Origin of the sequence: Arthrobacter sp. A2-55 (assembly GCF_025548615.1) — a bacterium.
Classification (GTDB): Bacteria; Actinomycetota; Actinomycetes; order Actinomycetales; family Micrococcaceae; genus Specibacter; species Specibacter silviterrae.
This window is the reverse complement of record NZ_JAJLOZ010000030.1, coordinates 1-47,786: the sequence shown is the minus strand read 5'-3', so window position 1 is coordinate 47,786 and position 47,786 is coordinate 1. Positions and strand designations below refer to the sequence as shown.

Genomic DNA, 47,786 nt, shown 5'->3' with positions numbered 1-47,786 from the left:
CGGAACTGTCGGCCCAGGCCCGGGATTATGTGGCAGTGCTGGGACTGGAGCTGGTGCTCGACGACACCGAGGGCTACGCGTTCCTGCGCTCCAGCCCAGACGCCGACCCCGAGCTGCCCCGGCTGATCCCCCGCCGCCAGCTGACCTTCAACGTGAGCCTGCTGTTGGCCCTGCTGCGGGCCCGGCTGGCAGAATTTGATACGCAAAACAGCGAAACCCGGCTCATCATGACTGCGGAGCAGATCGGGGACATGGTGTCCGTGTTCCTGCCCGAATCCAGCAATGAGGCCCGCATTCAGGACCAGCTGGCCACCAACATCAAGAAAGTCACCGAACTGGGGTTCCTGCGCAAGCTCCGCGGGCAGGAGGGGACCTTCGAGGTGGCCCGCATCCTCAACGCCTACGTGGATGCGCAGTGGCTGGAGGAATTCGATGCCCGGCTCGCCGACTACCGCGCCGCGCTGGGCGGGACGGACGCCCAAGGCCGGCCAACCGGCGTCGAGCCTTCCCCTGGCAAGGCGCCACGCACCCCGAAGGAGGCCACGGCATGAGCACGCAGGCAGGGCTTTTCAGCCTGGATGACCTCACCCTGGACGACGCCGGCACGCGGCCGGGCTTCCGGCTGCACCGCTTGGAACTGCTCAATTGGGGCACCTTCAACAAGAGCGTGCGCACTTTCAGGCTCGACGGCGAGAACAGCCTGCTGACCGGCGACATCGGCTCCGGCAAATCCACCATCGTTGACGCCATCACCACGCTGCTGCTGCCCGCGAACAGGATCGAGTACAACAAGGCAGCCGGGGCGCAAAAGAAGGAACGCAGCCTCATGTCCTATGTGCGCGGCTTCCACAAGAGCGCCCGGAGCGGCCTGGGCGACACTTCCCGGCCGGTGGCGCTGCGCGGCCCGGGCACCTTTACCGTGGTGCTGGGCGTTTTCCACAACGCGGCCCTGGACAAGACCATCACCCTGGCCATCACCTTGTGGGCCACGCAGGAGGCAGGGCAGCCCACCCGCTTTTACTCCATAGCCGAGGGCGAACAGGGCATCAAGGCCGACTTCTCCGGCTTCGGCACCGACATGGCCAAGCTCAAGCGCCGGCTGCGCAACGACGGAGTGGCGGTCTTTGACGTGTTTGAGAAGTACGCGGCCGCGTTCAAGCGCCACTTTGGCATTGGCTCGGCGCAGGCCATGGACCTGTTCCACCGCACGGTGTCCATGAAGCAGGTGGAAAACATCACCCACTTTGTGCGCACCAACATGCTCGAAGAGGACGACGTCGACACGCGGATCAAGAACCTGCTGCACCACTTTGACGACCTGAAAAAAGCCCACGACGCCGTGCTCCGCGCCAAGGACCAGATCCGCATGCTGGAACCCGTCCGCGACAACGCCGCCCGCCACCAGACGCTGACTGCCGACTACGACCGAGCCCACGAACAGCGCGAACGGCTCTCCCCCTGGTTCACCACCCAAAAGCTGGAACTCAGTGAGGCACACCTGCTGGAACTGGAACGGGCCGCCGTGCGGATGGCCGCGGAACAAAACACCCTGACGGCCGAGGTGGGCCGGCTCAACCGGGAACTGGCCGAGCTCCGGGATGACATCCGCAACAGCGGCGGGGGCCGGATCGCCGCCATCGAGGGCGAACTGGCCCGGCTGGAACTGGAATCCAGTGCCCAGGGCGAGCGCTACTCCTCGTATTCGGAGGCCGCGGAGGTGCTGGGACTGTTTGATCCGGTGGACCAGGTGGCCTTTGACGCCAACGCCGCCGCACTGCCCGCCGTCGAAAAGCGGCTGGGCGAAAGCAACGCGGAGCTGCAAGCCCGGCGCACCGCCCTGGACCGGCAGCGCTCCGAAGCTTCCGAGCTGGCCGGGGACCACACGGCGGAACTGAAGAGCCTGCTGAACCGCCAAAACCTGCTCCCCGGCTGGCTGATCGCCCTGCGGAAGCGTCTCTGCGACGGCACCGGCATTCCCGAGGCCGGGCTTCCGTTTGCGGGCGAGCTGCTGCGGGTGCGCGAATCCGAGGCCGCCTGGGAAGGCGCCGCCGAGCGCACACTGCACGGCTTTGCCCTGTCCCTGCTGGTCACCGGGGAACATTACGGCGCCGTCAGCGACTGGGTGGACGCCAACAACCTGCGGGCCCGGCTGGTCTACCTGCGGGTGGGCGGCAACCCTGCCCCTCGTCCCGCCGCTGCCGGCACCCTGGCCAGCAAGATCGGCATCAAGCCTGGCACGCCGTTCCGGGAATTCCTGCTGGAGGAACTGGGCCGCCGCTTTGACCACCAGTGTTGCGAAACCATGGAGGATTTCCGCCGCTATCCCAAGGCGCTGACCCTCAACGGACAGCTCAAGGGCGGAGGCGGGCGCCACGAAAAGGACGACCGCAAGGAACTCTCCGACCGGTCCAGCTACGTACTGGGCTGGGACAACCACGACAAGGTTGCCCGCCTCCGCTCCGCCCTGGAAGAAGCCGACGGCCGGATGCGCACCGCCTCCGACGGGCTGGGCCGCATCGACGCCCAGCTGGGCAACCTGGGACGCCAGCAGCGCCTCATCGGCACGGTTGCCGCCGTCGTAAGTTTTGCCAGCCTGGACTGGCGCGCCACGGCCCGCACCAAGGAGGACCTGGCCCAGGAAAAAGCCGCCCTGGAATCCTCCAGCGACATCCTGCGCGAGCTGACCGAGCGGGAGAACGCCACGGGGGACAGGCTGGAGCGCACCACCGGAAAGCTGACCACCCTGGCGGAGCGCGTCGGCGCCAACAAGAAGGGCAGCCAGGACATCACCGAGCAGATCGCGGACTGCCGGGAATCGCTCGCCGGGGCGCCGCTGACGGACGACGCCGGCCTGCTGGCTGAGCTGGGAAGGCTCGCCCAGGCCGCACTTGAGTCCGAGGCACTGAGCTACAAGAACACCGTGAAGACGGAAGGCAAGGTCCGGGAGAAACTGCAGGCAACCCTCGACGCCCTGCAGCTGCGGGCGGGCCGCGCGGCGGAGACCACCATCCGGTTCATGGCCGACTTCCGCAACAAATACCCTGCGGAAACCACCGAGCTGGACGCGTCACTGGAGGCTGCCGGGGAGTTCAACAGGATCCTGGAGCAGCTGGTTGACAACGACCTCCCGAGGTTTGCCGAGCGGTTCAAGGAGTCGCTGACGCAAAACACCATCCACGAGATTGTCGCGTTCAATGCCTTCCTGGATTCCCGCCGCCAGGACATCGTCTCCCGCATCGGCGAAATCAACGAGTCGCTGGCCCGGATCGAATACAACCCCGGCCGGCACATCCAGCTGGAGCCTCAGGCCACCTCAGATGCCGAGGTGCGCGAGTTCGGCAGCGAGCTTCGGGCCTGCTCCGAAGGCTCCATTGGTGCGCAGGAGCAGTATTCGGAACAAAAGTTCCTCCAGGTGGAGGCCCTCGTGGAGCGCTTCCGCGGCCGGCCGGGCCTGACCAACCTGGACGAACGGTGGACGGCCAAGGTCACGGACGTGCGCAACTGGTTCACCTTCTCCGCCTCGGAAAAGTGGACCGAGACAGGCGAGGAGCACGAACACTTCACTGACTCCGGCGGCAAGTCCGGCGGGCAGAAGGAAAAGCTGGCCTACACCATCCTGGCGGCAGCGCTGGCCTTCCAATTCGGCATCGCGGCCGGCCCGGGCAACCAGCGCTCCTTCCGCTTCGTGGTCATTGATGAGGCCTTCGGCCGCGGCTCCGACGAGTCCGCCAGGTACGGGCTGGAACTGTTCAAGCGGCTCAAGCTCCAGCTCCTCATTGTCACGCCGCTGCAAAAGATCCACGTCATTGAACCGTTCGTGGCCAATGTGGGATTTGTGGCCAACGAAGCCGGGGACGATTCCCAGCTGCGCAACATGACCATCCACGAGTACCGGGCCGAACGGGACAAGCGTGGCAGCTGAGCCACGGACCGGCGGACGGGGCTGGACCACACCCGCGGACCTGCGTGCGTCTGCATTGCGGTCATGGAACAGCGGGGAGCTGCTGCGCGAGGCGGCGGCGCCGTCGGGCCTGCACCCCCGCCGCCGCGCCATCCGGCACCCCAGCGCCACCCAATTGCGCAGCAATTATGCTGAGGCAGCGGCCTGGGCTGCCTTATGGGATCCGGAGCCCCGGGGTTCGGTGCTGGAGCACGTTTCCGTCGGGGCCAACACCATCGGCGCCAACATGCTGCCGTCGGCCGCCGTCTTTGCCACTGCCGCCGAGGAGATTTCCCTGCTGGGGCTGGGCCGTGAGGCAGCCCGGTTTGCAGAGCTTGCCCGGCTCCTGGGCGGGCTCGACGCCGGCCTGGCGGCGTGGGCCCTGCGCCGGCCGCTCGAGCTGCTCAATCAGGGCGCGGACGCGGTGACAGCTGCCCGCGTGGCACTCTGGCTGGCCGCCAACCCGCATCCCGGGATCTACCTGCGCCAGCTGTCGCTCGCAGGCGTGCACACCAAGTTTGTGGAGACACACCGCCGGCTCATCGACGACATGCTTGTGACGTTGGACCCTGAACGGACGGTCTCGGGAAAGAATTATGCCCGGCGCCACGGCTTCCTGGCTGCGCCGGACCGGGTCAGGCTGCGGTTTTTGGACCCGGCCCTGGCACCCGCACCGGGGCTCACGGACGTGGAGGTGACGGCTGCCGGATTTGCCGCCCTGGACCTGGGCGTGGACAGGGTCATCACCACGGAAAACCTGGTCAACTTTCTGGCCTTGCCCAACGCACCGCGCACGCTGGCCGTATTTGGCGGCGGATACGGCTTCGAGGGTCTGCGGGAAGCCTCGTGGCTGCGCGGCACCGAGGTGCTCTACTGGGGCGACCTCGACACCCACGGCTTCCACATCCTGGACCAGCTGCGCGCCCACCACCCTCACGTGCGCAGCATCCTGATGGATGAGGGGACGCTGCTGGCCCACCGCGACTTTTGGGGCCGGGAGGACACCCCCACCCGGGCGGTGCTGACGCACCTGACGGCTGAGGAAGGCGCCCTTTATGCAGCCCTCCGTAATGGCACCTTTGCTCCGCAGCTGCGCCTGGAACAGGAACTGCTGCGCTGGGACTGGGTGCTGGCCCGGCTGCCCTGAACGGCGGGTGCAGCACGGCGGATCGTTTGGGCGCCCCACGGCGGATCGTTTGGGCGCCCGGGGCTCCGACGCCGGCCCCTGTGACGGGGCATCAGTCTCCGGCTGCGGCACCAACCGCCTGGCCCAGCTCCGCGAACCTGGCACTTTCCTTCTCAATGCTGGCCACCTCGCGCGGCACGTAGCCGGCTGCCGCCAAATCCGTGTGAAGTGCCTCAAACGCCTGCTGGAAACGGCCAATCGCGGCATAAAAGGCGCGGCGCCGCGGCTCCTTGTCCTTCGCAGCCTGGCCACCCGTGCCGCAAAAATACGCCACGAACTGCTTCGCCTGCATGGGAACCGCCACGTCCTCGCACAATTCCCGGAGCCCGGAGGTGGCCTCTTCCAATTCCTTGCGGCACGCGGCCAGCTCAATCTCATCCATGCATCCATCATCCACCCGAGACCGGCAGCCCCGCTGCGGATGCCCGGCTATTCCGCGGTCCCGTCCACCAGGCCCATGAACATGGTCCGGTGGAGCGTGTCCACATGGCGCCGGGAAATCTCCACGGCCGCCTGGACACGGCCTTCCCTCAGGGCTGCCACCAGCTGGATGTGGTCCTGGTTGGAGCTGTGCAGGCTCTCGATGGGGTACGGGATGAAGTATTCGTACAGCTCGCTCAGGACCTCAAGGTAAGCCTCGACGGCGCCCTCCAGCCCCGATGCGCCGGCCACCAGGCGGTGGAATTCCTCATCCAGCTGGTGGTAGCCGGACCAGCTCTCAGCCTGGGCCATTCTCCCGGTCAAGGCTTCCAACTCCCCCAGCTGGTCCTCGGAAATGTTCACGGCCGCGAAGTGCGTAACAGCGCATTCACCCAGCACCCTGCGGTCCACGAGCCGGTGCACGCGGTTGAACTCGCCGGCCGGCGCCGCCAGGGCAGCCAGGACATCGCGCGGGGGCGCATCCGCCACAAACGTCCCGCCGTTGCGCCCGCGGCGGCGTACCACCACGCCTTCGTCGGCCAGGGTGGTCAGGGCCCGCCGGGCCGTGATGGGGCTGACCGAAAGCCCCAAGGCCACGTCGTGCTTGTCAGGCAGGCGCTCCCCCGGCTTGAGCAGGCCCAGGAAGATGGCAGTGCCAATGCGCAGCCGCACAGCTTCGATGGCGCTGCGGCGTTCCAGTCCCGCCAGCGCCGCATCCCCGATGGGGGAGGTGTCCGCAGCTGATTCGTGGCTCATAAAGATCACTGTAGGGGATTTTTTCCCAAGCCTGTTGCTAAGGGATCAATATGATCTATTATGAATTAAGTCACAACCCCAAGCATGGAGCGTCACATGTCCCGCATTCTGCCCCTCATCGCAGCTCAAGCCCCGCCACGGCTCATTGGCGAACCGCTGGCCGGCTTTGCCCGGGAGCTGCGCACCACCCTGGCGCACCAGCCGAACGCCAAGCTGGTGGTGTTCCCGGAGCTGCACCTCTTCGGCGACGGAACACCGGACCAGCAGCGCGCCGACGCGCTGCAGGCCTCGGCCGAACCCCTGGACGGACCAAGGGTTGACGGGCTCCGGGCCATTGCCGCCGAACTGGGCATCTGGCTGGTGCCCGGGAGTGTCTGCGAGCGCGGGGAGGACGGCCAGCTGTTCAACACGCAGCTGGTGCTCTCCCCCGGCGGAGACATTGCCGGCGCCTACCGGAAAATCTTCCCGTGGCGGCCCTTCGAACCCTACGATCCGGGGCACGAATTCGTGACCGTGGACCTGGAGGGATATGGCCGGGCCGGGCTGAACATCTGCTACGACGCCTGGTTCCCGGAAGTCACCCGGCAGCTGGCCTGGATGGGCGCGGAGGTCATCATCAACGTGGTGAAGACCACCACCCCGGACCGTGAGCAGGAACTGGTGCTGGCCCGGGCCAACGCCATCACCAACCAGGTGTTCATGGTGAGTGTGAACTGTGCCGGACCCACCGGCCAGGGCCGCAGCATCATCGTTGACCCCGAAGGCGGGGTGGTCACCCAGGCGCCCTCGGCGGAACCCGCCGTGCTCACCGCCCAACTGGACCTGTCCGCCGTCGAACATGTCCGAAACCACGGAACCGCAGGCCTGAACCGCATGTGGTCCCAGTTCCGCCCCGGCGAGCCCGCCATCGAGCTCCCCGTCTACCAGGGCCGGATCGACCCGGAATCCTGGAACCCCGTTCTCCGCTCATCGAGGAGCATCGCATGAACCCGCAAGCAACCCTGATCCGCACGCTCAACCTCAGGTCCCTGGTCCTGTTCGGACTCGCCTACCTGACCCCCATCATTGTGCTGGGCATCTTCGGCATCATCGCCGAGACCACCGGCGGCGCCTCCCCGTCCGCCTACCTCGTGGCCATGGTGGCCATGCTGTTCACCGCCCACAGCTATGGCCGCATGTCCGCGGCATACCCCGTGGCCGGCTCCGCCTACACCTACGTCCGCAAGTCGATTGATCCGCGGGTGGGCTTCCTGGTGGGCTGGGCCATCCTGCTCGACTACCTGTTTTTGCCCATGGTCATCTGGCTCATTGGCGGCTCCTTCCTCAGCGCACAGTTCCCGGGCATCCCGATTGCCGTGTGGATCCTGCTGTTCATCGTCATCACCACCTTCCTGAACATCCTGGGCATCAAGGTGGCGGACAAGGCCAACTACGTGCTCATGGCCTTCCAGATCCTGGTGATCGTCTTCTTCGTGGCGCTGTCGATCGGCCACATCGTGCACACCTCGGGCGCCGGCGGGCTGGCCAATTCCTCGCCGTTCTTCAACGCCGGTTCCAGCCTGGGCACCATCAGCGCCGGGGCCGCGATTGCCGCCTACTCCTTCCTGGGGTTCGACGCCGTCACCACGCTGACGGAGGAAACCATTGAACCGAAGAAGAACATGCCGCGGGCCATCATGCTCATCGCCCTCATTGGCGGCGGCATCTTCATAGTGGTTGCCTACTTCACCCAGCTGGTCCACCCTGGCGGTGCCTTCGCGGATTCCGCTTCCGCCGCCAGCGAGATCGCCCTGCAAATTGGCGGCACCTTCTTCGGCGCCGTGTTCCTGGCCGGTCTGGTTGCCGCACAGTTCGCCTCGGGCCTGGCCGCGCAGGCAAGCGCCTCCCGCCTGATGTACGCCATGGGCCGCGACTCCGTGCTGCCCAAGGCCGTGTTCGGCCGGCTCAACGCGAAGTACCACACGCCCGTTGCCAACATTGTGATCGCCGGAATCATCGGGCTGATCGCCATCTTCCTGGACGTGGCCACCTCCACCTCTTTCATCAACTTTGGCGCCTTCACGGCCTTCACCATGGTCAACATCTCGGTCATCTTCCACTATGTCCGCGAACGCCGGGCCGGAAACCTCCTCAACCCGGTCAGTTACGTGGTGGTCCCTGCCGTCGGGGCGCTGATCTGCGGCTACCTGCTCTCCCAGCTGGACATCAACGCCGTCACCCTGGGCCTGTCCTGGCTGGCCGTGGGGATCGTGGTGCTGGTGTTCATCACCAAGGGCCTGCGCAAGGCACCGCCGGAGATGGCAACGCTGGAGGAAGCGGTAGTCTAGGCGCAGAATCACAGCCCCGTTCACCCACCATTCAGGAAAGGCCAGACCAGTGCGCATCGCCATGGGCCAGCTGGCGTCCGGCACGGACACCGCCGCCAACCTCCGCACCATCGACGCGTACGCCGCGCGGGCCGCGGCTGACGGCGCCGCCCTGGCGGCATTCCCCGAGTACGCCACCTACGAGAAAAAGATGATCGACTCCACCTTCCCCACAGTGGCCCAGCCGCTGGACGGTGAGGTGGGCCGGGAGCTCTCCCGGATCGCCCGCCACCATGGCATTGCCGTGGTGGCGGGCCTGGTGGAATCCTCCCCCGACCCCTCCCGCGCCTACAACACGCTCGCCGCATTTGGCCCCGACGGCGCGCTGCTGGCCGCCTACCGCAAGATCCACCTCTTCGACGCCCAGGGCTTCCGGGAATCGGATTACGTGGCCCCCGCACCGACCACCGATCCGGTGGTCTTTGACCTGGACGGCGTCCGCTTTGGCCTCATGACCTGCTACGACCTCCGCTTTCCGCGGCAGGCAGAGGCCCTGTCCGACGCCGGTGCTCACGTGCTGCTGGCCTGCTCGTCCTGGGTGCCGGGGGAACTAAAGACCAAGCAATGGCGCACCCTGCTGGCGGCACGGGCCATTGAAAACAGCCTGTTCGTGGCCGGCATCTGCCAGGCACCCCCTGTGTCCGTGGGCAACTCGCTGCTGGCCGGCCCCATGGGCGACGTACTGGCCGAACTGGGGCTGGAGCCGGGCGTGCTGGCGGCGGATTTTGCCCCGGAAGAGCTGGCGTCCGTCAGGGCGCACTTCCCCACGCGCAGCCAGCGGCGCTACCTTTAGGCGGCTGGGAAGGGCCCGCTGCGGGAGCGTCAGGACTAAACGCCCCGATTGTGCGGGAGCGTCGGAAGGGGAGGGGGATTCCGGCCGTGCGGCTATTCCGTTTTCGCCGCCGGGGTTCCCTCAGTCACGGCTGCCGGCGCCTCCGCGGCGGAGTCCTCAATGTAGCGCCGCGGGTTGATCATCACGGCACCTGCCAGCATGACCAGCAGGCAGGCGCCAAGCATGGCGAAGGACGCCGTCCAAGACCCGGTGGCGTCGTGGATGGTGCCAAAGAACAGCGGCGCGATGCCTGCCCCCGCATAGCCCACGCCCTGGCTGAAACCGGAAAGCACCGAAGAGCCGTGCGTGGTCCGCGAGCGCAGGTTCACCATGAGCAGGGCCGTCGCGAAGGTGCCCTGGCCCAGCCCGGAGAATGTCACCCACAGCCACGTCCCGTGCATCGGCGAAAGGTACAGGCCCAGGTGCCCGGCGCTCCAGCACACGGCAAAGACCCCGATGGCAATAATGGGGTTCTTCATCCGCGGCACCCACAAAGGCACCAGCAGGCTCACGGGCAGGCCCAGGATCGCAAAATAGGCCAGTGCGGAACCGGCCGTGGCGGCGTCAACGCCCTGGCCCGACAAATACGGCGGCAGCCAGGTGAAGTACACATAGGTTTGCGCCGAGTTGCCCGCCAAAAAGATCGCCAGGCCCCACGCCACGGGGGAACGCCACGGCACCAGCTTCTGCACGGCACCGGAAACGCCGGGACGGCCGACGGCGGCAGGCGAGGAGTTACCGGCGTCGTCAGCAGGCCGGGACCCGCGGCGGTCCCGCAGCGCCTGCGCGGCCCACGGCAGCAGCACCACCAGGCTGACGGCGGCCCACATGCCGATGGACACGCGCCAGTTGCTCAGCCCGGCCACCGGAACGGCGAGCTGGGGGCTGACGGCGGTGCCCACGGCCAGCAGCGTCACGTACCCGGCCGTCACCACGCCCACCCGGTCGGGAAAGTACTTTTTTACCAGCGGCGGCAGCACCACATTGCCAATGCCGTAACCGGCCATGACCACTGCGGACCAGCCCAGGAACGGCCACACATGATCGCTGGCGGCCCGCACCAACTGGCCGGCCACGGCCAGAACCACGGCCGCCACCAGCACCCGTTCCAGGCCGAAGCGGCGGATCAGGGCCGGGGTGAGCAGGCCGAACACGGCGAAAATGAGCGGCGGGAGCATGGCAAGCAGGCCAATGGTACCGGCGTCGAACCCGAGCTCCGGACGCAATTCGCCCAGCAGCGGCGGCACCACGGAAACGGCCGTCCGCAGGCTCAGCGCCATGACCATGATGCCCAACAGGGCACCCAGGCGCCCGGTCCACGGCCTTTTCACTGCAAAATTGCTCACCCGACAACAGTAGCCACTCGGGGCGCCACCGGAGTGCCGCGGGTCCTTGACCGGGCGAAATTGCGGCCATACATTGGGGATTGGACTGCATCCGACAAAGGCAAGGACGCCCATGGAAGCCACACTGCCCACCACCCGGGACGACTGCCTGGCCGCAGACGCCAGCGACCCCCTGCGCCGATTTCGCGAGGAGTTCGCGCTGCCGGAGGGCGTCATCTACCTGGATGGGAACTCGCTGGGACCACGTCCGCGGTCGTCTTCGGCCACAGCCACCCGCGTGCTGGAACACGAGTGGGGCACCGGGTTGATCCGCAGCTGGAACACGGCCGGCTGGTTTGAATTGCCGGGCCGGCTGGGGGACAAACTGGCGGCATTGCTGGGCGCGGGGCCCGGCGAAGTGGTGGTCACCGACACCACCTCCCTCAACCTGTTCAAGTCACTGGCCGCCGCCCTGCGCATCCAGAGGGAGGCTGCACCGGAGCGGAAGGTCATCGTGACCGAACGCGACAACTTCCCCACCGACATCTACATGGCCGAGGGCATGGTGGACTTCCTGGACCAGGGCTACTCGGTCCGGCTCATTGACGAGGGCCTGCCGCTGGAGGCCGCGCTGGGAAGCGACGTGGCCGCCGTCGCGCTTTCCCATGTCAACTACCGCACCGGGGCAATGTGGGACATGGCCGCCACCACCTCCGCCGTGCACCGCGCCGGCTCCCTGGTGGTCTGGGACCTCGCCCACGCGGCCGGGGCCGTGCCCGTGGACCTGCGCGGTGCCGGCGCGGACTTTGCCGTGGGCTGCACCTACAAGTACCTCAATGGCGGGCCGGGCTCACCCGCGTTCATCTGGGTCAACGCGCGGCACCAGGACCGATTTTGGCAGCCGCTGTCCGGCTGGTGGGGCCACGCCCAGCCGTTTGCCATGGAGGATTCCTACGAACCCGTCACCGGCATTGGCCGCTTCCTGTGCGGAACGCAGCCCATGCTCTCCATGGCCCTGGTGGAATGCGGGCTGGACGTCAGCCTGGCCGCGGACATGGGGGCGGTGCGGGAAAAGTCGCTGCGCCTGACGGACCTGTTCATCTCCCTCGTGGAGGCGCGGGGGGCCGGCCACGGGCTGGAACTCGTCACGCCCCGCGAGCACGCCCGCCGCGGCAGCCACGTCAGCTACGCGCATCCGGAGGGGTACGCCATTATGCAGGCCCTGATTGCCCGCGGGGTGATCGGCGACTACCGGGAACCCCACGTGCTGCGCTTTGGCCTCACGCCACTATATTTGGGGTGCACGGACGTCTGGGATGCCGTGGACGCCCTGTTCGACATCCTGGACAACCGGTTGTGGGATGCGCCCGAGTTCCGCGAGCGGCTGCAGGTCACCTAACGCACCGCGTTCACTCCGCCCTCCGCGCGCCCGGCTCACGCACGCCCCGCCGCCCCCCCTAATCCACTCCACCCGCCGAGATAGCGGTACCGCGCCGAAACCCCACAAAATTTTTGGGGGATCTCGGCGCGGATCCGCTGTCTCGGCGAAGGTGCGGGGATGCGCGGGGGTCGGCGGAGGTGCGCGGGGATGCCACCAGAACGTGGATGCGTATCGGCAGGATCGTGCAGAAATTTCCCGTCAACGCGTAGGATGTAACCACGAAGTCCGGCGACAGGAGGCCCTACGTGGACGCAGCCCAGCTGGGCGCCGCCGTCAGAGCGCGGCGCCGCGAACTTGAGCTGACGCAGATTGAAACAGCTGACCTCGCGGATGTCTCCCCCCGTGTGCTCAGCGACCTGGAGAACGGCCGCGAGACGGTGCGTCTGGACATCCTCCACGCCGTGGCCAACGCACTGGGACTCAGCGTGGGCCTGAGCGTTCAGCGGCCGTGAAGAACCCCGAGGACGCCAAGCGGATCCACCACGCCGTGGTGTACAAAAAGGGCCGCGCCGCAGCCACGCTCACCCGGCATGCCGGCGTCGGCGTGGTCTTTTCCTACCTGCCCGCCTACCTCAGTTCCGGCGGGCCCGCCATCGCCTCCACCCTCCCGGTCCTGGACGTCCCGGTGACGCTGGGGCACGGCAGCGTGCCTGCGTTTTTTGCCGGGCTGCTGCCGGAGGGCGAGCGCCTGGCCAAGTTGCGCTGGGCCGTGAAAACTACCATCACCGATGAATTCTCCCTGCTCCTGGCAGCCGGCTTGAACCCCGTGGGCGATGTCCAAATTGTCCCGGCCGGGGAACCGCTGACCAAGCTGCCCCCGCTGCTGGCCGTCACCAAGACCATGGGAGGCATCCGGTTTGCCGACTTCGCCGCGGTCCCCGGGCCGGTTGACGAGTCCTCCCTGGCAGGTTTCCAGGACAAGGTCACTGCCTCCTACGTCCACGACAAGGACCCCTCGCGGGCGTACATCCTCAAGTTCAACGACGGCAGCCACGCCCGCCAGGTGGAGACCGAGCACCTGCTGCTGACAAAGGCCAGGAAGCTGGGCATCCCGGTGGCGGCCGCCCGCCTGGTGCACGACGGCGCCGGGCAGGCCGCGCTGCTTGTCTCACGTTTTGACCGGTCCCCGGCCGGGCCGCTGGCGGTGGAGGACGGCGCCCAGCTGCTGGGGCTGCCGCCGTCGCGCAAATACGGCGTCCCGACCGAAGCCGTGGCCGCGGCCATTGTGGCCCCGTGTCCGGCCCGCCTGCTGGCCGCCCGCAACGTGTTCCTGCAGTTCCTGTTTGGCTGGCTGACCGGCAACGGCAACCTGCACGCCAAAAATATTTCCGTGGTGCAGCATGCCGGCGGGGAGTGGTTCGTGGCCCCGGCCTACGACCTCCAATGCACGCTGGCCGCCGAAATTGAGCAGGGGCTGGCCGCCGGCGTGCCCGGCGGCATTGTCACCGAGCTCACCGACGGCGACCCCTCCCGAGACCCTGGCATGGCGCTGCCCCTCGGCGGCAGCGCGGGCAGCAGGACGGCGCTGGCGCGCAACGACTGGCTGCGTTTTGGCCGGACCCTCCACCTGCCCGAACGGCTGTCCGCCAAGTGCATCGACAAGGCACTGGCCGCCTCTGCCCTGACCCCGGCGGAACTGCCGTTTGGGCGTGAGGTGAGCGCCGCCGTCGTCCGCGTCCTGGACACCCGGCGGGCGGCGATGGCCGCGCAGCCGCGGCACAATGGGGTTTTACTGACGAATTGACGCTAAAATGGTGCCATGCCACGAATAGCCGCCCCAACCAACGCGGCGCAGCGCGAGCAGACGCAGCGCAAGATCCTCGACGCCTTCGGTGAACTCCTGTTCAGCCACGGCCTGCCGGGCCTGACCATGACGGACGTTGCCCGCAGCGCCGGCGTTGGCCGCACCGCCGTATACAACTACTTTGCCGACCTGGAACAGCTCTTGGTGGCGTTTGCGCTCGATGAAACCGGACGGTTTGTCAGCGAGCTGAAGGCCAGGCTGGACGGGCTGGAAAATCCCGTGGACAGGCTTTCGCTGTATGTCCGGGCCCAGCTGGAGGACCTCACGCGCCGCCACCTGCCCCCCGGCCCGGCCATGCGTTCGGTGCTTTCAAGCGAATCGTTCGCCAAGCTGGCCGTGCATGTGGGCGAGCTGAACCGGCTGCTGGAGGACATCCTGCGCGACGGCATGGACCAGCGGTTCCTGCCCGAGGCCGACGTGGAGGGGCTGGTGCAGCTGATCCACGGCTCCCTGACCGCCAGCGCGTCCCGCCGCACCTCGGGTGCCGAGGAGGAGCGCGTGGCCGCCGCCGTCCGGTTCATCCAGGCCGGGGTGGGCGCCGCCTTCGACGACGACGGCCGGCCGGTCACCATCCGCTAGGGAGTGGGCTTGGCCGACGGCGGCGCGGTGGTGGGTTGCAGCCGCGGGCAGGACAGCCGCCCGGGCGTCTGGTCAACCTTGGGCGCCTCGACCAGGGTGGTGTAGGTGTTGGTGACGATGAAGTCGACGCTGGCATCCTTGCGGCCGTCCTGGACATATTCCGAGCCGGCCACGTTGCGCTGGAGGTTGAACGCCGAGGCATGGCCGGCGGCGCCGGAAACCACCACCACGGGCGCCGAATATTCCGTGGTCCGGTTGGCCACAGCCTTGACCACGTAGCCGCGCTTTTTCAGCTCGGCCGCCACCTTTGTGGCCATCCCTTCAAGGCTGCCGGCATTGTAGACATTGACGGCCACCTTCTTGTTGGCCGGGTAGTCCAGGGTCTCCGCCGGACAGCTGGCCACCGGCGCGGCGGCTTTCGGGAAGCCAAACTTGATCTCCAGCTCGCCGCGCTGCACCATTCCAGCCAGCACCACGCCGGCCACCACCAGGGCGAGCAGCAGCACCAGGGTGACGGCGTGGGTGATGCGCCGCCGGACCATGCTTGGTTCGTATTCAGGGGATTCCGGCTCGGGAAACGCCTCGGCAAGTCCCTGCGCGTCAATGACCTGGCGCCCGTGCCAAAACTGCACGTCCTTGGATTTCTTGCGGGCCAGGCGCTCTTCGTAGGCCGCGTCCTTGGCCTGGCGCCGAGCCTCCCGCGCCGCCCTGCGCTGTTGCCCCGCCGTCAGGAGGACGTCGTCGTCCCGGCCGCCGTGGTCCCGGCCGCCGTCGGGCGTGTCAGTCATCGATCACCAGCACCCGGGCGTGCAGGATGGTCCGCTGGTGCAGGGCCGTGCGCACTGCCCGGTGCAGGCCGTCCTCCAGATAGAGGGTCCCGTGCCACTGCACCACATGCGGGAAGAGGTCGCCAAAGAATGTAGAGTCCTCGGCCAGCAGCGCCTCGAGGTCCAGCTGGGCCTTGGTTGTCACCAAATCGGCCAGCCGGACTTGGCGCGGCGGCACGGCGGACCAGTCCTTGGGCGTGACATAGCCATGGTCAGGATAGGGCCGCTTGTCGCCTACTGCTTTGAAGATCACCCCCTCAGACTATGGACTGGAGGGCCCCAAGGGAACTGCCTCGCCTGCGCGCCGCCGGGTGTGTTGCCAAATGGTTACCTCGGGTGCACGCGGGCAGCGGGGAAGGCTGGGATCATGGGTTCATGACGCTTGCTACCCCGCCCCTGGCCCTGCTGCTTGACGTGGACGGCCCCATTGCCAGTCCCGAGAGCCGGCAGGTGGCCCCCGGCATCATTGACAGCCTGATCGGCCTGCTCCACGAGGAAATTCCCGTCATCTTCAATACCGGCCGCTCCGATTCGTTCATTGCGGAACAGGTCATGGCGCCCATGATCGACGCCGGAATACCGGCCCGGGCCGTGGTGCACGCGATTTGCGAAAAGGGCGCCGTCTGGTTCAGCTTCACGGCGCAGGGGCCCGGCGCCATCCACCTGGACCGCGAGCTGGCCATGCCCGCGGCCTTCGCCGACGATGTCAGGGCGCTGGTGCACGCCAGCTACGCCGAGCACATGTTTTTTGACGAAACCAAGCGGGCCATGGTGTCTGTGGAACAGCAGCTGGCGGTGTCCAACAGCGACTATTTGGTGCAGCAAGGGCTGTTCGACGCCGACGCCCTGGCACTCCTGGCCCGGCACCAGCTGGGCGCCGCCCGTCTGGACCACCGCTACCCGGCCGGCGGCCGCGTGGACTACCGGGTGGACCCCACCATCATCTCCACGGACATTGAATCGGTCCGGCTGGGCAAGGACCTCGGTGCCAGCCGGGCCGTGGAACTGCTGGCCGCGCAGGGCATTGTGCCGGAAGCGTGGCGCACCGTGGGCGACTCGCGTACCGACTATGCCATGGCCGACTGGCTGCACCACCAGGACCACAGCGTCAAGCACGTGGATGTGCGCCCGGCCGACGGCGTCCCGGCCAAGCCATACCCGGTCCTGACATCGGCCGACCTGGGCCTGGGTGCCGACGTCATTCACGACGACGCCGGCGCGGCGTTCCTGCAGGCGTGGCTCGCGGCGGTGACGGCGGACTGACCCGGGGGGTTTATGCGAGGGTCTACGCGGGGGTCTATGCGAGGGCGGCCTCGATGGCTGCCACCAGCTCGGGGGCGTCAGGGGTGACGGCGGAGGCAAAGCGGGCCAGCAAGCTGCCGTCTGCGCTGATCAGGAATTTTTCAAAGTTCCATTTGACGGGACTGGCACCGTGACCGGTCAGCTCGGCAAAGAGCGGGTGCGCACCGGTGCCGTTGACGTCAACCTTGGTCCCCAGTGGAAATGTCACTCCGAAGTTCTTCTGGCAGAATTCCGCGATTTCCTCATCCGTGCCGGGCTCCTGGCCGCCGAACTGGTTGCAGGGGATGCCCAGGATTTCCAGGCCGCGGGCCCGGTAGCTTTCATACAGCGCCTCGAGTGCGGCGTACTGCTTGGTGAACCCGCACGCCGATGCCACATTGACCACCAGCACGGCCCCCTTGGCCACGGCACCAAGCGTAGTTTCGGTGCCATCGTTCAGGGCAATGGAAAGGGACTTTAGCTTCTGTTTATTCACAGCCCGATTCTAGCCCCGGCACGTTGGGTCACATTCGATCGCGACGGGTCGCGTTGGGTCACAATGGGGCCGAGAGGCCCAGGGAAAACAAAAGCGGCCCCGGCACTGTTTTCACAGTCCGGGGCCGCTTCCAGTTGTGCGGAGGATGGGGGATTTGAACCCCCGAGGGCGTTAACCCAACACGCGTTCCAGGCGTGCGCCATAGGCCGCTAGGCGAATCCTCCAGCTTGCCGTGGTGAACACGGCAGGTTCAAGAGTACCTGACGAAACGCCCAAGTCACGAATCGATTGCCGCGCAGGGCGGAAAACGGCAGAAAATAAGGGTAGTAGGGCCCCGTTCAAGCCCTACTACCCCCATCTCCAACACGGTCCATCGGAAGGCAGACCATAATGCGCGGGACCGGGAACCGCAGGTTCCCAATTCCCCCGTGCCCGGGTGCGGCGCTCCCCCCGCAACTCCGTGCACAAGAACAACTTTACAACATTGTCACGTCGCTGTGATATTCCGCACTTGATTATTTTTCTGGCAATTTGCTGCATAACCAATAAGGACCGCCGCCGCCAGCCCATCCGGGCAGGCAGGCGCCTTGGTCCCACCCTTCTGCGTGCGGTGCAGCTGCCGCTATCTCAATCCGTGGTTGGCAGCCAGCACGGCCGCGACGAAGCCGGCCACCATGAACAGCACGCAAAGAATCCATAGCAGGAATTGCTGGTCGGAATGGTGGTGGGCCCGCTGGCTGGTGTTGGTGGAAAACACTTCCAGCCGCAGCAGTGCGGAAATCCCGCAGACGAAGGCGAGGACCAGGAATGCCCATTGAAAGAGTCCGTAAATCATGACGACCGTCAGCTCCTCAAGCCCCGGGCAACCCAAGGGGTGAAGCTTCCCGGGCATCTATGTGGATGAACAGCACTACCCCTTGACGTGAAGCTACCACCGTTGCCTGCCAATGGGAATGGCCGGGGTGCCTGCCAATTCGCCCGCCCCCGCTCCTTCAGGTAAGCTGTTGGACGGCCCCTCATGTGGCGTCACCCTGTGAACTCCCCCAGGACCGGAAGGTAGCAAGGGTAAGCGGGCTCTGGCGGGTGCATGGGGGGTCTTTACTTTGCCCTGTGAACTTATCCCCAGATGTGCCCAATCCGCGGCATCGACCGGCATTTTGTCAGGCAGATTAGATAGGGTTTCATCTGTGAGTGCACCAACAGCCCTTTATCGCCGGTACCGCCCCGATTCGTTCGCGGACGTGATCGGCCAGGAGCATGTCACGGCTCCCCTGATGGCTGCGCTGGACAAGGACCGCGTCAACCACGCCTACCTTTTTTCCGGCCCGCGTGGTTGCGGCAAGACCACCTCTGCCCGCATCCTGGCCCGATGCCTGAACTGTGCAAAGGGACCCACCTCCCATCCCTGCGGCAGCTGCGACAGCTGCGTTGAGCTGGCCCGCGGCGGATCCGGTTCGCTGGATGTCATTGAGATTGACGCCGCCAGCCACGGCGGCGTTGATGATGCCCGCGACCTCCGCGAACGCGCCACCTTTGCCCCCATCCGGGACCGCTACAAGATTTTCATCATTGACGAGGCCCACATGGTCACGTCCGCCGGCTTCAATGCGCTGCTGAAAATTGTGGAGGAGCCGCCGGAACACATCAAGTTCATCTTCGCCACCACGGAGCCGGACAAGGTCATCGGCACCATCCGCTCCCGCACGCACCACTACCCCTTCCGGCTGGTCCCGCCGGAACCGCTCATGGCGTACCTGTCCCGCCTGTGTGAACAGGAAAACGTGCCTGTAGCCCCCGGCGTGCTGTCCCTCGTGATCCGCGCCGGCGGCGGCTCAGTCCGCGATTCGCTGTCCGTGCTGGACCAACTCATGGCCGGCGCGGGTCCTTCCGGCTTGGACTATGAACTTGCCGTGGACCTGCTCGGCTACACCCACGCCTCCCTGCTGGACGACGTCGTCGAAGCCTTGGCCGCCAGCGATTCCGCCACCGTTTTCAAGTCCGTGGACCGCGTGATCCAGACCGGCCACGATCCCCGCCGCTTTGTTGAGGACCTGCTGGAGCGCTTCCGCGACCTCATCATTGTCCAGGCCATGCCCGAAAGCGCCCACGCCATTTTGCGCGGCACCCCGGATGAGCTCATCGCCCGCATGCAGACGCAGGCAGCGCAGCTTGGCGCTGCCGAGCTTTCCCGCGCAGCCGACGTCACCAACTCCGCGTTCAATGAAATGACCGGAGCCACCTCCCCGCGCCTGCACCTGGAATTGCTCGGGGCCCGGCTCCTGCTGCCCGGCGCCGACACCACAGCGCGGGGCATGGCAGCCCGGCTGGACCAGATGGAACGGCGCCTCAACTATGGCGGCGGCCCCGTCGCCGCCGGGGTCCCCGCCACCGCCGGCTCGGCAGGGACCAACCCTGGTGCCGGGGATTCCTTCGCCCCGGGCACCGCGCCCGCCTTCGCCCCCGCCACGCCGCCTGCCCCTGGCGGTGGCCTGGCAGCAGTGCGGGCGCAGCTGGCCAAAGCCAAGGCCGACGCCGGAGCCCAGGTCGCCAGCCGCCACGCCGCCACCGCCGTGGAACCGGCAGCGCAGGCCGCCCCCTCCGCGCCCTCGCCTGCCGCGCAAGCGGCGCCTGTTGCCGCCCCGGCCGGTCCGCCGTCGCAAACTCCGCCGTTGCAGGCGCATGCCACTTCCGCACCCGCGGCCCCGGCACCCACGGCCCAGGCATCCACCTCCCAGGCCGGTCCGCAGGCCCCGGCCGCGCAGGCACCCGACACGGCACCGAGCTGGGACAGCCTAGAGACTGCATCACCCTCCGCGCGGCAGGCAGCGGTTCCGGCTGACGTTCCAACCGCCCAGGAACAGCCACTGGCACAGCAGGCTCCCGGCGGCACCGGGATCGAGGTTATTCGGCGCGCGTGGCCGGAAATTCTCGCGAACCTCAGCAACATCCGCAAGGTGTCGTGGGCCATGGTGAACCAAAACGTGGTGCCCCGCGCCTTCGACGGGGAAACGCTTCGCGTGGCGCTGCCCACCACGGCGTTGATCCAGGCGTTCAGCAACAGCGGCCACGCGGACAATCTGCGCCAGGCCATCCACACCACGCTGGGCATCACGTGCCAGCTTGACCCTGTCACAGGTGATGCGCCGGCCCATGAAAGCAGCGCTGAGCCAAACCCAAAAGGTTCGGCTGACCGGCGGCCTTCCGGCCAGGGGCACCACCCTGCGCCCGTAACGCCCATCGCGCCCGCAGCCCAAGCACCAGTTCAGGCTCCCGTCCAGGGCACCGCCGTCCAGGCTCCCGTCCAAGCCCCGGTTCAGGCTTCCGTCCAGGCCCCGATTCAGGCTCAGGCTCCCACCCAGGGACCCGCCGTTCAGGCTCCCACCCAGGGCGCCGCCGTTCAGGCTCCGGTCCAGGGCACTGCACCCGCACCGACAGCCACCACCTCCGGTGCAGCTGCGCCCGCTCCGGCAGCCGAAACCCCGGCAGCCCCACAGCCCTCACCTTCACGACGGCCCACGCCCGCCTCCGAATGGGACGGGCCCATCCCGGAAGAACCGTCGTGGGACGACGAACCACCCCATGACGACTGGGCTCCCGAGCTCCCTGCCGCGCCAATTTCCCAGCAGGGGCGGGAACCGTCCAACTCTCCACGGCTTGAGCCGGCCACCGTCCCACAGGGCGAACCGGCCGCCGCGCTGCCCGAACCCGCCGATGCCCACGATTCCGCCCGGCAACCAGGCCAAGGCGCTGCCCACGACCCGTTACAGCGTCCGGCCCAGAGCCCGTCCCAGGAGCCGGCGCCTTACCGTCCCACGGTGTCGCCCATTTCGGCGTGGACCAGCGGCTGGGACATGCCCGACGAATCAACCAAGCCCGCCGAACCGGCCCCGGCGGCCCCGGCCGGGCCACGCCGCAGCGAATTGCTGGCGGCCAAATTGGCGCAAAACACCACGCAGGACGCACCCCAGGATTGGGGCGTCTCCCTGGGCGCCACCTCCCGCAACCGAGTGGCCGACCCCGGCTGGGGCGCACCGGCCAGCGCCCCGGACTGGGCGCAGGCGCCAGCCGCAACCGACCCCGACGCCGTCGGCACCACAGTGGCCCCGGCAGACGGCCCCGTCCCGGCCGGAGCAAGCAACGCCACCTCAGGCGAGCCGCCGTCGTCCGGCACTGCCGCGGCCGCCACCCCAGCGGCTCCTGCCGCACCACACACCGGGGGCGGGACGGACGTGTCCGGGGCACCGGCGTCGAGCGTGGAAAGCGGGCAGCAACCGGGCGGGGCAAAGCTGAGCATGTACCAGCGGCTGTCCCACAGTGCGGAGGCGACGGCCCGCCGCCCTGCCGCGACGACGGCGAATGCTCCCCAGGTGGAGGACGTGCCGAGCGAGGATGACGTCACCATTGAGGAGTCGGGCGTGGTGGGCCAGGCTGCGGTGGAGCGGATTCTGGGCGGGCAATTGATTGAAGAGCGCGACCTCAACGCCGGGCGCTAGCCGGCGCCGATGATTTTCAGGAACCAATAGACAAGAGGAAATGTGTACGAGGGAGCAGTTCAGGAGCTCATTGACGAGCTGGGCAGGTTGCCGGGCATCGGGCCCAAATCGGCCCAGCGGCTCGCGTTCCACATTCTCGAGGCGGACACCGAGGACATGCAGCGCCTGGTCCGCGCCATCGTCACCGTGAAGGAACGCGTGAAGTTCTGCACCGTCTGCGGCAACGTGACGGAGGAGGAACTGTGCAATATTTGCCGCGACCCCCGCCGCGACCCGACGGTCATCTGCGTTGTGGAGGAATCCAAGGACGTGCTGGCGGTGGAGCGCACCCGCGCATTCAGGGGCCGGTACCACGTGCTGGGCGGCTCCATCAACCCGATCGCCGGGATTGGTCCTGACCAGTTGCGCATCCGCGAACTGCTCACGCGCCTCAATGACAGCCAGATCCAGGAAATCATCATCGCCACGGACCCCAACCTGGAGGGGGAGGCCACGGCAACGTACCTGTCGCGGATGCTCAAGACCATCGGCATTGCCGTGACGCGCCTGGCCTCCGGGCTGCCCGTGGGAGGCGACCTGGAGTACGCCGACGAGGTGACGCTGGGCCGGGCGTTTGAGGGCCGCCGGAACGCGCTGACGTAACGGCGCGGGCGTAACGCGCTGACGTAACGGCGCGGCGCCCGTCAGCCGTAAAGTCGGGCCCCGTCAGCCGCCGAGACGGGCCAGGCGCTCCTGCGTGGGCGTGCCGGGCGTTGGAACGTACAGGACAAAGTGCAGTTCCGGTGCGTCCGAAGGCACCAGCCGGTGCTGGTCAAACACCAGCTCGCCCACATGCGGATGAAGGAAAACACGCCGTCGGGAGGCGAATCCCTCCACGCCGCGGTCGGCCCAGACCTGCGCAAAGTCGGGGCTGGCGGCCAGAAGGCGGCCCACCAGCGCTGTGTGCGGACCCGATCCAAGCCGTGGGCCGGCCTCAGCGCGGAACTCGGCCACAAAGTGCCGGGACGTCTCCTCCCAGTCGGGGAGCATTTCACGCAGGTGCGGGTCGGTAAAGATGAGCCACAGCAGGTTCCTGTCCGCCGGGTCGACGCCGGCAATGCGCGAATAAAGCCCCGCATAGGCACTGTTCCACCCTGCTATCCCCCAGTCCGGGGCCACGGCAAAAGCGGGAAAGCCCAGGGCATCCAGCAGCCCCTGCAGGTGGGGCGGCGCCGCCTCAATCAGGGCAACCTCGGCAGCGGGAACAGGGGCATACCCGCCCATGGCCAGCAGGTAGGACTGCTCCGCCGCGCTCAGCCGCAGCACCCGGGCGATGGATTCAAGCACCTGGCGGGAGGCGTTGATGTCCCGGCCCTGTTCCAGCCACGTGTACCAGGTGACGCTGACTGCTGCGAAGGAGGAGATCTCCTCACGGCGCAATCCCACGGTGCGGCTGCGGCCAATGGGCGGCAGCCCCAGCTCGGCACGGACCAGGTTGCCCCGCCTGTCGCGCAGGAACTGGCCGAGTTCCCGCCGTCGTTCTTCATTCATTGTTCTAAAACTAGCACTCCCACTACTAGTATTGACACCGTCTTCCGCCGGACTCCTGGTGCTGCTTGACTGGTTTTATGCCTCCATTACGCTCACGCACAGTCACCCACGGCCGCAACATGGCGGGCGCCCGCGCCCTCATGATGGCTTCCGGCGTTGCCAAGTCCGACATCGGCAAGCCCATTGTCGCCGTCGCCAACTCCTTCACCGAGTTCGTGCCCGGCCACACCCACCTGGCGCCCGTGGGACGGATCGTCTCCGAAGCCATCCACGAAGCCGGCGCCATCGCGCGCGAATTCAACACCATTGCCGTGGATGACGGCATCGCCATGGGCCACGACGGCATGCTCTACTCGCTGCCCTCGCGCGATTTGATCGCCGACTCCGTGGAGTACATGGTCAACGCCCACTGCGCCGACGTGCTGGTGTGCATCTCCAACTGCGACAAGATCACCCCCGGCATGCTCCTGGCCGCCCTGCGCCTGAACATCCCCACCGTGTTTGTCTCCGGCGGCCCCATGGAAGCCGGACGGGTTACGCTGACGGACGGCTCGATCCGCTCGTTGGATTTGGTCAACGCCATCTCCGACGCCGTGGACTCCTCAATTTCCGACGCCGACATCGACCTCATCGAAGCCAACGCCTGCCCCACCTGCGGCTCCTGCTCCGGCATGTTCACGGCCAACTCAATGAACTGCCTGACCGAGGCGATCGGCCTGTCCCTGCCCGGCAACGGATCCCTCCTCGCAACCCACACCGCGCGCAAGGAGCTGTACCAGCGCGCCGGGGCAACCGCCGTCGAACTGGCCAAGCGCTACTACGAGGACGACGACGCCTCCGTGTTGCCGCGCGCGATCGCCAGCTTCGAGGCATTCGACAATGCCATGGCCCTGGACATCGCCATGGGCGGCTCCACCAATACCATCCTGCACCTGCTCGCCGCAGCGCAGGAGGCCGGGCTGAAGTACGACCTCGACGATATCGACGCGAAGTCCCGCAAGGTGCCGTGCCTCGCCAAGGTAGCCCCGAACGTCGCAGGGAACAAGACGTACTACATGGAGGATGTGCATCGCGCCGGCGGCATTCCGGCCCTGCTGGGCGAGTTGAACCGCGGCGGCCTGCTCCACACAAACGTCACCTCGGTGCACACCCCCAACCTCCAGGACTGGCTCGACGACTGGGACATCCGCGGCGGCAAGGCAACTCCCGAAGCCCAGGCGCTGTGGACCGCAGCCCCCGGTGGCCAGCGCTCCTCCACGGCGTTCTCGCAGTCGGCCGAGTGGACCTCGCTCGACACGGACGCCGCGGAAGGCTGCCTGCGCGATGTTGCGCACGCCTTCTCCAAGGACGGCGGCCTGGCCGTGCTGCGCGGCAACATCGCGATCGACGGCGCCGTGGTCAAGACGGCCGGCGTGGACGAATCCATCTGGACGTTTGAGGGCCCGGCCGTGGTCTGCGAATCCCAGGACGAGGCCGTGGAGAAGATCCTCTCCAAGGTGGTCAAGGCCGGCGACGTGGTGGTGATCCGCTACGAAGGCCCCCGCGGCGGCCCAGGCATGCAGGAAATGCTCTACCCCACGTCCTTCCTGAAGGGCCTGAAACTGGGCAAGGTCTGCGCGCTGATCACCGACGGGCGCTTCTCCGGCGGCACCTCGGGCCTCTCCATTGGCCACATCTCCCCCGAGGCTGCGGCCGGCGGCACCATCGCACTCGTTGAGGACGGCGACCTGATCCGCATCGACATCCCCAACCGGTCCCTGGAGCTGGTGGTGGACCCGGTTGAACTCGACGAGCGCCGCGAACGCCTCGAGGCCACCACCGGCTACCGCCCGGCCACCCGCCAGCGCGTGGTTTCCGCTGCGCTGCGCGCCTACGCCTCCATGGCCACCAGCGCCGACAAGGGCGCCGTCCGGCACATCCCGGAAGACGTGGTGCTGATGACGGCGCCCGCAACGCTGGCCGCCGCCGCACGGTAAGCCGGAGACGCGGTCAGCCGGAGTTCCGGGCGGTCCGCACCCAGTGTGCAGCTCTGGTGGCCTGGCGATTCGCCGGGCCGCCAGAGCTGCACTCTCGGCGGGGAGCCCGCCGCCTACGCGATGCGCGTGCCCTTGGCGAGCCTGCCCGCGGGTGTGCGCAGCGCCCGCCAGGCAAGCGCCATCACCCCGGCCGCGAGCAGTAGTTGCAATCCCAGGCCCAGCGGCCACAAGGGAGCCTGCGGGGAAAGGTACGACGCCGCCACCTTGCCGTTGGCGCACTGGCACGTTGCCTCGGGGCCGGCCTGGGCGGAGCGGGCTCCCTGGCTGATTGATTCGAACGCCCCGACGGCATACTGCTGTTGGGCGGCGCTGGTGCGGTCGGGGTACGGAATGGCGTCCGCCACCACCACGAAGGGATTCATGCCCAGCAGCCATGCGACCCGGTCCGTGCGTGGCGCCCTCTGGTCCTGCAGCGGTCCATAGCAGGCGAACTGGTCGTTCTGGTCCGTGATGTCCTGGGGCAGTTCCGGTTGGCCAGACGGCTGGGAGGGGTCCACCGTGCCGTCAGGCCCCGTCGCTACATAGCTGTTCTTGTAATACACCTGGTTCGCCTGCACGGTCCCGTCGGTGACCATCATGCCCAGTCCGAAGGCGATGAGCGTGCCAAACGTCAGCGCGGCCACCACCAGGTACGTGACCACAATGGAGAACAGCGGGCGGTTGGCCAGCGCTGAAACTCCCACGCCCAGGGCACACACCACACCGAGTTCGATGGCCAGCATGAGCAGGGCAACGAGGATGTGGCCTGCCCCCAGTCCGCCCTGCAGAATGCCGAACACCAGGAACGGCACGCTCACCACCAAAAACGCCAGGGCGGCACACCACGACGCCAGGAATTTGCCCCACAGCAGCTGGCCCGGCCGCAAAAGGGTGACTTGCATGATGGCCAGCGTGCCGCCCGCCCGGTCCCCGCTGATCGCGTTGGCGGACAACGCCGGAGCCACCAGCAGCCCGAAAAGCAGCACGAAGGCCAGCACCGCCTCGAAGATGAGCGGACCGGGCCCGTTCGCCGCGGAGCCCGCTACGCCGCCAAAGTCCCCCTGGGCGGAGCTCTGGAATTTCCAGCTTGCCCACGTCAGCGCGGTGACCAGCCAGATCAGGCCAAACCAGACCACCAGCATGATGTACCAGCCCCGGGCGCGCAGCCGCTGGCGCAATTCCATGCCCACCACAGCCCACACCCCGGCCGCGTAGGCACCCAGGCCCGACGGCCCCGCATCAGTCCGGGGCGCGGGGCCGGTTCCGTTCTCCATGATGGTCATCGCTGTTCCACATCCAATCCCAGGTAGCTCTCTTCCAGGGCGCCGGCCGCCGGGGCAAATGCGGTGACGGCAACCCCTGCCCGCACCAGGTCCGCCAACAGCTGCGCGCCCTGGGCTTCCGTGCCGAGGGCCACGGAGACGGAATCCCGGCGGCCCTTCCCCGCGTCAAAGGAAACGCCCAGGCGGGTCAATTCCGCGGCCAGGGCTGCCGGGTCAAGCGCTGAGATGGCATATCGGCGGCCCTGCGCGGCGGCCTGGCCAACTGTTTGGACCAGGACTGTGCGGCCGGCGTTGACAAAAACAGCCCTGTCGGCGATTTCATCCAGTTCCGCCAAGACATGGGAAGAGACGACGACGGCCTTCCCGTCCGCCGCCAGCCCGCGCAGGATACGCCGCAGGGACACCCGCGAGCCCGGGTCCAGGCCCGACGCCGGTTCATCCAGCAGCAGCACGTCCGGATCGTGGATCAGTGCCCGGGCCAGGCTCAGGCGCTGCTGCTGCCCGCGGGAAAGGACGCGCGCCTTTTGCTCGGCCAGCTCAGCCAGGTTGACCAGGTCCAGCAATTCGTCAACGCGGGCCGGCAGCCGGCCCTTGGGCATCCGGTAGAACTTGCCCATGACAGTGAGGATTTCGCGGGCAGTCAGGGACTCCCACACGCCCAAGGTGTCCGGCATCCAGCCTATTCGGGCCCGCGCGGCGGCCGGCTCCTTCATGGGGTCAATTCCCATGACGCGCACGGTGCCGCTGTCGGGGGCCAGCAGGGAGGCCAGCACCAGCAGCAGCGTGGTTTTCCCGGCGCCGTTGGGGCCAATCAGCGCGGTCACCTCACCGGCCGGTGCATGCAGCTCCATGTTTGCCACCGCCTGGACAGCGCCAAAGCGCCGCGAAATGCCCACGGCGGCCAGCCCCGTGAATGGTTCTGTTTCTGCTTCCACCACTGCCCCCAAATGTCATCTGCCGCACCGGGCCCGGCACGGCCTTGGCACCATCCTAGGGTGGGCCGGCAGCGGAAGGCATCATCCCGGCGTCGTATCTTTGGATGGCGCCGCTGTCCGTCATGTGGACTCGCCAATTCCATCTTGGCGGTGGCGCCGCGCTAAACTGGGCCTTACTGCCATCCGCGCCAAAAGAGCCGCACCGGCCGCTGCGCTTGCGTGGATCGGAGCGAGCGGCAGCCCAGATTCCCCAGTCATTTGTTTGTGTTGCGTTAGGTTAGCCGATGAGTGTGCACCCATGAGCTTGATTGTTCAAAAGTATGGCGGATCGTCCGTGTCAGACGCCGCGGGCATCCTCCGTGTTGCCCGGCGTGTGGTGGAAACGCAAAATGCGGGGCATGAAGTGGTGGTGGTGGTCTCCGCCATGGGCGACACCACCGACGAACTGCTGGACTTGTCCGCGCAGGTTTCCGAGCACCCGCCGGCCCGTGAGCTGGACATGCTCATGACCGCCGGCGAACGCATTTCCATGGCGCTGCTGGCCATGGCCATTAGCTCCCACGGCGGCGTGGCACAGTCCTTCACAGGCAGCCAGGCCGGCATGATCACCGACGGCATCCACGGCAAGGCCCGCATCATCGACGTGGACCCCCACCGCGTGCGGACCTGCCTCGACAAGGGCAAAGTCGCCATTGTGGCCGGTTTCCAGGGCATGAGCCGCACCACTCACGAGATCACGACCATGGGGCGCGGCGGCTCCGACACCACCGCCGTGGCACTCGCCGCGGCCCTGAATGCAGACGTTTGCGAGATTTACACCGACGTGGACGGCGTGTACACCGCCGATCCCCGCGTGGTGCCTACGGCGCAGAAAATAAGCAAGATCTCCAGCGAGGAAATGTTGGAGATGGCCGCCTCCGGGGCCAAGATCCTGCACCTGCGCTGCGTGGAATACGCCCGGCGCTTTGGCCTGCCCATCCATGTCCGGTCATCCTTTAGCGACCATGAAGGGACCTGGGTCCTGCCCAGCCCCGACGACAAAATCAAGATCTCAGAGGGAGTTGCCTTGGAGCAGCCAATCATCTCCGGCGTGGCCCACGACCGGTCCGAAGCCAAGGTCACCGTGGTGGGCGTGCCGGACATTCCCGGCAAGGCGGCCATGATCTTTGGCATCATTGCCGGCGCGCACACGAACATCGACATGATCGTGCAGAACATTTCCACCAAGGGGACCGCGAAGACGGACATCTCCTTCACCCTGCCCATGGTGGAGGGCGAGGACGCCCTGGCGGCCCTCCGTGCTCAGCAGGCTGAGGTGGGTTTCGAGGACCTGATCTATGACGACAAGATCGGCAAGCTCTCCCTCATTGGCGCCGGCATGCGGTCCAACCCGGGCGTGTCGCACCGCTTCTTCCAGGCGCTCTCCGACGCCGGGGTGAACATCGACCTGATCTCAACCTCGGAAATCCGCATTTCAGTGGTGACCCGGGCGGACCGGCTGGACGCGGCAGTCCGCGCCGTCCACCAGGCATTCGGGCTCGACGGCGAAGACGAGGCTACCGTGTACGGCGGCACCGGCCGCTAAGGCCGGCACCGCAAAGGTGCCAGCCGGTTCGGTGCGGCGCGAGGAGCAGGACGCGGGCTACGCGGACGCGGCCTACGCGGACGGTTGGTCGTCTTTCCGGATGGCGTAGTGATGGCCTTCCGAATCGGTGCCAACCTCGATCTGCGACAGTGTCTGGTCGCTTTCATCTTCAATGGCGTCGTGCCGGTGGACCACCGGGGAATCCATGTCGCCTTGGTCCGCCGGGCCAAAGACGGTCCGGAATCTATCGGTGGCATGCATGAACTTGGTGATGAATTTGTCGTTCCCTGTCATCATCAACACCCCCTCTCCAGCTGGATGCGGTGTGAGCCGTATCTCACCAGTTTACGCCGGCGCCGCCCGAAAGGCGCCTGGCCGGGCGTCAGCGAAGGGATTGGTCGCTCGGGTCCTTGGGGACCAGGTAGGTGGTGCCGTCCGGGCGCGTGATGGTGGCCCATTGCTCCGTGGCGGCCTGCTGCGCGCTGAGCAGGGCCTTGTTTTCCGGCGTCATTTCATGGTCCAGCGGACTGCTGTGGGCGGGGCCGAAAATCATGCGCAAGCGTCCGGTGAAACGCATGAACCGGTGGACAAAACGCTCGTCTGACATGGGGTTCCCCCGTGGATTGAAGGTAAGAGTGAATTCCATAGTAGCCTGTTAGTTAGTGCACTAACTAATTGAGGGGCGGGCTGTTTCCCGTCCCTCCACACCGATCCCGGGAGTTATAGAGTGGCCGCCAAGGACAACGACCTGCTGCTTGAACGGCAGCTGTGCTTTGGCCTGAGCGTTGCCTCACGCAGCGTCATTGCGGCGTACAAGCCGGTGCTTGCCCCGCTCCGGCTGACCCACCCGCAGTACCTGGTCATGCTGGCCCTGTGGGAGGAGGCCCCGCGCAAGGTCAAGGACATCGGAGCCGCCCTGCTGCTCGAGCCGGCAACGCTTTCGCCCCTGCTCAAGCGGCTGGAGGCGGCGGGCTATGTCACGCGGCACCGCTCGGAGGCCGACGAGCGCGCCCTGGCCGTGGACCTCACCCCCGCCGGGGCCGCCCTGCGGGAGCAGGCCCTGTCCGTCCCCGGCACCATGATGGCCCGGCTGGGCCTGGACCGGCAGTCGGCAACCGCGCTGCACCAAACCATGATGGCGCTGATCACGGCGGCAGCCCAGGCCGACAGCGCGGTGGGGTCTGGGCGTTCGACCTAGTCGCCTCGAACAGCCCAATCTGGCTGGTCCGGGCGGACGAATCCTGATTCATAGCACCGCACCACCAGCTGGACACGATCTCTGGCACCAACTTTGGCGAGCACATGGGCCACGTGCGTCTTTACCGTGGTCTCACTCAGGAAAAGCATTCTGGCAATTTCTGCGTTTGACAATCCAGACGCAACGCCGCGGAGGACCTCCCCTTCCCGCTCCGTGAGCCGCCAGGAGCCATGATTGCCTGCCGTTCGCGAGCGACGGTTGCCAAATTCTGATATGACGCGGGTTGTGACGGCAGGGTCAAGCAGAGCTTCCCCACCGGCAACGATGCGAATGGCCTCCAGCATCCGTTCAGGAGGCGAATTCTTCAGCAGGAATCCACTTGCCCCAGCGTCAAGGGCTGCGAACACAGAATCGTCAGTGTCAAAGGTCGTAAGCATGACGATCTTCGTTGCGGCTCCTCCACGCGTGAGTTCCCGGGTCGCCTCCAGCCCGTCCACCGGTCCGGGCATCCGAATGTCCATCAGCGTAACGTCGGGCCGAATCCGACGCACCATCTGCACAGCCTCAGTCCCGGACCGGGCTTCGCCGGACACCACCAGGTCGGGTTCTGCGGAGATAATCATTTTGAAGCCGGCGAGAACTAGTTCCTGGTCGTCGACGATGGCCACGCTTGTCATCCGGCCCTCTGCACTTGCCCCACGGGCAGGCTCGCATCGACTGTAAAAAGTCCGCCCCCCTGGGACAGCTCAAGGCCGCCTCCGTAGGCCTCCACGCGTTCGCGAATTCCGGCGAGTCCATACCCACCCACGGTCCCCCCTGAAGAGGCGTCCCGGGTATGAAAGGCATTTCGCGCGGCTATATGGACGGCACTGTCATTGATTTCCACCTTCACCTCGACGCTGCTTTCAGGTGCGTGCTTGCGCGCATTGGTGAGTAGTTCCTGCACGATCCGATAGGTGGACACGGCAATTCCGGCCGGAACAAGGCCGCCGCGGCCTTCTAGGGTGAAGGCAACGTTTTGACCCGAAGTTCGCGCCTCGGACACGAGGGCGGGCAGATCGGCCAATGTCGGTTGGGGGGCCATGTCCGTAGCCTCTGCCCTCAAGATGCCCAAGACGCGGGCCAGTTCGGCAATGGCAGAGCGCCCGGTTTCCTCGATGCTGCCCAGAACCCTTGCAAGTTCGTCTTGTCCGGGCTGGAGCCGGAGCCGCACTGCTCCTGCCTGGATGCCCATGACGCCCACGCCGTGTGCGATGACGTCATGCAGTTCGCGGGCAATGCCCAACCGCTCCTCGATGAGGGCCTTTTCAGTTTCGGCCTCCCTGAGCGCCTCTCTGGCGCGCGCCTCCGCCTCAAGCGCCAAGGTGTAGCGGTGGCGCGAATCACTGTATAGTCCAGCGATCGCCGGGGGAACGGCCAGTGCCAGTGTGAACAGGAAGCTGTGTTGGAGGTTGGCCACGTCCAACCGGCCGCCCTCAAGAAGCATTCCCGCAACAATGGCGACAATGAGCGCCACCACCGCGATCCCCCTGCGACGACCGTGGAGCGCGGCAAATGTAAGAAATACAACCCAGAACACCGGGATGATGGGAACGGAGGTATCCTGGGTGCTCACGCCCAGGGGAGCTTCAGCAGCGAGCGTGCCGGCAACGGCAAGGACGGAAAACAGCGGATGGCGTCTCCTGGCCATGAGTCCCGCGGCAATCACGCAGGCGCCGATCACAGCCACCGGCATTCCAGGTGGCTGCACGGCCAGCTGTTCGGCGATCAGCAACACCCACAGCATGGCAGGCGCCACTGCCGGATGCACTTCGGTCAAACGTCCACCAATCCCCATTCCACGCCTCCCAGGAACTTTATTCCATTGTCCGCCCAAAGACGGTGGCCGTCCTCGTTCCGGAGGATGAAAATGCCCGGCCGTTTTTCGTCCGAGCGAAGGGTGTCGACGGACCACGAGGCCGACGACTCAGGACCGCAACCGTGCCCAAGATGGAACATCACATTCGGCAATGCCCATAGGAGGAAACAATGTCCAAGAATCGAGTGCCTGCACTGGCGCAAATTGCCATGTCACTGGCTGGAATGGCCGCCGTATTCTTCGTCGTCGCATCCCTGTCCAAGTCCGCCACGAGTGGCTTTGGAGCTGTTGTCGGAAACATTTCCTGGTACGGCCTCCTGCTCAGCCTCATCGCGCTGGCAGTGGTCGGTTGCACCACGGCAGCCAGGGCACTTCTGCGCCACCGGGCAACCCGCTGAAACAAGGGGCCGCTGGGCGGCCCAATCGAGAAAGGATCCACAATGCACACGAGCACATGGCGCATGTCGGCCGTGGCCGCGGCCGTCGCAGCCGCTCTGGCCACCGGCGCAACGGGAGCCAATGCCACAACTTACCACCAACGGATTGACTTCCCCGCCACTGGCGCGAGACTTGATTGCGGCGCGGCCGCGCTGACCGTTACAGGGGGCCGGCTCATTGGAGAGTTCAACGAATCAACCGACGGCGCCGGGCTGTTCCACTATGAGGGAACCAACGTTGCAAGCGACGTCACGGCCCGGGACCAGTTCGGGGCATCGTATCGAATTGTGGGCACCAGCAGTTTTTCCGGAGTCTCCGTGGACGCCGCCGGCATCTCCAATGTGCGCTGGCGGAGCCGGGTCAAATTCACAGTCCTCCGGGCCGACGGCGGGCAGTTTGGTAGCGTCAGCACCATTGAGCGGCTGACTGGTTCAGGCCTCGTCTCGCTGAACCTGGGGAGCTGCGCGGCGTCGGGAGGCGGCGGAGACTGACCCCACCCCCGTACCCGACGGCGGATAATGGACTCATGACCACAGGAAAGCCCTTGCTGCCGGACCATGGGGAGACGCGCCAGCCGGCGGACCCCGTACGGCTGGCCGAGGCGCACTGGCGGGCCCTCGAGGCGGCGCACCAGGAACGCGTGGACCGCTACGCGTTGCCCTACCTGGCGCGGCGTTCCGCCGGCCAAAAGCACCCTGTCGAGGACTTCCTGTTCACCTACTACACTCAAAAGCCGGGCCAGCTGCGCCGCTGGCATCCCGGCGCCGGCGTCGTTTTGCATGGCCAGGGCGCCCAGGAACGGTTGGGCTGGAAGTTTTACCGCCCCGCGGACTGCGGCGGCACCCTGGTTCCGGAGGCACCACACCCGGGTGCCGGCGTCGTGCTTGACACGGAAAAGTTTCTGGCGCAGCGCCGGGAGGCCGTGGACTTTGCCCGGATCATCCTGGGCCGGACTGCGGTGCGGCCGGCCCAATTTGGCTGCTTTGGGCTGCACGAATGGGCCATGGTCTACAAGCAGGAAGCCAACCAGGTCCGGCACGAATACCTGCAGCTGCGGCTGGGTTCCGCCGGCACGGATGGGGTGGTGGAGGGCAACAGGATCCGCTGCACGCACTTTGACGCCTACCGTTTCTACACCCCGCAGGCCGTCGGGCTCAACGAACTCAGGCCGACGCGGGAAAATCAGCGGGACATGGAACAGCCCGGCTGCCTGCACGCGAACATGGACCTGTACAAGTGGGCGTACAAGCTGTCGCCCCTGCTGCCGAGTGAATTGGTGATGGACTGTTTTGAGCTGTCGTGGCGGATCCGGGCCATGGACATGCAGGCATCGCCGTACGACCTCGCGGCGTGGGGCTATCCTCCGATCCAGATCGAGACCGCGGCGGGCAAGGCCGACTACGTGGCGCAACAGCGCGGCTTTGCGGCGGAATCGGCAGTGCTGAGGGGCCGGCTCAGCGCAGCCCTGGACGCCGCCACCGCCACCCCCTAACTGACGCTCGGTTGCAATCGGGGCACTTTTCCACGACGCTCGGTTGCAACCGGGGCACTATTTGGGAACGCTCCGAGCATTCCGCGGGAGCGTCGGGAAAAACACCCCAAATGGTGAGGGAGCGTCGCGCCGAACACCCCCAAAACGTGCGGGAGCGTCGGGAAAAACACCGCCAAACATGAGGGAGCGTCTCAGGTGAGGGCGGCGGCGAGTTGGGGTGCCAGGCGTTTCGCCATGAGGGCGTAGCCCGCATTGTCCGGATGCAGGGTGTCGGGCAGCCGGTCAATCGCCTCCTGCGCGGTCAATACGGAGGCGCCGTCGACGCAATGCAACCGGGTGTCGCCGCGGCGGCACAGCTCCGCAACCACATCCACAGTGGCCGCCCGGTAATCGACCAGGGTCCAGCCGACGTTGTTGGGCTTGTTTTCGCGCGGCGGCGACAGCACGGGCGTGATCACCACGATCGGCACCTGGGGGTGTGCCCTGCGGACCGTGGAAATGAAGCTGAAGACGGCCCCGGCGTATGTCCGTTCGGAATACGCTGACGCGTTGTAGCTGTTGATCCCCACGCACAGGCTGATGATGTCAAGGGGCGTCAGGGCGATGGTGTCCGCAGCCACGGGGTCCAGCTGGCATTCGCCGGCCAGTCCCAGGTTGCGTAGCTGCCAGCCGTTGCTGCGGGCCACGAGCGCCGGCCACGTCTCCGTAGGGCCGTCGGCCTGCTGGCAGTGTGTGATGGAACTGCCGTAGGCGAGCCACCGCGGCCCGGACGGGGCCGATGGCGCCGTCCCGTCGCCGTCGAACGTGGCAGTCTTGAGCCGGAAGTCGCCAAAGTGCGGCAGCCAGACCTCCACAAGGGAGCCTGCGGAGGGCACATCCACCCGCACCAGGTGGCGATGGCTGCCCGCGGCGGGCAGCCGGTGGGCCAGGGCACCGTCCACCAGGACGTCATACGCCGCGGCATCCGCGGCACCTTCCCCCTCGAGCACCAGCGCGCCGCTGCCCGTGCGCCAGCCTGCGCGGACGCCGGCGGCCATGGCGGCCCTGTTGGCCAGGCCGTCGGTGGATGGCGGCAGGAAGCCGGACGGATCCAGCCGGAGGAAGCGTTGGCCGCCGTCATGTTCCGTGTCCACGGAAAACATGCCGGACCACTGCGCCGGAACCAAAACCATGGGACAAATCCTATCGATGGTGGGGCCGCCGCCCGCACGGGGCGGCGGCCCCATTAATGCTGTGCCGTTGAGGCAGTCGGGCTGCTAGGGGGTGACGTGGAAGGCCCCGAAGGAGACCTGCGCACCGTCCTTGTCGAGCAGCACCAGCGTGTCCAGGCCGTTCTTGGTGCCTTCCGGAACCGTGAAGGTGATGGTCCCTTCGGCGTCGGCCAGGAACCAGCCAAAGCGCTGGCCGTGCTGGTTCAGGTACACATACGCCCACTGCTTGGCGGGCGCGCCGTGCACCGTGACGGTGTCGCCCACCCGGTACTTGCCGTCCTGCAGGCCCAGGTCAACCGGCGGCTGCCCGTTGAGATTGGCCCGGTCGACGGCGGGGCTGCCCGCCGGCATCGGCGGGACCACGGGCAGCGTCAGGGCTGCTGCCGCGAGGTCGACGGCGGCCGTCTTGGCGCCGTTGTGGCCCGCGGCGGCAAAGGTGGACGCCGCTACCTGCCCGGCCGCCAGCTCTTCGGCTGTCACGGCGCGAGTGGAGGTGAAGCTCGCGGACTGGCCCGGTGCCAGGCCGGCCACCGGGGAGCCGACGCCGGCGGCGGCAACGTCCGTCAGGGGCACATTGCCGGAGTTCGTCACAGTGACCGTGGTGGTGACGGTGTCGCCGGTGTTGGCGAAACCGTTGCCGTCGGCGTCGTTCCAGGCCGTGGAGGCCGTGCCGCTGAGCTGGGGGTTGCGCACCATGAGGTCCACCTCGTCGCCGGTGATGGTGTAGTTTTGCGTTTCCGCGCCGGTGCCCGTCACCTGCCATGTTGTCACCGGGACAAAGAAGCCGTTCGCGGCTTCCTCTGCTGTGACCACGTGCTTGGGGGTGGTGCAGTTGTAGCTGCCCCAGACCGGCAGCACCATGTACCGGCAGTTGCCGGCTCCCGGCGGCACAAAGGGTGCCACGTTTCCGGACTGGGGCACCACTGCCTCGCTGATGTTGCCGGTGCTGGCGACGGCGAAGGAGTAGGGCACGGAGTCGCCGGCGGCGTACGGGTTGGCGGCCAGGTCGCGGCCGGCGTCATTGCGGGAGCCGGTGATGGCCGCCCCCACCAGGGTTTCCGTGGAGCCGCCCGTGATGGTCACGGGGACGGCGGCGCTGAGCACGTGGCCCAGCACGGTGGCCTGCGCCTTGATGCTGGTGCTGCCTGCCTTGGCGTAGGACGGGATGGTGACGGGGACCTGGACAGTTGCCTTCCCGCCGGCCGGAATGGAGGGCAGCTGCACGGAACCAAAGGCCCATCCGGCTTGCGGCGCAAATGTTGCCGTGGCCCCGTCAATGGCTGCGGCTGAGGTGTTGCTGACCGTCAGTGAGGCCGAAACTGTGGCGCCGTTGTCACCAGTGACGGGGGCGGCGGCGAGGCTGGCGTCGCAGAAGGCGTCGACCCAGGCGGCATTGAACTTGCCGAAGGTGATGGTGTTGGAGTCGCCCTCATACAGGATGCCAAAGCTGCCGTCGGAGAGCGCGGTGACGGTGGAGTAGCTCATGGTGCCGGCCTTGAACTGCTTGCCCGCGCTCCAGGTGGCCCCGTCGTCGCAGGAGTAGCGGACGGTGCCGTTGGTACGGCTGGAGCGGTTGTTCGCGTTGGAGAACAGCAGCACCTTGGCTGCCGGGGTGCCTTCGGCGGCGTCGGGGAACATGCGGGTCAGGCCGGCATTGTTGGTGGGGTCCGTCAGGGCTGAGTCGTAGCTGACCGCCCCGTAGCTGGCGCCGCCGTCGGTGGAAATGGCGATCTTGCGCCCGCCGCCGTTGGCGCTGTCGCGTGAGTTGAGCATGACGCGCCCGTCGGAAAGCTCCACCACCTTGTTTTCGTCCATGCCGGTGCCGACGAACGCCCCGCGCTGCCAGGTTTTTCCGTGGTCGTCGGAATAGACGCTGTAGGCCTGAATGATAGTGCTGCCGTCGGCCTGCTTGACCTTGCCGGCGTACTGCTGGATGAGCCTGCCCTTGTACGGGCCGTACTTGAGCTGGATGCCTTCGCCGGAGGAGGCGAACATGCCGGCAACCCCGCCCACATTGGCCACGCCGTTGACAGTGGAGCCTGCGGGCTTGGCCACGGAGGTGACCAGCGGGCCCGCGAAGCCGGCGTAGGCGGAGCCGGTGGCGTAACCGGCCGGGACGGGCAGCGTGGGCATGTTGGCCGGGTCCGTGGACCAGCTCAGCCCGCCGTCGGTGGAGACGGAGACCTCGGTGCTGATGACCTGGCGGTCGGCGTCGTCATTGTTGAAGGTGCTGCCGGCGAAGCCCTGGTCCTTGGAGTAGACGTGGAAGTTGAAGACGGTGCCGGTCTCCTTGTCCACCACATAGCTGGGATCACTGAAGCCGTAGCGCAGCACGCCGGGGGCTGCGAGCTGGCCGCGGGCAATGTACGTTGGCGCGCCCCACGTCTTGCCGCCGTCGGTGCTGCGGCGCTGGACGATGGAGTTGGGCGACGGCGAGTCCCCGCCGTCGGGCCGCCCGTCATAGGCTGCCAGCAGCACCCCGTTGCCCAGGTCGGCCAGCCCAACGATGCGGTAGTACTTGCCCAGGACGGGGTCAATGGCGTTGTCGCCATTGCTGGCCAGAACTTGCTGCGTGTAGCTCGGCGCCGCCACGGTGGCGGGCCCCGTGGCGGCAGACCCGGCGGTGGCAGACCCGGCGGTGGCAGGCACCGCGGCAAGGGCCGGGGACACCGCGGCGGCGAGCAGCGCGGCGCTGAGAACCCCGGCGGCGGCCATCCTTGGCACGCCCTTCCAGCGGTTCATTGTGTTGGTGGACTTCATGTGTTCCTTTCACGGGGCCGCAGCACGGCCGCAGGGAATTCGACGAATGCACACCCCACCCAAGGTGCCAGTCCTCCGTCCTGGGAGGTGGGATGTGGTATCACGTTACTATGCGATGGATCACATTGATAGTCCCCCGCGGTTCGGGTCCAAATGTGTCGTCATCTTTCCCCCGTCCGCCGATTCCGGGAGTTTGCAAAGACTCGGTAGAATGGAAAGGCAAGCTCGCGGAGCGCTTCATCTACCGGTTTTCAGGCCGCTGCGGCCTGGCCAAAGACGGCGTAAGACGGCAATCCGTGGCCACCCCCTTTTTAAACAGGAGTCCAACGGATGCCCCGGATCGTTGTCGATGTCATGCTCAAGCCCGAAATCCTCGACCCGCAGGGAAAGGCCATTGTTGGCGCCCTTCCCCGCCTGGGTTTCACCGCTTTCTCCGCTGTCCGCCAGGGCAAGCGCTTTGAACTAACGGTGGACGGCGAGGTGACCGAGGAGATTTTGGCGCAGGCACGCGAGGCCGCCGAGTCCATGCTGTCCAACCCGGTCATTGAAGACGTGGTCAACGTTGAAGTGGTGGCGGACTAGCCATGACTGAAACCCCCCTGATCGGCTCCTACCCGTCGGGCCCGGCCGGCGCCCCCCTGGCAGGTGCCCGCATTGGCGTTGTCACCTTCCCCGGCACCCTGGACGACCGCGACGCGGCCCGTGCGGTGCGGGTGTCCGGGGCCACCGCCGTCGAACTGTGGCACGCCGACACCGAACTTGCCGACGTTGACGCCGTCATCATCCCCGGCGGCTTCTCCTACGGCGACTACCTGCGCGCCGGGGCCATTTCCCGCTTTGCCCCGCTTATGGGCAAGATTGTTGACGCTGCGAACTCGGACGCCAAGCTGCCGGTGCTGGGCATCTGCAACGGTTTCCAGATCCTGACCGAGGCGCACCTTTTGCCAGGCTCCATGATCAAGAATGACCACCTGAAGTTCCTGTGCCGCGACCAGGTGCTGCGCGTGGAGAACAACACCACCGCCTGGACCAACGCATACGCCGCAGGCCAGGACATCACCGTGCCGCTGAAGAACCAGGACGGCCAGTACATCGCCGACGAAAAGACCCTGGACGCACTGGAAGCCGAAGGCCTGGTGACGTTCCGCTACATGGGCGGCAACCCGAACGGCTCACGCCGCGACATCGCAGGCATCTCCAACGCCGCCGGCAACGTGGTGGGCCTCATGCCGCACCCCGAGCACGCCGTGGAAACAGGCTACGGCCCGGGCCACACCGGCACCGACGGCCTGGGTTTCTTCGCATCCGTCCTGAACACGCTGCTTGGAGGCAAATAAATGGCTGAGATTTCCACCGAGTCCGCCCAAAAGTTCAACACCGACACGGTTGAAAACGCCGCCGCCACCCCCGACGTCGAGCTGCCCTGGGCCGAGCTGGGCCTGAAGCAAAACGAGTACGACGACGTCGTGAAGGTTTTGGGGCGACGCCCCACCGGCGCTGAGCTCGCCATGTACTCCGTCATGTGGAGCGAACACTGCTCCTACAAGTCCTCCAAGAACCACCTGCGCCAGTTTGGCGAAAAGGTCACAGAGGAAATGAAGAAGGACATGCTGGTGGGCATCGGCGAAAACGCCGGCGTCACCAACCTGGGGGACGGCTGGGCCGTCACGTTCAAGATCGAAAGCCACAATTCGCCGTCGTTCGTGGAGCCCTACCAGGGTGCCGCCACCGGCATCGGCGGCATTGTCCGCGACATCATCTCGATGGGCGCCCGCCCCGTGGCCGTCATGGACCCGCTGCGCTTTGGCGCCATCGACCACCCGGACACGGCCCGCGTCATGCACGGCGCCGTGGCAGGCATTGGCGGCTACGGCAACTCCCTGGGCCTGCCGAACATTGGCGGCGAGATGGTCTTCGACCCGATCTACCAGGGCAACCCGCTGGTCAACGCGCTGGCCGTGGGCGTGATGCGCCACGAGGACATCCGCCTGGCCAACGCCTCCGGCCTGGGCAACAAGGTGGTGCTGTTCGGCGCGCGCACCGGCGGCGACGGCATTGGCGGCGCCTCCGTGCTGGCTTCGGAGTCCTTCGATTCCACCAAGCCCTCCAAGCGCCCGGCCGTGCAGGTGGGCGACCCCTTCGCCGAAAAGGTGCTCATTGAGTGCTGCCTGGAGCTGTTCAAGGGCTCCCTCGTGGAGGGCATCCAGGACCTGGGCGCCGCGGGCATCTCCTGCGCCACGTCCGAGTTGGCTTCCAACGGCGACGGCGGCATGGAGGTCGAGCTGACCTCCGTGCTGCTGCGCGACCCCACCCTTACGCCGGGCGAAATCCTCATGTCGGAGTCCCAGGAACGCATGATGGCCGTGGTCTCCCCCGAGAACGTAGCTGCATTTGAGGCCGTCATGGACAAGTGGGCCGTTGAGTATTCCTGGCTGGGCGAGGTCACCGGCACCGGGCGCCTCATCATCAAGTGGGAGGGCGAGGTGATTGTCGACGTCGATCCCCGCACCGTGGCGCACGACGGCCCGGTCTATGACCGCCCCTACGCCCGCCCGGAATGGCAGGACGCCCTGCAGGCGGACACCTTCACCGGCTCCGTGCAGGACGCCGGCCGCCCCGCCACTCCCGAGGAGCTCAAGGCAGCCGTCCTGGAGCTCATCGCCTCTTCCAACATGTGCTCGAAGGACTGGATCACCAACCAGTACGACCGCTACGTGGGCGGCAACACCGCCATGGCCTTCCCCGACGACGCCGGAGTGATCCGCGTCGACGAGGAAACCGGGCTGGGCGTTGCCCTGGCCACCGACGCCAACGGCCGCTACACGTTCCTGGACCCGTACCACGGCGCGCAGCTGGCCCTGGCCGAGGCCTACCGCAACGTGGCCACCTCCGGCGCCATCCCGATGGCCGTCAGTGACTGCCTGAACTTCGGCTCCCCCGAGGACCCGAACGTCATGTGGCAGCTGGCGGAGGCCATCCGCGGCCTGTCCGACGCCTGCATGGAACTGGGCATCCCGGTCACCGGCGGCAACGTCTCCCTCTACAACCAGACGGGCACCACCCCCATCCACCCCACCCCCGTGGTGGCGGTGCTGGGCAAGTTCGACGACGTTGCCCGGCGCACGCCGTCGGGTTGGGCCGAGGATGGCCAGGCCATCTACCTGCTGGGCAACACGGCCGCCGAACTGGACGGCTCCGAGTGGGCCAACCTCCGCGGGCACCTGGGCGGTGCCGCACCGAAGGTTGACTTGAAGCGCGAGCGGGAACTGGGCGAGATCCTCATCAACGCCTCACGCGACGGCATGATCGACTCGGCCCACGACCTGTCCGAGGGCGGCCTTGCCGCCGCCCTGGTGGAGTCCTCGCTGCGGAACAACACCGGCGCCCGCGTGGCGCTGGACGAGGTGGCCGCACGGGACGGCGTGGACATCTTCACGCTGCTGTTCTCAGAGACGCAGGGCCGGGCCATCGTGTCCGTCCCGCGCAGCGAAGAGGTCAGGTTCAACGACATGTGCACGGCCCGCCACTTCCCGGTCTCCCGGATCGGCGTGGTGGACGCCGCCGGCGGCGCCCTGGACCTGCAGGGCCTGTTCAGCGCCCCGCTGGACGAGCTCCGCGAGGCGCATGAGGGAACGCTGGCCAAGTACTTCGGCTGACCCCCTCCGCAACTGTGAGTCAGAAACTGCACGGGAATCAACCAAAACAGGTTGATCATGATGCAGTTTCTGACTCACAGTTGCTTAAGCGGTGAGGGATTGGGCCGCACGCAGGTACGCCATTGTCACGTTGCGCTGGGTCAGCTTTGTGACCGGGGAGCCCAGCCTGAAGAGCAGGCCCGAGGGCTTGCTGAAGGCAAGGAGCCTGAACCAGACGCCGCCGTCGGGCGTTTTCATGGCCAGGAATGCCTCCTCGCCAAGGGCCGGGTGTCCCGGGAGCGTGCCGTAGCCAAACCCGGCCAGCTGCACCTCGGTGCCGTCGCTGCGCAGCACGCCCGCGGGCTCCAGCGCCCAGACCACCTCGCACGGAACCGGCAGCCTGAGGTCACCGACACCGAAGCCGCTGACCACCCGGGCACCCACCACGGCGCGCGGGGGTGCCGACACCCGCAGGCCCGCGCGGCGCTGGATTTGCCACGTCAGTATGCCCTCGGCCAGCGCCGTGAAGGCGGCGTCCCCGGTGCCCACCCGCAGCTGCCTGTCCACGTGGTCAAAGCCGTCCGGCCACGCGCCGGTTCCCGTGGGCAGCCCGGCGTTCAGGCGGGTCCTGCCCAGCTCCGGGTAGTTCAGGCCCGGCTTCCCCTGGCCGGACCGGCTATTCCTTGGCAACACGGGCGCTCCATTCCAGGGCAGTTTGTTGTTTCTTCGGTAGCCCGGCCACCACCAGGTCGTAGGAATCCTCCAGCAGGTCCAGCACCGTTTGCGCATCGGCCGCGGTGCAGTCCACCGTATTCCAGTGCCTCTTGTTCATGTGGTAGCCGGGTGTGATGGCGGGGTTGGCGGCCCGCAGCTGCGGGGCCAGCTCCGGATCGCACTTGAGGCTCACGGACAGCTCCGCGCTGTCCAGCCGGCCCGCGGCGAACATCTTTCCCACCCACTTGTCGCCCCCGCTGCTGGGAGCCCTGACCTTGAAGACGGACGTTTCCGGGCCAAAGGGGAAGTCCTCGTAGCTGCCCGGGAATTTCAGGGCGGCGGCACGGAATTCGGCTGCTGAGATGCTCACTGCGCCTCGGATTTTTTGACGCCGTACGTGAGCTGGGCAAACTGCCCGAACATGCCTGCGCTGCGCAACTCCAGCCTGTCCGGGCCCACGGTGCGGGGCAGCAGGGGCGCCCCGCCGGACAACACGGCCGGGGCCATGGTCACCACCAGTTCGTCGAGGGCGCCGATGTCCAGGAACTGCCCGGCGAGGTCTCCGCCGCCGACCACCCACACATCCCCATCCCCCGCGGCGGCCACGATGGTCGGCAGGGCATCCGCAACCGGGCCACTGACAAAGCGGACGTCGGCGCCGCTGGGCACGGGCAGCTCACGGGAAGAAAAAACATACGTTGGCTTGGACCCGTAATACTGCTGCCACTTGGCCGGGTTTTCCAGCAGCTTCTCCTCGCGCAACACCCACTCATAGGTGGTGGAGCCCTCCACAAACACGCCCACGCCGGCCATGAAGGCCGCAATGTCGGGCCCGCCGGAATCGTCCACGACAAACAGCCAAGCCAGCGAGTTGTCCTCGTCAGCCAGAAAGCCGTTGAGCGTGCTGGCTGTGTAGTACACAATGCGGGTCATGGGCTCAACGGTACCTTGGCTCCCTGCGGCACAGCAGCTATTTCACGCCCAGATAGTCTTCCAGCAGCACAACCTTCAGCCCTGCCGCCTGCTGCGCCTTTAAGAAGGCTGCAAGGTCTGCCGGGAATTCCGGCCGGAAGTGCATCAGGACAATCTCGCCCGGCCGCAGTGCATGGCCCACCTGGTAGTCCATCCTGCCGGCGCTAGCCTTCGCCTCCCAGTCCACAATGGCCTTCATGCCGCAGGCGGCAGCGGCCCTTTGCACGGACATGGTGTACGGCCCTCCCGGGGGACGGAACAGCACGGGCCGGCGGCCAAAGTTCTTTTCCTCGAAGTCCGCCATCCCGCAAATTTCGGCCTTTTGCTGCTCATAGCTGAGGTGGATGAAGCCCAGGTTGTGGCTCATGGTGTGGTCTTCAATGAGGAACCCGGCTGCCGTGTGGGCGGTGAAGAAGCTGGCATGGCCGGCGATGAAGTTGTGCGCGAGGAATAGCGACGCCCTGATCCCGTGCTGCTCCATCAGGGCCAGGTCCGATGCCCGCTTGACGGCGCCGTCGTCGATGGTCAGGAACACCACCTTTTGCTCCGTGGGGATCCTGGTGATGACGGGGGCTAGGCCGTTTTCAACGGGCGGGAGGGTAAAGTCGGGCACCAGTCCGTCCAGGGTGCTGTGCCGCCCGGTCCTGGGGTCCACGGGGCCCCGCGGCGCGGACGACGCCGTTGGGCCAGTTGCGCTGGGAGTCCCGGCTGCCGCCGTGGTGCTGTGGGCGGCAGGAGCCGGGAGTGCGGCGGCCGTGTCGGTGCCGGCCGGCGTCGGGCCTCCCCAGGCGAGGCGCACGGCGCCGAAGGCCGCGGCGGCCAGGACCACGGCCACCAGGGCGAGCGTGATCCAGCGGGCAACATGGGGGGCCGTGTGGAGGTGGCGGGGCATGGATATTCTCCGTTGGGACTTACAGGCCCAAAACCGCGGCCTCGATCTTGGGGCAGGTGTTCATGACGACGTCCAGGCCGGCATCCGCTGCCCGCCGGGCGGCGTCCTGATCGATCACGCCAAGTTGCAGCCACACGGCCTTGGCGCCGGCCGCAATGGCCTGGTCCACCACCAATCCTACTTTGGCCGAATTCACGAAACAGTCCACAACGTCTATGTTTCCGGGTATTTCTGCCAATGTTTTGTACCCCTTGGCGCCGTGGACGTCGTCCCCCTTCAAGCTCACCGGGATGATCTCCTGGCCCAGGTGCTGCTGCAGGTAGAGGGACACGCCGACGGCGGGGCGCAGCGGGTTGTTGGACAGGCCCACCACGGCCCAGCGGGCAGGCGTGGCCAGCAGCCGGCGGATCACGGCAGGGTCGTTTACATGGGTCATGTTCTCAAGCTTAGGTGCTGCGTGCTGCGGGAAATGCGGGGAACTAGGCGAGGCTGAAGGATTCGTCGGCGCCCGGGCGGTCATTGTCACCCGTGTCGGTTTCCTGCTCCTCGTCGTCATCGTCGTCCAGCTCGTCGTCAATGTCCACATAGTCGTCACTGGTCAGTTCTTCGGTGTACAGCGCCCAAAACTCGTTGGAGCCTGCAGCCACCGGGTCCAGGGACTTGAGCTGCTGCTCGAACGACTTCTTCACCTCGGAAAAATCGGCGTCGTCCTCCGGTCCGGGGGCGTCCCGGTCGATGGAACCCCAGGCGGCAACAATCTTCACAAAGCTCTCCAGGCTCGAGGCCACCACTGATTCGTCGTCCTCGCACACGAACAGCACGGAGCCCCTCTTGCGGTCAACAACCACAAACTGGAAGTCGCCGTCATTGCACACGATGGCGCGTCCGGACGGATCGTTGGCAAATGGCGGTTTCAGCCAGTTCCCATCCATCGGCATGTCATCCAGCGCCGAGGGGTGCAGCGGCTCGAGTGCCGCCCATATTTTGGAATCGTTCATGACTTCCTCCTGCCCTTAATCCCGACACTAACCACCCTGTGGCCCGGCCGTCAATGAATAAATCAGCTGGCTCCGGCCAACACCGCACCTTCGCCAAAGCGCCGGTTCCGCAGCACGGGCAAAAATTCGCGCACTTCCTCGATGCGCTTGTGCGTGACATCCGCCGTGGCCACGCCCTGGGGCTCGTCGTCCAGGAAGTCCTGCGGAATGCCCATGGGGTCCAGCACGGCCGAATGCCCGATGCAATGGTCGCTGGATGTGCCCGCAGCCGCAATCCACACCGTGTTTTCAATGGCGCGGGCCTTCAGCAGCGTCTCCCAGTGGTCCACCTTGTTGTCACCCTTGAACCAGGCCGCGGCCACGCAAATGAGGTCCGCCCCCTCCAGTGCCAGGGCGCGGGCCAGCTCCGGGAAGCGGATGTCGTAGCACGTCATGATGCCCACCCTGAATCCGCCAATGTCCACCAGCGTGATGCCGCTGTTGCCCGGCTTGATCCGCTTGGACTCCTGGTAGGAAAACGCGTCATACAGGTGCAGCTTGCGGTAGGTGCCCAGGATGCCGCCGTCGTCATCCACGGCCACCAGGGTGTTGTACGGGCGTGCCTCGCCGCTGGACTCGTAGCCGCCGGCAACCACCGCAATGCCCACGTCGGCGGCAATGTGGCTCAGGCCCTGGACAAACGTGGTCCATTGGGCGTCCACGGCGGCCGTAAAGTCACCGGGCACCCGGCCCACGGAAAACATGGATTCCTCGGGAAAAACAATCAGCCGCGAGCCGTCGTCCCGTGCCGAGGCCGCCAAGCTGCGCATGACCGCCAGGTTGCCCGCGACGTCGCCGCCCGGGTTGAACTGTCCAACACTGACCTTCATGGCAACTCCTCAACCGTTCGTTTACCTACCTCCAGCGTAGTCTGCCGGGGTGTTAAAAAGGCGGGACGACGGCGGAACTTAAGTTCCGCCGTCGTCCCGCCTTGGAAGGAACGGCCTAGTCGTTTATGAGGTCGTGCCGGACGATGGTCTGGTCGCGGTCCGGGCCCACGCCGATCGCGGAGATCCGGGTGCCGGACATTTTTTCCAGCGCCAGAATGTAGTTCCGCGCGTTTTCCGGCAGCTCCTCCATGGTGCGGGCGCCGGTGATGTTTTCCGTCCAGCCGGGGAAGTATTCGAAGATGGGCTGGGCGTGGTGGAAGTCAGTCTGCGTCATGGGCATTTCGTCGAAGCGGACGCCGTCCACGTCGTAGGCCACGCAGACGGGGATCTGCTCGATGCCGGTGAGCACGTCCAGCTTGGTGACGAAGTAGTCCGTGAAGCCGTTGACGCGGGAGGCGTGGCGGGCCAGGAGGGCGTCGTACCAGCCGCAGCGGCGAGGGCGGCCGGTGTTGACGCCGAACTCGCCGCCGGTCTTTTGCAGGTAGATGCCCATGTCATCGAACAGTTCCGTGGGGAACGGTCCGGCGCCCACGCGCGTGGTGTAGGCCTTGATGATGCCCACGGCGCGGGTGATGCGGGTGGGGCCGATTCCCGAGCCAACGGACGCGCCGCCCGCCGTCGGGTTGGAGGAGGTCACGAACGGGTAGGTGCCGTGGTCCACGTCCAGGAAGGTGGCCTGGCCGCCCTCCATGAGCACCACCTCGCCGCGGTCCAGGGCCTCATTGAGCACATATGTTGCGTCAATGACCATGGGGCGCAGGCGCTCGGCGAAGCCCAGGAAGTAGTCCACAATCTCGTCAACTTCCACGTTGCGGCGGTTGTAGACCTTGACCAGGAGCTCGTTCTTTTGCTTGAGCGAGCCTTCCACTTTCTGACGCAGGATGGACTCGTCAAACACGTCCTGGACGCGGATCCCGAGCCGGGCCACCTTGTCCATGTAGGCCGGGCCGATGCCGCGGCCTGTGGTGCCGATGGCACGCTTGCCCAGGAAACGCTCGGTGACCTTGTCGAGCACCTGGTGGTACGGGGCCACCAGGTGTGCGTTGGCGGAAATCCGCAGCTTGGACGTGTCCGCGCCCCGGGCCTGCAGGCCCTCGATTTCCTCAAACAGGGCCTCCAGGTTCACCACGCAGCCATTGCCGATGATGGGGGTGGCATTGGGGCTCAAAATGCCTGCGGGAAGGAGCTTGAGCTCATACTTCTCACCGCCCACCACCACGGTGTGCCCGGCGTTGTTGCCGCCGTTCGGCTTCACCACATAGTCCACCAGGCCGCCCAAAAGATCAGTGGCCTTGCCCTTGCCCTCGTCGCCCCACTGGGCGCCGACGATCACGATTGCTGGCATGGGATCCTCCCCCTTGCTCATAAAGTTGAGCCGGTCGCTGCATGGGTCGGCGGAACGTTCCGCCGTACACCGTCCGGACACGAAAATGCCCCTTGCAAACTGCCATCCGTCTCCAGCGCTGCTGTACCCCGGCAGGCAATCAAGGGGGTCTTGCGTCCCAAGTTTACCGGAATGGAAAGGCGGGCGCACATTAAGCCCCCTCCCATGCGACGCTCCATCACTTCTGGCGGGTTTTCCCGCGACGCTCCAT

At 66.7% G+C, this 47,786-nt stretch carries 46 protein-coding genes, 1 tRNA gene and 1 other RNA gene; 23 read left to right on the top strand and 25 right to left on the bottom strand.

Annotation, left to right across the window (positions count from 1 at the left end; all coding sequences use genetic code 11):
* The 3 genes from LPN03_RS10295 to LPN03_RS10285 all read left to right on the top strand — a co-directional run.
* On the top strand, window positions 1–551 hold a 551-nt coding region (locus LPN03_RS10295; RefSeq protein ID WP_262454174.1), incomplete at its 5' end, for a DUF4194 domain-containing protein.
* A complete protein-coding gene (locus tag LPN03_RS10290; RefSeq protein WP_262454173.1) occupies window positions 548–3,922 on the top strand; it encodes an ATP-binding protein in 3,375 nt (1,124 codons plus the stop codon). The genes LPN03_RS10295 and LPN03_RS10290, both read left to right, overlap by 4 nt.
* Window positions 3,912–5,087: a Wadjet anti-phage system protein JetD domain-containing protein gene (locus tag LPN03_RS10285; protein WP_165180310.1), complete on the top strand. Its 1,176-nt coding sequence runs from the start codon at window positions 3,912–3,914 to the stop codon at window positions 5,085–5,087. The genes LPN03_RS10290 and LPN03_RS10285 overlap by 11 nt, the downstream gene beginning before the upstream one ends.
* 91 nt (window positions 5,088–5,178) lie before the next feature.
* On the opposite strand, the gene LPN03_RS10280 is transcribed toward LPN03_RS10285, so the two are convergent.
* Together LPN03_RS10280 and LPN03_RS10275 are read right to left on the bottom strand one after the other, a co-directional pair.
* A complete protein-coding gene (locus tag LPN03_RS10280) occupies window positions 5,179–5,508 on the bottom strand; it encodes a hypothetical protein (protein WP_165180311.1) in 330 nt (109 codons plus the stop codon).
* Window positions 5,509–5,555: 47 nt separating this feature from the next.
* A complete protein-coding gene (locus LPN03_RS10275; RefSeq protein WP_165180312.1) occupies window positions 5,556–6,302 on the bottom strand; it encodes a FadR/GntR family transcriptional regulator in 747 nt (248 codons plus the stop codon).
* Window positions 6,303–6,398: 96 nt separating this feature from the next.
* Between LPN03_RS10275 and LPN03_RS10270 the strand changes: the two genes are divergently transcribed.
* From LPN03_RS10270 to LPN03_RS10260, 3 genes are read left to right on the top strand one after another with little or no spacing between them, the layout of a single operon-like run.
* A complete protein-coding gene (locus LPN03_RS10270; protein WP_165180313.1) occupies window positions 6,399–7,289 on the top strand; it encodes a carbon-nitrogen hydrolase family protein in 891 nt (296 codons plus the stop codon).
* Complete coding sequence (locus tag LPN03_RS10265; RefSeq protein ID WP_262454172.1) at window positions 7,286–8,629, top strand: APC family permease; 1,344 nt, start codon at window positions 7,286–7,288, stop codon at window positions 8,627–8,629. Before LPN03_RS10270 ends, LPN03_RS10265 begins: the two co-directional genes overlap by 4 nt.
* Before the next feature lie 49 nt (window positions 8,630–8,678).
* Complete coding sequence (locus tag LPN03_RS10260) at window positions 8,679–9,461, top strand: carbon-nitrogen hydrolase family protein (protein WP_262454171.1); 783 nt, start codon at window positions 8,679–8,681, stop codon at window positions 9,459–9,461.
* Window positions 9,462–9,553: 92 nt separating this feature from the next.
* On the opposite strand, the gene LPN03_RS10255 is transcribed toward LPN03_RS10260, so the two are convergent.
* Entirely contained in the window at window positions 9,554–10,846 is a 1,293-nt protein-coding gene (locus LPN03_RS10255; RefSeq protein ID WP_262454170.1) for a CynX/NimT family MFS transporter, read from the bottom strand.
* A 112-nt stretch (window positions 10,847–10,958) separates the two neighbouring features.
* Here LPN03_RS10255 and kynU point away from each other — a divergent pair, with 112 nt between their 5' ends.
* From kynU to LPN03_RS10235, 4 genes are all read left to right on the top strand, one after another.
* Window positions 10,959–12,224: a kynureninase gene (kynU, locus tag LPN03_RS10250; RefSeq protein ID WP_262454169.1), complete on the top strand. Its 1,266-nt coding sequence runs from the start codon at window positions 10,959–10,961 to the stop codon at window positions 12,222–12,224.
* A 287-nt stretch (window positions 12,225–12,511) separates the two neighbouring features.
* Window positions 12,512–12,718, top strand: a complete 207-nt coding sequence (locus LPN03_RS10245) for a helix-turn-helix domain-containing protein (RefSeq protein WP_165180318.1) — start codon at window positions 12,512–12,514, stop codon at window positions 12,716–12,718.
* A complete protein-coding gene (locus tag LPN03_RS10240; protein ID WP_262454168.1) occupies window positions 12,715–14,010 on the top strand; it encodes a type II toxin-antitoxin system HipA family toxin in 1,296 nt (431 codons plus the stop codon). The genes LPN03_RS10245 and LPN03_RS10240 overlap by 4 nt, the downstream gene beginning before the upstream one ends.
* A gap of 15 nt (window positions 14,011–14,025) precedes the next feature.
* Window positions 14,026–14,649: a TetR/AcrR family transcriptional regulator gene (locus LPN03_RS10235; protein ID WP_165180320.1), complete on the top strand. Its 624-nt coding sequence runs from the start codon at window positions 14,026–14,028 to the stop codon at window positions 14,647–14,649.
* Here LPN03_RS10235 and LPN03_RS10230 read toward each other — a convergent pair.
* Both LPN03_RS10230 and LPN03_RS10225 read right to left on the bottom strand, forming a co-directional pair.
* Window positions 14,646–15,437, bottom strand: coding sequence for a LytR C-terminal domain-containing protein (locus tag LPN03_RS10230; RefSeq protein WP_262454167.1), 792 nt, complete (start codon window positions 15,435–15,437; stop codon window positions 14,646–14,648). The two genes, LPN03_RS10235 and LPN03_RS10230, sit on opposite strands and share 4 nt — an antisense overlap.
* Window positions 15,430–15,729 (bottom strand): type II toxin-antitoxin system VapB family antitoxin, encoded by a 300-nt coding sequence (locus LPN03_RS10225; protein ID WP_165180321.1) that lies wholly within the window; start codon window positions 15,727–15,729, stop codon window positions 15,430–15,432. The genes LPN03_RS10230 and LPN03_RS10225 overlap by 8 nt, the downstream gene beginning before the upstream one ends.
* Before the next feature lie 122 nt (window positions 15,730–15,851).
* Between LPN03_RS10225 and LPN03_RS10220 the strand changes: the two genes are divergently transcribed.
* A complete protein-coding gene (locus LPN03_RS10220; protein WP_262454166.1) occupies window positions 15,852–16,739 on the top strand; it encodes a hypothetical protein in 888 nt (295 codons plus the stop codon).
* A 34-nt stretch (window positions 16,740–16,773) separates the two neighbouring features.
* On the opposite strand, the gene LPN03_RS10215 is transcribed toward LPN03_RS10220, so the two are convergent.
* The 3 genes from LPN03_RS10215 to LPN03_RS10205 all read right to left on the bottom strand — a co-directional run bounded on the left by LPN03_RS10215 (window position 16,774) and on the right by LPN03_RS10205 (window position 18,088).
* Entirely contained in the window at window positions 16,774–17,253 is a 480-nt protein-coding gene (locus LPN03_RS10215; RefSeq protein ID WP_370875227.1) for a glutathione peroxidase, read from the bottom strand.
* 139 nt (window positions 17,254–17,392) lie between these two features.
* Window positions 17,393–17,477, bottom strand: a tRNA-Ser gene (locus tag LPN03_RS10210).
* A gap of 398 nt (window positions 17,478–17,875) precedes the next feature.
* Window positions 17,876–18,088, bottom strand: a complete 213-nt coding sequence (locus tag LPN03_RS10205; RefSeq protein ID WP_165180323.1) for a hypothetical protein — start codon at window positions 18,086–18,088, stop codon at window positions 17,876–17,878.
* Window positions 18,089–18,260: 172 nt separating this feature from the next.
* Here LPN03_RS10205 and ffs point away from each other — a divergent pair.
* The 3 genes from ffs (at window position 18,261) to recR (ending at window position 22,388) form a co-directional block, all read left to right on the top strand.
* Window positions 18,261–18,356, top strand: an RNA gene (ffs, locus tag LPN03_RS10200) — signal recognition particle sRNA small type.
* Between the two features lie 84 nt (window positions 18,357–18,440).
* Entirely contained in the window at window positions 18,441–21,746 is a 3,306-nt protein-coding gene (locus LPN03_RS10195) for a DNA polymerase III subunit gamma and tau (protein ID WP_262454165.1), read from the top strand.
* A gap of 42 nt (window positions 21,747–21,788) precedes the next feature.
* Complete coding sequence (gene recR / locus LPN03_RS10190) at window positions 21,789–22,388, top strand: recombination mediator RecR (protein WP_165180325.1); 600 nt, start codon at window positions 21,789–21,791, stop codon at window positions 22,386–22,388.
* A 63-nt stretch (window positions 22,389–22,451) separates the two neighbouring features.
* Here the strand turns inward: recR and LPN03_RS10185 are convergent, their stop codons facing one another.
* Window positions 22,452–23,276, bottom strand: a complete 825-nt coding sequence (locus LPN03_RS10185; protein WP_165180326.1) for a helix-turn-helix transcriptional regulator — start codon at window positions 23,274–23,276, stop codon at window positions 22,452–22,454.
* A 77-nt stretch (window positions 23,277–23,353) separates the two neighbouring features.
* Between LPN03_RS10185 and ilvD the strand changes: the two genes are divergently transcribed.
* Window positions 23,354–25,252 (top strand): dihydroxy-acid dehydratase, encoded by a 1,899-nt coding sequence (gene ilvD / locus LPN03_RS10180; RefSeq protein ID WP_262454164.1) that lies wholly within the window; start codon window positions 23,354–23,356, stop codon window positions 25,250–25,252.
* 113 nt (window positions 25,253–25,365) lie between these two features.
* Here ilvD and LPN03_RS10175 read toward each other — a convergent pair whose 3' ends face one another.
* Window positions 25,366–26,574 (bottom strand): ABC transporter permease, encoded by a 1,209-nt coding sequence (locus tag LPN03_RS10175; RefSeq protein WP_262454163.1) that lies wholly within the window; start codon window positions 26,572–26,574, stop codon window positions 25,366–25,368.
* Entirely contained in the window at window positions 26,571–27,509 is a 939-nt protein-coding gene (locus tag LPN03_RS10170) for an ABC transporter ATP-binding protein (protein ID WP_262454161.1), read from the bottom strand. Before LPN03_RS10170 ends, LPN03_RS10175 begins: the two co-directional genes overlap by 4 nt.
* A 298-nt stretch (window positions 27,510–27,807) precedes the next feature.
* Here LPN03_RS10170 and LPN03_RS10165 point away from each other — a divergent pair, with 298 nt between their 5' ends.
* Window positions 27,808–29,094 carry an aspartate kinase gene (locus tag LPN03_RS10165; protein ID WP_165180328.1) on the top strand — a complete coding sequence of 429 codons (1,287 nt, stop codon included), beginning with the start codon at window positions 27,808–27,810 and terminating at the stop codon, window positions 29,092–29,094.
* A 72-nt stretch (window positions 29,095–29,166) separates the two neighbouring features.
* Here the strand turns inward: LPN03_RS10165 and LPN03_RS10160 are convergent, their stop codons facing one another.
* Together LPN03_RS10160 and LPN03_RS10155 are read right to left on the bottom strand one after the other, a co-directional pair.
* Window positions 29,167–29,391 carry a hypothetical protein gene (locus tag LPN03_RS10160; protein ID WP_370875226.1) on the bottom strand — a complete coding sequence of 75 codons (225 nt, stop codon included), beginning with the start codon at window positions 29,389–29,391 and terminating at the stop codon, window positions 29,167–29,169.
* 85 nt (window positions 29,392–29,476) lie between these two features.
* Window positions 29,477–29,701, bottom strand: a complete 225-nt coding sequence (locus LPN03_RS10155; protein ID WP_262454159.1) for a hypothetical protein — start codon at window positions 29,699–29,701, stop codon at window positions 29,477–29,479.
* A gap of 120 nt (window positions 29,702–29,821) precedes the next feature.
* On the opposite strand from LPN03_RS10155, the gene LPN03_RS10150 reads away from it, so the two are divergent.
* A complete protein-coding gene (locus LPN03_RS10150; RefSeq protein ID WP_262454158.1) occupies window positions 29,822–30,292 on the top strand; it encodes a MarR family winged helix-turn-helix transcriptional regulator in 471 nt (156 codons plus the stop codon).
* Here LPN03_RS10150 and LPN03_RS10145 read toward each other — a convergent pair.
* Together LPN03_RS10145 and LPN03_RS10140 are read right to left on the bottom strand one after the other, a co-directional pair.
* Window positions 30,289–30,969, bottom strand: coding sequence for a response regulator (locus LPN03_RS10145; protein WP_165180331.1), 681 nt, complete (start codon window positions 30,967–30,969; stop codon window positions 30,289–30,291). The two genes, LPN03_RS10150 and LPN03_RS10145, sit on opposite strands and share 4 nt — an antisense overlap.
* Entirely contained in the window at window positions 30,966–32,102 is a 1,137-nt protein-coding gene (locus LPN03_RS10140; RefSeq protein WP_262454176.1) for a sensor histidine kinase, read from the bottom strand. The genes LPN03_RS10145 and LPN03_RS10140 overlap by 4 nt, the downstream gene beginning before the upstream one ends.
* Window positions 32,103–32,320: 218 nt before the next feature.
* Here LPN03_RS10140 and LPN03_RS10135 point away from each other — a divergent pair, with 218 nt between their 5' ends.
* The 3 genes from LPN03_RS10135 to LPN03_RS10125 are packed head-to-tail and all read left to right on the top strand — an operon-like array spanning window position 32,321 to window position 34,080.
* Window positions 32,321–32,548: a hypothetical protein gene (locus tag LPN03_RS10135; protein ID WP_165180333.1), complete on the top strand. Its 228-nt coding sequence runs from the start codon at window positions 32,321–32,323 to the stop codon at window positions 32,546–32,548.
* 42 nt (window positions 32,549–32,590) lie between these two features.
* A complete protein-coding gene (locus tag LPN03_RS10130; RefSeq protein ID WP_165180334.1) occupies window positions 32,591–33,079 on the top strand; it encodes a hypothetical protein in 489 nt (162 codons plus the stop codon).
* 35 nt (window positions 33,080–33,114) lie between these two features.
* A complete protein-coding gene (locus tag LPN03_RS10125) occupies window positions 33,115–34,080 on the top strand; it encodes a 3-methyladenine DNA glycosylase (protein WP_262454156.1) in 966 nt (321 codons plus the stop codon).
* A 191-nt stretch (window positions 34,081–34,271) separates the two neighbouring features.
* Here the strand turns inward: LPN03_RS10125 and LPN03_RS10120 are convergent, their stop codons facing one another.
* Together LPN03_RS10120 and LPN03_RS10115 are read right to left on the bottom strand one after the other, a co-directional pair.
* A complete protein-coding gene (locus tag LPN03_RS10120; protein ID WP_262454155.1) occupies window positions 34,272–35,252 on the bottom strand; it encodes a GDSL-type esterase/lipase family protein in 981 nt (326 codons plus the stop codon).
* Window positions 35,253–35,336: 84 nt separating this feature from the next.
* On the bottom strand, window positions 35,337–38,051 hold the full coding sequence (locus LPN03_RS10115; protein ID WP_262454154.1) for an exo-alpha-sialidase: 2,715 nt from the start codon (window positions 38,049–38,051) through the stop codon (window positions 35,337–35,339).
* A gap of 330 nt (window positions 38,052–38,381) precedes the next feature.
* Here LPN03_RS10115 and purS point away from each other — a divergent pair, with 330 nt between their 5' ends.
* Genes purS through purL form a run of 3 tightly spaced genes read left to right on the top strand, consistent with a single transcriptional unit; the run spans window position 38,382 to window position 41,707 of the window.
* Window positions 38,382–38,633 (top strand): phosphoribosylformylglycinamidine synthase subunit PurS, encoded by a 252-nt coding sequence (purS, locus tag LPN03_RS10110; protein WP_165180336.1) that lies wholly within the window; start codon window positions 38,382–38,384, stop codon window positions 38,631–38,633.
* 2 nt (window positions 38,634–38,635) lie between these two features.
* Entirely contained in the window at window positions 38,636–39,388 is a 753-nt protein-coding gene (gene purQ / locus LPN03_RS10105) for a phosphoribosylformylglycinamidine synthase subunit PurQ (RefSeq protein ID WP_165180337.1), read from the top strand.
* A complete protein-coding gene (purL, locus tag LPN03_RS10100) occupies window positions 39,389–41,707 on the top strand; it encodes a phosphoribosylformylglycinamidine synthase subunit PurL (RefSeq protein WP_410468577.1) in 2,319 nt (772 codons plus the stop codon).
* Between the two features lie 84 nt (window positions 41,708–41,791).
* Here the strand turns inward: purL and LPN03_RS10095 are convergent, their stop codons facing one another.
* From LPN03_RS10095 to LPN03_RS10060, 8 genes are all read right to left on the bottom strand, one after another.
* The gene (locus LPN03_RS10095) at window positions 41,792–42,379 is read right to left on the bottom strand and encodes a DUF1990 family protein (protein ID WP_262454153.1); all 588 of its coding nucleotides are present in this window, start codon (window positions 42,377–42,379) and stop codon (window positions 41,792–41,794) included.
* Window positions 42,363–42,770 carry an MmcQ/YjbR family DNA-binding protein gene (locus LPN03_RS10090; protein ID WP_262454152.1) on the bottom strand — a complete coding sequence of 136 codons (408 nt, stop codon included), beginning with the start codon at window positions 42,768–42,770 and terminating at the stop codon, window positions 42,363–42,365. Before LPN03_RS10090 ends, LPN03_RS10095 begins: the two co-directional genes overlap by 17 nt.
* On the bottom strand, window positions 42,767–43,333 hold the full coding sequence (locus tag LPN03_RS10085; RefSeq protein ID WP_262454151.1) for a dihydrofolate reductase family protein: 567 nt from the start codon (window positions 43,331–43,333) through the stop codon (window positions 42,767–42,769). The genes LPN03_RS10090 and LPN03_RS10085 overlap by 4 nt, the downstream gene beginning before the upstream one ends.
* A gap of 37 nt (window positions 43,334–43,370) precedes the next feature.
* Window positions 43,371–44,264 carry a polysaccharide deacetylase family protein gene (locus LPN03_RS10080; protein ID WP_262454150.1) on the bottom strand — a complete coding sequence of 298 codons (894 nt, stop codon included), beginning with the start codon at window positions 44,262–44,264 and terminating at the stop codon, window positions 43,371–43,373.
* A 19-nt stretch (window positions 44,265–44,283) separates the two neighbouring features.
* The gene (locus LPN03_RS10075) at window positions 44,284–44,700 is read right to left on the bottom strand and encodes a CoA-binding protein (RefSeq protein ID WP_165180340.1); all 417 of its coding nucleotides are present in this window, start codon (window positions 44,698–44,700) and stop codon (window positions 44,284–44,286) included.
* 43 nt (window positions 44,701–44,743) lie between these two features.
* Window positions 44,744–45,262, bottom strand: a complete 519-nt coding sequence (locus tag LPN03_RS10070; RefSeq protein WP_165180341.1) for an SUKH-4 family immunity protein — start codon at window positions 45,260–45,262, stop codon at window positions 44,744–44,746.
* A gap of 62 nt (window positions 45,263–45,324) precedes the next feature.
* Entirely contained in the window at window positions 45,325–46,131 is an 807-nt protein-coding gene (locus LPN03_RS10065) for a carbon-nitrogen hydrolase family protein (RefSeq protein WP_262454149.1), read from the bottom strand.
* 115 nt (window positions 46,132–46,246) lie between these two features.
* Complete coding sequence (locus LPN03_RS10060) at window positions 46,247–47,536, bottom strand: adenylosuccinate synthase (protein ID WP_262454148.1); 1,290 nt, start codon at window positions 47,534–47,536, stop codon at window positions 46,247–46,249.
* Between the last annotated feature and the right edge of the window lie 250 nt (window positions 47,537–47,786).

Excerpts from the sequence above, each read along its gene's own strand:
- LPN03_RS10290 (WP_262454173.1), top strand. The coding sequence starts at position 548 with ATGAGCACGCAGGCAGGGCTTTTCAGCCTGGATGACCTCACCCTGGAC.
- LPN03_RS10280 (WP_165180311.1), bottom strand. The coding sequence starts at position 5,508 with ATGGATGAGATTGAGCTGGCCGCGTGCCGCAAGGAATTGGAAGAGGCC.
- LPN03_RS10275 (WP_165180312.1), bottom strand. The coding sequence starts at position 6,302 with ATGAGCCACGAATCAGCTGCGGACACCTCCCCCATCGGGGATGCGGCG.
- LPN03_RS10270 (WP_165180313.1), top strand. The coding sequence starts at position 6,399 with ATGTCCCGCATTCTGCCCCTCATCGCAGCTCAAGCCCCGCCACGGCTC.
- LPN03_RS10265 (WP_262454172.1), top strand. The coding sequence starts at position 7,286 with ATGAACCCGCAAGCAACCCTGATCCGCACGCTCAACCTCAGGTCCCTG.
- kynU (WP_262454169.1), top strand. The coding sequence starts at position 10,959 with ATGGAAGCCACACTGCCCACCACCCGGGACGACTGCCTGGCCGCAGAC.
- LPN03_RS10235 (WP_165180320.1), top strand. The coding sequence starts at position 14,026 with ATGCCACGAATAGCCGCCCCAACCAACGCGGCGCAGCGCGAGCAGACG.
- LPN03_RS10230 (WP_262454167.1), bottom strand. The coding sequence starts at position 15,437 with ATGACTGACACGCCCGACGGCGGCCGGGACCACGGCGGCCGGGACGAC.
- LPN03_RS10220 (WP_262454166.1), top strand. The coding sequence starts at position 15,852 with ATGACGCTTGCTACCCCGCCCCTGGCCCTGCTGCTTGACGTGGACGGC.
- LPN03_RS10205 (WP_165180323.1), bottom strand. The coding sequence starts at position 18,088 with ATGATTTACGGACTCTTTCAATGGGCATTCCTGGTCCTCGCCTTCGTC.
- LPN03_RS10185 (WP_165180326.1), bottom strand. The coding sequence starts at position 23,276 with ATGAATGAAGAACGACGGCGGGAACTCGGCCAGTTCCTGCGCGACAGG.
- ilvD (WP_262454164.1), top strand. The coding sequence starts at position 23,354 with ATGCCTCCATTACGCTCACGCACAGTCACCCACGGCCGCAACATGGCG.
- LPN03_RS10175 (WP_262454163.1), bottom strand. The coding sequence starts at position 26,574 with ATGACCATCATGGAGAACGGAACCGGCCCCGCGCCCCGGACTGATGCG.
- LPN03_RS10165 (WP_165180328.1), top strand. The coding sequence starts at position 27,808 with ATGAGCTTGATTGTTCAAAAGTATGGCGGATCGTCCGTGTCAGACGCC.
- LPN03_RS10160 (WP_370875226.1), bottom strand. The coding sequence starts at position 29,391 with ATGATGACAGGGAACGACAAATTCATCACCAAGTTCATGCATGCCACC.
- LPN03_RS10155 (WP_262454159.1), bottom strand. The coding sequence starts at position 29,701 with ATGTCAGACGAGCGTTTTGTCCACCGGTTCATGCGTTTCACCGGACGC.
- LPN03_RS10145 (WP_165180331.1), bottom strand. The coding sequence starts at position 30,969 with ATGACAAGCGTGGCCATCGTCGACGACCAGGAACTAGTTCTCGCCGGC.
- LPN03_RS10135 (WP_165180333.1), top strand. The coding sequence starts at position 32,321 with ATGTCCAAGAATCGAGTGCCTGCACTGGCGCAAATTGCCATGTCACTG.
- LPN03_RS10130 (WP_165180334.1), top strand. The coding sequence starts at position 32,591 with ATGCACACGAGCACATGGCGCATGTCGGCCGTGGCCGCGGCCGTCGCA.
- LPN03_RS10125 (WP_262454156.1), top strand. The coding sequence starts at position 33,115 with ATGACCACAGGAAAGCCCTTGCTGCCGGACCATGGGGAGACGCGCCAG.
- LPN03_RS10120 (WP_262454155.1), bottom strand. The coding sequence starts at position 35,252 with ATGGTTTTGGTTCCGGCGCAGTGGTCCGGCATGTTTTCCGTGGACACG.
- LPN03_RS10115 (WP_262454154.1), bottom strand. The coding sequence starts at position 38,051 with ATGAAGTCCACCAACACAATGAACCGCTGGAAGGGCGTGCCAAGGATG.
- purS (WP_165180336.1), top strand. The coding sequence starts at position 38,382 with ATGCCCCGGATCGTTGTCGATGTCATGCTCAAGCCCGAAATCCTCGAC.
- purQ (WP_165180337.1), top strand. The coding sequence starts at position 38,636 with ATGACTGAAACCCCCCTGATCGGCTCCTACCCGTCGGGCCCGGCCGGC.
- purL (WP_410468577.1), top strand. The coding sequence starts at position 39,389 with ATGGCTGAGATTTCCACCGAGTCCGCCCAAAAGTTCAACACCGACACG.
- LPN03_RS10085 (WP_262454151.1), bottom strand. The coding sequence starts at position 43,333 with ATGACCCGCATTGTGTACTACACAGCCAGCACGCTCAACGGCTTTCTG.
- LPN03_RS10080 (WP_262454150.1), bottom strand. The coding sequence starts at position 44,264 with ATGCCCCGCCACCTCCACACGGCCCCCCATGTTGCCCGCTGGATCACG.
- LPN03_RS10075 (WP_165180340.1), bottom strand. The coding sequence starts at position 44,700 with ATGACCCATGTAAACGACCCTGCCGTGATCCGCCGGCTGCTGGCCACG.
- LPN03_RS10070 (WP_165180341.1), bottom strand. The coding sequence starts at position 45,262 with ATGAACGATTCCAAAATATGGGCGGCACTCGAGCCGCTGCACCCCTCG.
- LPN03_RS10065 (WP_262454149.1), bottom strand. The coding sequence starts at position 46,131 with ATGAAGGTCAGTGTTGGACAGTTCAACCCGGGCGGCGACGTCGCGGGC.
- LPN03_RS10060 (WP_262454148.1), bottom strand. The coding sequence starts at position 47,536 with ATGCCAGCAATCGTGATCGTCGGCGCCCAGTGGGGCGACGAGGGCAAG.